Below are 54723 nucleotides of genomic sequence, written 5' to 3' on the forward strand. Positions count from 1 at the left end.
CTCCTGGTCCAACTTCCAGGAAGAGCGCTGGAAAACCGACGAAGCCGCCATCAAGACAGCGCTCGAGGCTTCCGGCGACAAGTACATTTCCGCTGACGCCCAGTCGTCCGCCGCCAAGCAGCTCACCGACATCGAATCGCTGATCGCACAGGGCGCCAACGCCATCATCGTCCTGGCGCAGGATTCCGACGCCATCGGCCCGGCCATCGAGAAGGCCGCGGCAGAAGGCATCCCGGTCGTCGGCTACGACCGCCTGATCGAAAATCCGGCCGCCTTCTACATCACCTTCGACAACAAGGAAGTCGGCCGCATGCAGGCCCGCGAAGTGTTCAAGGTGAAGCCGGAAGGCAACTATGTCTTCATCAAGGGCAACTCCGCCGACCCGAACGCCGACTTCCTCTTCGCTGGCCAGCAGGAAGTGCTGAAGGAAGCGATCGACGCCGGCAAGATCAAGAATGTCGGCGAAGCCTATACCGACGGCTGGAAGCCGGAGAACGCCCAGAAGAACATGGAGCAGTTCCTGACGGCGAACGACAACAAGGTCGACGCGGTCGTCGCCTCGAACGACGGCACCGCCGGCGGCGCGATCGCGGCGCTCGCGGCCCAGGGCCTTGCCGGCTCCGTTCCGGTCTCCGGCCAGGACGCCGACCACGCTGCGCTCAACCGCGTCGCGCTCGGCACGCAGACCGTCTCGGTCTGGAAGGACTCGCGTGAACTCGGCAAGCGCGCCGCGGAAATCGCGGCCGAGCTCGCCGGCGGCAAGACCATGGACGAGATCGAAGGCGTCACCACCTTCAACGGCGGCCCGAAGGGCGTCGAGATGAAGTCCGTCTTCCTCGCTCCCCTGCCCGTCACCAAGGACAACCTGAACGTCGTCATCGACGCCGGCTGGATCTCCAAGGACGCGGCCTGCCAGGGCGTGAAGGCCGGTTCGGTCGCGGCCTGCGACTGAGCCCGATCATCCGGTAACGACCTGACCATCGCCAGGCGCCGCAACGACACCGTTGCGGCGCTTGCGCAAGATGGGCAGCGGGCGGAGGATGACGCGGATCCATCCTTTCAAGAAGCAGCACCCGAACTGCGCGCCCGAAACGAACGTTCAACAGAAGTGAGGGGGACGGCAAGACCATGGCCGACATCACGAATACCGCACATGCCAACCGTGCGCGCTCGGCGAGCGAGAATCCGGTAAAGCGCTTCTTCCGCGCGACCGAGATCGACACGCGCCTGCTCGGCATGGTCGGCGCGCTGCTGATCATCTGGATCGGCTTCAACTTCCTGTCCGGCGGCCTCTTCCTGACGCCGCGAAACCTCTGGAACCTCTCCGTCCAGACCGCCTCCGTCGCGGTGATGGCGACCGGCATGGTGCTGGTCATCGTCACGCGCAACATCGACCTTTCCGTCGGCTCGATCCTCGGCTTCGTCGGCATGATCATGGGCGTGCTGCAGGCCGAGCTGTTGCCACAGCTTCTCGGCTTCAACCATCCGGCCACCTGGATCGTCACGCTGCTCGCCGGCCTTCTCCTCGGCGCCGCCATCGGCGCGCTGCAAGGCTCGATCATCGCCTTCATGAACGTGCCGTCCTTCATCGTCACGCTTGGCGGCCTGCTCGTCTGGCGCGGCGCCACCTGGTTCGTCACGAGCGGGCGCACCGTCGCCCCGATGGACGCCACCTTCCGCCTGATGGGCGGCGGCACCGAGGGCTCGATCGGCGCGACGGCAAGCTGGATCGTCGGCGCCCTCGCCTGCGTCGCCATCGTCGCGACGATCGCCAATTCCCGCAAGCAGCGAAAGCGCTTCGGCTTTCCGCTGCGCCCCATGTGGGCCGAATGTTTCCTCGTCGCCATCGGCTGCGCGCTGGTGCTCGGCGCCGTCGGGGTCGTCAACAGCTATCCCTGGCCCGTCGCCATCGCCCGCAGATATGCCGATGCCAACGGCATCGCCTGGCCGGACGGCGGCCTCTTCATTCCGCACGGCATCGCCATTCCCGTGCTGATCGCCATCGTCGTCGGCATCGTCATGACCTTCATCTCGACGCGCCTGCGCTTCGGCCGCTACGTCTTCGCCATCGGCGGCAACCAGGAAGCCGCCGAGCTCGCCGGCATCAAGACGCGCTGGGTCACGGTCAAGATCTTCGCGCTGATGGGCATGCTCTGCGCCATCGCCGCCGCCATCTCGACCGCCCGCCTCAATGCCGCGACCAATGCGCAGGGCGAGCTCGACGAACTTTACACCATCGCGGCCGCCGTCATCGGCGGCACCTCGCTCGGCGGCGGCATGGGCACCATCGCGGGCGCCATGCTCGGCGCTCTCGTCATGCAATCGCTGCAATCGGGCATGGTGCTGGTCGGCATCGACACCCCGTTCCAGCGCATCGTTGTCGGTGTGGTCCTCGTGGTCGCCGTCTGGCTCGACACGATCTACCGCGCCCGCGCCAAGTAAGAGGAGCCCACCCAATGACGGACACCCGTACGCCCCTCGTGGAGATGAAGAACATCTCCATCTCCTTCGGCGGCATCCATGCCGTGGACAACGCTTCGGTCGATCTCTATCCCGGCGAGGTCGTCGCCCTGCTCGGCCATAACGGCGCCGGCAAGTCGACGCTGATCAAGATCCTCTCCGGCGCCTACAGGCGCGACAGCGGCGAGATCCTGATCAACGGCGAGCCCGCCGACATCGCCAACCCGCGCGACGCCAAGAAATACGGCATCGAGACGATCTACCAGACGCTGGCCGTCGCCGACAATGTCGACGCCGCCGCCAACCTCTATCTCGGCCGCGAGCTGCGCACCCCCTGGGGCACGCTCGACGACGTGGCGATGGAGGCCAAGACCCGCGAGGTGATGGGCCGCCTCAACCCTAACTTCCAGCGCTTCAAGGAGCCGGTAAAGGCACTTTCCGGCGGCCAGCGCCAGTCGGTGGCGATCGCAAGGGCCATCCTCTTCAACGCCCGCATCCTCATCATGGACGAGCCGACCGCCGCGCTCGGCCCCCAGGAGACGGCGCAGGTCGGCGAACTGATCAAGCAGCTCAAGAAGGAAGGCATCGGCATCTTCCTGATCAGCCACGACATCCACGACGTCTTCGACCTCGCCGACCGCGTCTCGGTGATGAAGAACGGCCAGGTGGTCGGCCACGCCCGCACCGAGGACGTCACCAAGGACGAGGTGCTCGGCATGATCATCCTCGGCAAGGTCCCGGAAAAAGCCATCCCCGGCCCCGGCGCCATGCAGACCGCCTGATCCCCTACCAGAAAGGCCGCCCCAAGGGGCGGCCTTTCATTTCATCCCGGGCAAACCTATGACAGTTTGCCATTTCCGCAATTTCCGCATTGAAGCCCGCCCCCACCTGGGTTAAGAACCCTCTCATCGGACAGGCGAGTCATCGCCTTGGATGCACCCGTAGCTCAGCTGGATAGAGTGTTGGATTCCGATTCCAAAGGTCACAGGTTCGAATCCTGTCGGGTGCGCCATTCTTGAACGAAAGTCAGAACCGTCGGCTGTTGTGCTACGGCCCAATCAGAATTGCATCCGAAGACCAAGATTGCCTTTTAGGGCATAGCTTTTGCCAAAGCTGCTTATCGGGGTACCTGCCAGCACTTCGCCGTAGAGAGCGATATTGCTCTGCAAATCCATGCTCGCACCAAGGCCGATTTCAGCCGTGAGGCGTTCGCTGGCGTGTTGGATGGCTGTGCCCGCAACCGAGGCCTGCGTCCCGTCCAGCCACTCGTAGCTGAGGTTGGCTATGCCATAGGCTCGGCTGTTCCTGCCCTCCCAGCTGCTCTGGTAATCAAAGGCCACACCCCAGCGTGTCATCAGACTGTCGTTGCCGTCCGCCGTGACGACAGCACCAGCCGGGTCGACAAAACGATCAAACCGGACATTCGAATAGACCATCTGGAATTGCGGTGTGATGCCGAGATTCTCATCGACCGACAGCCTCTTGCCGACCTCCACGCTGAATGCTTCAGCCTGGCCACCGTTGTTATTGGCAAGAATGCCGAGAAGCTCTGATCTGAGGTCGCTGCCATAGCGGCCTATTTGAGCCTGGGCATCTGCATAGAAGCCGGCACCGTCATACCATGTCAGCGTCGCGCCGATACCATAGCCTTCGGATTTCAGCGCTCCGTTGCCAAAAACGGATTTTATCCGGCTGTTGGCCTCGCCATAGCTCAGGTTGATGCCCGCGATCAGACTTCCACCATTGTGGTCTTCAGCAAGCAAGCCATCCGCTCCGAGCTGTATCTTCCAGGTATCGATGCGGTGATCCATACCTGTCGTCGATATCCGAGCATCATCGAAGCGGCCGTATGTGCCTTCCATCCTGCCCCAGAAGCCGCTACCGTCACTATCGACGCCAGCCAGCTGGAAGCGGCTTCCCACGCGCTGCTGGAGGGTCGGCAAGGTGTTGATCGATTGTAGATTGGCACCGTAGGCTTCGTAGATCGGCACGCCGGGCTGATATAGGGGCGTGTTGACAAGCACGGAGCGCAAATACCAGTCGCCGTCCGTCGGGTCGGATACCCCGCCTTGGTAGAGGCGATAGGCATAGGCGCCCGCGATTACCGACGGATCGCCCTCGAACAGATAGTTGCCGTCGAGCACGAAGCTGCCGTTGGACGCTCCGGCGACATCGACGATCTTGATGCCTTCCACCGTCTGTGCGCCAAGGCCGCCCTGATTGATGACATTGATCAGCGTGAGCCCGGAGGTCGAACCATCGACGACGAGGAGGCTGGTCTGGGAGTTGTCGTCACCGAGAACAGCTGCAATTTCGAGGCGACCGCCATTGCTGGTATAGTCGCCGTCAATGGTGAGCGTGCCCATCATCCCGCCGTAACCCGGGGCGACGACCCCGGTATTCACGACGGGTCCAACATGCCCTGTGCCCGCCAGCCGGCCAGATGTATCGACCAGCATGTTGCCGCCCAGAATACCATTGACCGCCAATGTGCCCGCCGAGACGGTCGAGTCACCATAAAAGCCGGAGCTGTCGCCAGTCAGCGTCAGTTGTCCAAGGCCAAACTTGTCGAAGCTCGAGGAGCCGGAGAAATCCGTGCCGATGGCAATGTCGTAGCCATTCGTGTCGAACCAGGCGCCTCCGGCTGCCACCGCCACCGATGAGAACCCGTTGAGGAAATTGGCCTGATCCCGATTGGCGCGCAGGATGCCGCCATCGAGGTCCAGCACGGCGCTGGAGCCGGAGCCCTTGATCACCGCGCCGGTTTCAAGAATGCCGCGGCCGCTGGGGTCACCATCGAGATGAAGTGTCGCGCTGCCTGTAGCACTGTTGGCGAGATAGACGGCGCTGCCGGCACTGACGAAGCCGCCCTTGCTGACAGTCATCTCACCAGTGCCGCCGTACCCCAACTCGATGCGATCAGACGCGCTCAAGCTGGACAGGGCGCCGTTGCTGCTCGAAACGACTACCGAACCGGTACTGCCAGCCCCGTGGCCGACATAAATGGAAGCAGCGCCGCCGCCGGTCGCACTTGTCGCGACCTGCGCGCCATCCTCAACAGAGAGCGCCCCATTGCCATAATACCCGACATAGATGTTGTTGGCGGCATTCCAGGTTGACGCGTGGCCGTTGCCATCATGGCCGGAGACCGTGACTGAATTGGCGCCGGCGTTGGACCCTATAAGGCCCTGCCCGCTGTTCACCACGCCCCCGTTCAGAATGTTCAACGTTCCTACGCCGCCGTCGCCGATATGAAGCTGGTTGGCATTGTTCCAGGTCGACACGTTTCCATTGCCGTCATGACCGGAAACAGTGACGGTACCTACGCCGTTGCTGCTGTTACCGATCGTGGTCACCGAGCTGCTTACCGTTCCTCCATCTGAAATGTTGAGGGTGCCCGCTCCGCTTTCGCCGATGTAAAACTGCCCGGTAATGGTCCATATCGAGGCATTGCCATCGACATCTCTGCCCAAAATCGTGACGTCGCCCTGGCCGTTGGCCCCAGCACCGATATAGCTCCACGCGCTGTTTACAACGCCGCCATTGATGACGGAGAGCATGCCTTTACCGTCTTGGCCGATCGTAAGATCGCCATTGTTGGTCCAGGTCGAGGCGTTTCCGGTCCCGTCACGACCGGAGACGGTGACTTCGCCCTGATAGGAAGCACCGTTGCCGACAACACCGTCGTTGTTGGTGACTGTGCCGCCATTCTCGATTTTCAGGAAGCCGGGGGTGGGGCCGGAAGCGCCAACGTCAAGGTCGCCGCCCACTGTCCAGTTCGGCGACACGATGCCGCCAGGGCCGCCAGAGGAGGTCACGCCGTTTCCGGTGACTGACTGGGCGCATACCGGCCGTATGCCAGCCATCATGGAGACAAGCGTAACAAGCGCCGTCGTCAGTAAAAAATATGTTCGGCGCTCTGCGGAGCCCGCTAAATTAATAGGTTTCGCCATCCGGCATTCTTTCGTCACTTACGAATGCGTGGAGAGCTCCCTACCGCAATTCGCCGCTCAGACGTGACGCCGAGCGGCACCGTTCGAGATGAACAGCCACCAGGACGCCGCCATGCGCAGACCATCGGATATTATGGTTAATCTTTGGTTTCTTGCTGCCGCACGGGAGCTTTTGACTGCGTGAATATTCAGGGATCGGTGAGAAAGAAATCCGCCGAAAGGCCGCCGGTTGAGAGCACCCCTCAGAGGGCTTCCCACCTGCGTCGGCGACCAATGCCGAAGATCTGCTTTCGGTATTTGCCAGGGTCGCAGGAACAACGGGAACGAGGTGCGTGGCCGCTCCCCTATCATGCTCGATAGCTGCAAATGCAAGTAATGCCGGTACTACCCGAAGGGCCGGAACAAAGGCGCTCTACTGCCCCTTCGCACCATAACGCACCCCCCCAGATGGGGAGCAAGCTTAGATTGAAACCGCCCTTCTTACCGGCAATGTTGACGGCCTAATTTCTCATCTCCACCATCCTTGATGCGCCAACGTCCCTTCAAGTTTACAGAATAACTGACAAGATTTCTGCAAGCTTGCGGTGTTTTTCCTTCAAAGTCGGACCTTTAGGAAAAATCTGTATAATTTCTATCACGCTCACCTATTAGGCTTGGTGCTTCCGGCCAATTAATCGAGAAGGCCGGATCATTCCAGCGGAAACCAGCACCATGCCCTCGCTCGAACATACGGTCGATCTCGTAAACTACATCGGTATCAGGCTCCAGCGTCAAAAATCCATGCAGGAAGCCGCGTGGAATGTAGAACGAGGCGAGGTTGTCCGCGGAAAGAATGGTCGCGCACCACTTCAAGTAGGTCGGGCTTCCGTCCCGGAGATCCACCGCCACGTCGTATATGGAGCCACGCGCTGCACGGATCAGCTTACCTTCCGCCCATTCGCCAGGCTGGTAATGCATGCCACGCAACGTACGCCTCATCGGGTTGCGTGAAACACTCGTCTGTACCGGCTGGAAAGCAATGCCGAGGTCAGCGACCTCATTCGGACAGAAAAGACGAGCGAACAAACCCCGCTCGTCCTCATGCGGCGTTGGCACGATCACCGCCGGGCCATCGATGGTGCTGCCGAATTCCGGAAGGCGACGTTCCATGCCGACCTCAGAAAATCTTCAACTCTGGAATGGCTGTCACGAAGCGGCCTCCCCAATCACGAACAGGCGCAAGCTGTTGCTCCACTTCGCGCGCAAGGTTCCACGGCAGGATCACGACATAATCCGGTTTCGTTTCCATGATTTTCTCCGGATCAACGATCGGCGCATGTACGCCGGGTAAAAATCGACCCTGCTTGTGGACATTGCGGTCGGCAACGTAAGCAATATCGTCCGCACCGAGACCACAGTAATTCAGGAAAGTGTTTCCTTTCGCTGCCGCGCCATAGCCGGCAATTGTCTTGCCGGCGCGTTTCGCCTCGCCAAGGAAAGCGAGGAAATCCTCCCGCACCTTTTCGACTTTGGCTGTGAAACCTTCATATCCGGCGCGCTCGTCAAGACGTGCGTGCTTCTCGGCCGCTCGCACAGCGAAAAGGCCGGGTTGCTCGGCATGGCTCGCCTCTTCACGGCAGGCGAAGACACGCAAAGACCCGCCATGAGTCGGAAGCTGCTGCACATCGAACACCCGCAACCGATGGCTGCGCAGGATTGTTTCGACGGCGATGAGCGAAAGATAGGAATAATGCTCGTGATAGATCGTATCGAACTGCACGAGATTGATGAGATTGAGAAGATGCGGAAACTCGAAGGTCACCACACCCTCCGGCTTCAACGCAATGGAAAAGCCCTTGACGAAATCGGAAATGTCCGGGACATGCGCAAGGACATTGTTGGCGGCCATCAGGTCAGCCTGGCGCCCTTCCGACACAAGACGCTCGCCAAGCGCGCTGCCGAAAAAGGCCACCATCGAAGGCACGCCTCGCAACTCGGCTTCGGCGGCACAATTGCCCGCAGGCTCCACGCCCAGCACGGGGATACCAGCCTTTGCGAAATGCTGCAGCAGATAACCGTCGTTCGAAGCCACCTCGATGACCAGCGAAGATTCATCAAGATCGAAACGATGCCGCATGATTTCGCAGTATTGCCGGGCATGCTCGACCCAACTCGACGAGAAACTGCTGAAATAGGCATAATCGTCGTGGAATATGGCGTCAGCCGGCACTGTCTCGGTCGTTTGCGCCAGATAGCACTTCTCGCAGACCATCACATGCAGCGGAAAAGCCTTTTCCGTAGAGATATCGTCGCGCGACCGCAGGTTCGAATTGGCCAGCGGCGTCATTCCGAGATTCACCAGGGACAACGAAAGCGGGGTAGAACAGAAACGGCACGTGGTCATCACTCACTCCAGACCTTGATAAGCAGCAATCTCGCGCCGTGTAGCGGCAGCCATGTCCTGGCCGGAATGCCATGCATTGTACCAGCGCGCCGTAGCGGCGATCGCCTCGCCGCCGACCAGACGGTCACGCCAGTTCAGCAGGCGGTGGGCGAGTGACGGATCAAGCGCCAGACGCGGCGCCTCTACCGACCTCGCTTCTTCTTCTATGCGCAGCAGGTCCGGGCACGCCATTTCGGCAAGAAGAGCCTGAGCGAAGGTCAGCACCGGCAGATCATGAGCGCTTTCTGGACCGATATTCATCACGCGCGGCGTATCGGTCTTCAAGGCGAGATCTTCGGCATAGACCAGATAGCCGCACAGGCAATCAAGGACGTGCTGCCAGGGCCGCGTGGCGGCGGGCTGACGCAGCACCACCGGCGCGCCGGACACGATCGCCCGCACGCAGTCGGGTGCAAGGCGATCCTCGGAGAAGTCGCCTCCGCCGATCACATTGCCGCCGCGGACCGTAGCGAGCGGGATATCGCGGAAATAAGTCTCCCGCATGGAGCGCACGAGAATTTCGCAGGCTGCCTTGCTGGCCGAATAAGGATCCTTACCGCCCAGCGGATCGTCCTCCCGGAACGCCCTGCCCTTGCCGTCATTGGCATAGACCTTATCGGAGGTCACGACCAGAACGGCCTCAAGGCCATCGAGACCGCGCAGCGCCTGCAGGAGATTGAGCGTGCCATCGACATTCGTCTGCCAGGTCGTGACCGGGTCGCGCACCGAGCGGCGCACCAGCGCCTGCGCCGCCATATGCAGGACGATGTCCGGCCGTGTTTGCTTCATCAGCGTGTCGATGCCATCGCCGTCACGCAAGTCGAGAAAGCGGCTGTCGCACTCTTTTGCAACCTCGGCCAGCCCAAAAAGGCTAAACTTACCTTCGGGCGGCAGGGCGATTGCCGTTACCTTCGCACCCAGGGCCTTGAGCCACAGAGCGCACCAAGCTCCCTTGAAGCCAGTCTGTCCTGTCAGAAGGACGCGCTTGCCGTTCCAGAAGGCCGGATCAGGAAGCCGTCCGCCTTTGTTCACTCGCGTCATCAAGCCCATTTTTTCCACGGCGCAGCGCCGCTTTCCCAAAGTTTCTGCAAATGGTTCTTGTCGCGCAGCGTATCCATCGGATGCCAGAATCCGGGGTGGCGGAAAGCGTGCAACTGCCCAGTAGAGGCGAGCATTTCCAACGGCTCTGCTTCCCAGATGGTCTCATCCCCTTTGATCAGGCCAAGGCAATTATGCTGAAGCACGAAAAAGCCGCCATTGATGAGACCATTGTCACCTGCCGGCTTTTCCTCGAAACGCTCAATGACATCGCCTTCGATCTTCAACGCACCGAAGCGGCCGGGCGGTGCGACGGCTGTCATCGTCGCCCGTGCGCCATGCGCCTTGTGGAAGGCGATGGACGCGGCAATATCGACGTCAGAAACACCATCGCCATAGGTGAAGCAGAAGTTCTCCTCGCCCTCAAGATAGGGGCGGACGCGGCCAAGCCGGCCACCAGTCATGCTATTCTCGCCGGTCTCCACCAGCGTCACCTTCCACGGTTCGACGATGTTCTGGTGATACTGAATGTCGCCGGTCGTCGTATCCACGGTCATGTCAGCGCCATGGCGAATGAAGTTCGTGAAGAACTCCTTGATCATATAGCCCTTGTAACCAAGGCAGATGATGAACTCGTTGACACCGTGGGCCGAGTACATCTTCATGATATGCCACAAGATGGGACGATTGCCGATCTCGATCATCGGCTTCGGCCGCAAGACGGATTCCTCGGAGATCCTGCTGCCAAGCCCCCCGGCCAAAATCACTGCCTTCATAACGCTTCCATTCTACAAATAGAACTACAAGTATTCGCCGCTCTTTTAGCCATTTCCCTGACCAAAAGCGCCTGCGCTCCCTTCGCAGCAACTAGCAAATATGCCCGACCTGTCAACAATAAACGACTGCCCCACTCCTCGTCGCAGCGATAGGATGGACATCCTCATGTGCCAGACTTGCTGCTAGCCCGCCATGGTGACCCGCAACGGTTCCGGACCTTTCATTATCGCCCACTATCCGTCATTCAACACGGTCGGCCAGGAAACGGCGCCTTCACTTTCACCCAGACTGATCGCCAGAATGTAACTGGCGACTCGTGCTCCATTCGTACGGTCGTGCGCGATGCGATGACCAATCCCACCTACACGACGCCGCTCTGCATCGTTTTCATAAAGGGTGATCATTTTTGCAATGAGATCCTGCCGATCTGCATATTCTACCACGCCATCTTCATAAAGGTCGGCAAGCCGACTAGCGGCGATAGTCAGGGTCGTTACTCCCTGTCCCAGCGTCTGGGCAATGCGGTCGGACGAATAGAGATAGGTCAATTGCTCCGGCTTCAGATCGTCCAGCGGCAAGTTGGGACAAACAGCCGCGTCGGCGAGGCGCTCCAGATAGGTGGTGCTGTCCATTCTTGTTGTTGCAAAAGCCCTTCCGCCGGATTCGAAACGATAGGCGGCCGGAAGCGCAGCACGAATCGCTTCGATCTGTTCTTCCCGCCGTTCGATGCCCGTGCCAAGGAACTGGCCATCAAGTCGCAACGCTGCACGAGGCGTTTCGAAGACGCGAGCCGTTTCCATTCCCGGATCGACGGGGTTTGGCATGAAGAACAGCCGACCCGCGGGTATTCCAAGCACCTTTGCCTGCACGCGATCGGCGCTGGTCAGGAAGGCCGCATCCACGTGTTGGGCGCGAGCGGCAAAACGCTGCATGGTCGCCCTGCGGAACAGCGCATCGACACAGAAGGCGGCGAGCCGCAAACCGGGATGATTGGCTCGCAAACGTTCATAGATTTCTGACTCGATGAGATCCGCATGGCCGAAGAGCACGAGGTGAGGACAGTAATGCGCCGCCGTCTCGATCAACTTCGCTTGCATTTTCTTCACGCCAAGTTTCTGGGTACTGAAAATATTAGCCTCGCGCGCATGATCACGATCAGAAAAGCAAAGGACATGATGCCCGGCGCGGATGAAGCCATTCGCCAGCTTGCTTTCCGTATTGAAGTAGCGGCGGAACAGGTCTTTGCGCCCGAAATTACCGACGATCATAATACGTCTTGGTCGCATCATATGCCTCCGGGGCGGCGGATGCCGGGAAGGGTCTTCAGGCGGGCAGCTACATCTGCGAGGAGGCGTCCGGACGGTTCCAGACCGAGCAGGCGATTAAGGAGGTAGCAGCGGCCCGCAGCCGAAAGGAACGGCAGTTGCACGCCACGATCGCGATCCATTTTCCACAGGCTTGAAACCATCTGCCGCATGACCGCCCTGCGCGCTGTAGGCGAAGCATCCGGCCGGTCGAGGAATGGCAATAATGCGAAAAAGCGATCGTGATGTTGCTGCAGCACGTTGCGCGACAGATTGCCATCCCCCGTCTGGCGCAAATGATAGACCAGTGCATCGACGAAGACGAGCCGGTCGGCGGCAGCTGCAAGACGTAGTGGCAGGGATTGATCCTGGATGAAGACCGTTTCGTCCGCACCGCCGGCCTTGAGCCACAGTTGCCTTTCGGCAAGAAATCCCATGCGCACGATCTTGCGTTCGGCGACAAAAGCGAGCGGATCGCTCTCGACGGAAAGCGTGGCGTCCTCCGGAACATCCCGGCAATCTTCGCCACGACGCGACCGCCCGAAGACGAGTGCGGCGTCAAAACGCCGCGCGCTGTCGATCAGAAACTTAGCCGCATTGCCGGGGAGCATGTCGTCAGCGTCAATGGCAAGAAGATACCGCCCCCGCGCCTGCGACGCCGCCCGATTGAAAGCAATGGCCGGACCGTTGTTGTCCTGCGAGGCAAAAATTCGGACGCGAGGATCCCTTCCCGCCTCCTCTTCAAGTAGCGCCAGCGAACCGTCGGCAGAATTGTCATCGACAAACACGAACTCGATGTCTTCTTCCGCTATACCCCTTTGCGCCCTGGCCAGCCGAAGGGTCTCCGGCAGAACTTCGGCTTTGTTGTAGACAGCGGAAATGATACTGAGGAGTGGCCCGGTCATGCGGCGATCCGACGGATTTCATTCATGCCAGTAATCCGCGATCCAGCGGGCTGGCAGAAGCCTCTTGTACCACTTGCCTGGCCATTTCCCCGCCAGCGCATCGTCCGGATTGGGACGTCCGTGGAAAACGCAAACGCTCGCCCCGTCCGGCAGCCGCGCCGGCATGAACCAGTTGAGCAGGATACGCGGAAACTTCCAGCCGCCAGGCAGACAATGCACCTTGAAAGACACGCACCAACCTTCCGTCCAGTAGCTCAACCGGCCCTGCCGGTGCAATTGCTGGGAGAGAAAGGTCTGCTCAATACGGTAGACATCCACCCAGTGCTGGGTCGGCTGGCTGTGGAATAGATCCAGTAGGTCAGAATGCGCACCAATCTCGAAGCGGAAAACAGATGTATTGCCATTGATCTGCTTCGGCTGCGTCCAATTATGGATAACGCAATAATCGCCCGGCTGGTCAAAAAACCGATCCAGCGGACCAGTGATCACTACGTCGAGATCAAGGAAAAGCGTTGGCCCGGAAAGATTACCAAGCGTCGGGTTATAAAGCGCCAGCTTCTTCCACGGCGTATTCTGATAAGGTGGATCGATACGGATCGGCGGCAGCTCCATCGTCTCGATTCCAGAGCAAAGTCCAGCCGTATCGTCTGTGAAGCAGACGAAACGAAACGGCCGGGAGAGATTGCGCGCCACCATCGCATAAAGCCGGTTGGCATATTCCGGGCCATAGAGCGTACCCCATTTCATGCAGACGACATTGACGGGAGCTTCGGCGCTGCTCATCGACACTGGGCTGGTCCTGTTTCCAAGTTGAACGGGGCAGGAATCGCTCCCTATGATGGGCTCCTTATACGTCGCAGATGCGTCCCTGTGAACGGGGCCGCACCATTACGCCCCAGCCACCGGAACGACGCGTCGATAAAGCCCTGCCATTGCATCCTCGACAGCGCGCTTGCGCGTGAGGGCAGGCTTCTCGACCAGCTTCCAACTTAGCGAGGCCAGCACCACGGTAATTGCCAGCGAAGCGGTGGTAAGCGGCAGGAGACCGAAGCGGTCCGCGAATAACGCCGAAAGCGACTGCTGAACCGGAAAGCCATAAATGTAGATGCCATAGGAAATGTCCGGCGCCCCACGCAGCCTTTTTAACGCAGTAGCCTGCGAAAAGGCGAAGCAATACACAAGATAGGGTAAAGTCAATCGCATCGCAGGATCAAGAAAAGGCGTATTAACGGTAAAAAGCGAAGCGATGAACAACACCACAGCAACTATCAAATTGCGCGGAATAACATGTTCCCAGCATAGCAGAACAGCACCGGCCGCGAAATAATAACCGTAAATCCAGTTCGTTTTTGGCGTCAAAACACCTTCTGGAAGAAGTGGAGGAAGTATCGCTCCAAAATATGCGACGACAAAAAGCACCAGAAGCAAATATTTCAGATGACGCATCCATTCCGGTCTAAGCCGTGCAAGAAAAACGATTACGCCGAACAGCATGTACATGCGGATTTCAACACGTAGCGACCATAGAGACCCATTGACCGCACCAGGATAAACATTGTCCTTGAACACTCCCGGCAGGTCATATTGGATCGACATCAGCATGGTATTGCGCCGGAGAAACGACCACACCGAACCGTCCGTGAGATACTCGTAGATGCCTAGAGTCGTAAAAACGAGACCGAGAGCAAAGGTCATCAACAGGGCACAGACGAAAGCGCCTGGCAAGAGCCGCATGACGCGCGAAACGATATAGGACAGCACCGAACGAGACAGGATGGCGGAACGTGTCACCAGCATGCCACTGATGGCGAAGAAAGCCATGACACACATCTGGCCGATATTGAACGGCGAACCATGCGCCTGCCAGGGATCCGCTGCCCCGATAAACAGCGGATAGGCGTGGCTGACAATCACTAACGAGGCCAGCACGAGACGAAGGAAATCGAAGTTGTTTCCGGCTTGCGACCAGTCGTTCTTATGTGCAAAGAGGGGCATCTGCTACCAGCATGATTTGAGGACGCGCGGACTATGGCACGGGTAACGGTCGGAATTCCAGTTTATAACGGAGCGCCCATGCTGCGCGAATGTCTCGACAGCCTGCTGGCGCAGACTTATCAGGATTTCATCATTGTCATCGCCGACAATGCATCCACCGACGAAACACCGGATATTTGCGCGGAATATGCTGCAAAGGATAGCCGCATCGAGGTTATTCGACAGGAGGAGAACATCGGTTCGCTACCGAATTTCGAGTTCCTGGTTCGTCGCGCTAATACTGAAATGTTCATGTGGCGAGCCGATGATGACTATTCGGACGAAAATTTCATTGAAGAGCTTATCGGAAGCCTTGATGACAATCCTGATGCAATATTGGCAATCCCTCGGATCATCACCCGCCGCAGCATTATAGAATACACAGAGGAATCTGTATTTGGCATTATCGAGGAATCTGATTTCGTCGATGGGCTAATAAAGCGGTTCTACAGCTATCATGTGAGCGCCTTTTACGGCCTATGGCGGACTGCAGCAATCCAAGACATCGTCAAGCGCGTGTGGACTGCCTATCCGGAGGCCTATGCTGGTGACCACCTAACTTTACTACCAGTATTTCTCAAAGATGCTGCTATCGGCAATGATCGCACGCTTTTCGTCCAGCGAACCTATTCTCCCGTCAAGGGGAACGGTTTGCGCGGAGAGCGCACACTTTCAAATAGAATCGCAATGCTTGAACATCTGATGCCCCTCTTTTATGCCTGCTATGATGCCGAAGTTAAAGCCTGCGGCTTCCCCACTGATCAAGAACGACGCATACTCGCTCAACGCAAGCGCTTCACATATCATAAGCTCCGAGCTTCCCCTTGGCGCATTTTTCGTCTCAAGATCAAAAAGATGGTAGGAAAAAAATTCTAGAGCATAGCCTACCATAAACAGCTCCTAGACGTCATGAGAACGGGCTGATATCCGAAGCTCTTTCACCCCACTGCTGACGAGCACCCCGTGCTCTCATAGGCCTCTTTAAGCGATCTTTGGAGCAGGTGATGACCGCTGTTAATGGAACCATCGTCGTATGCGCTGATGGCTATGTCGGCAAACGGATTGTCGAATGGCTTTCCACCTACCACCCGGAGAGCGTCTCACTTGTAATTACTGTATCTGAGAATGACATATTTCAGCACTGCCAGAAACACTCTATTCCAGTTGAGGCTCTAAACGCGCGATCGATTAGAAACACGATCTCCTCAAGAATAGATGGAGGCATTGATTTAGGAATACTATTGTGGTGGCCAAAAATACTATCTAAAGATGACATAAATATAGCCACCAAGGGATTCATAAATACCCACCCGAGTCTCCTACCCTTTCACCGTGGAAAAAACCCCAATTTTTGGGCACTGAAGAATGGTGAGCCTTTTGGGGTATCGATTCATTTTTTGGGAAGTGGAATTGACGATGGGGATATTATCGCACAAAAGCAGGTTCCCTATAGTTGGACAGACAATGCGGGGGACCTCTACAAAAAAAGCTTGGAGAGCATGATTGATTTATTTAAATCGACTTTCTCGAGCATATTACACAACGATGTGAGGCGTTCCACTCAAGACATGTCACTTGGCAATTTTCATTACGCTCGCGAAATGGATAACGCATGTCATTTTCAGCTAAATCAAACGTACTCCGCGAGAGATTTTCTGAATCTTTTGCGGGCAAGGACGTTTGGACATTACCCCGCTTGCTGGTTCACTGACGAGGATGGTACCGAATACGAAGTACGAATTTCGATTACCCCTAGGGCACATTCTTAACAATAAGATACATCAATCAAGCGTCTGCTCCCGAGGAGCTCGCCAAAAGATGAGAATGCGCCGCCTTGACAGAGAGAAAAAATGAACGGATCGGAAGGAAATGGTATAGTTTCCCGGAATTAGCCCCCCATTTTGCAAAAATCGGTAAATCTAGATGAAATCGCGCATTCTTTACACGAAACCCTCGATCACGGAACGCGAAGTGGCATATGCAACCGATGCGGCGGCCAATGGCTGGGGCGAGCGGTGCTATGATTATATTCATAAATTCGAAGCGGCGTTTCGCGAGCATTTGGGCGTCAAGTACGCCATCTCCACTTCGAGCTGCACCGGGGCGATCCATCTGGGCCTCGCCGCGCTTGACATTGGCCCGGGCGATGAAATCATTATCGCCGACACGAACTGGATAGCATCAGCTGCACCCATTACCTATCTCGGTGCTACCCCCGTTTTCGTGGATGTCCTGCCGGACAGTTGGTGTATCGACCCGCAAAAAGTCGAGGCAGCTATCACTGGACGCACCAAGGCAATCATCGCCGTGCATATCTATGGCAATCTTTGCGACATGGATGCATTACGCGACATCGGCAACCGACACGGGATTGCCGTTGTAGAGGATGCCGCCGAGGCCATTGGATCAGTCTGGCACGGGGCGCGGGCAGGCTCGCTCGGTACTTTCGGTACCTTCTCCTTTCACGGCACCAAGACGGTGACAACGGGTGAAGGCGGTATGTTTGTCACCAATGACGATACCCTCTACGAACGAGCCCTCACCCTCTCCAATCATGGTCGCGCTCGTCGGCAGACGAAGCAGTTTTGGCCGGACGAGGTCGGCTTTAAATACAAAATTTCCAACATCCAAGCAGCACTCGGTGTGGGCCAGATGGAGCGTATCGGCGAGTTGATCTCTCGCAAGCGGGCGGTTTTTGCTCGTTATAGGGATGTGTTGGGTACACTTAGTGGCGTTGCTCTGAACCCCGAGCCTCCTGGCACCCAAAACGGTTTCTGGATGCCCACGGCCGTATTCGACAAAGAAACCGGCATCACGCGCGAAAAGTTGCAGACAGCCTTCCAGGCTGAAAATATCGATGCCCGCGTGTTCTTCTGGCCGTTGAGTTCCACTCCATCCTTCAAGCCAAAGCCTGAGAACGTCAACGCATACGATCTTCCTAGCCGCGCGATAAATCTGCCGAGCTATCATGACCTCACCAACGAGGAGATCGACCGTGTGTCTGATGTCCTGATCAGCACGCTCGGCGCCGCTTGATCTCCCGCGCCGCCTCATCATCAAGGACGGTCAATAGTCGGCTCGAAACGCGAGGCTGACATTTGCAGGAATTCTCGACATAAGCGGGAAACGCTTAGCTTGCGGAACGCGCCGCAGCTTCCATATCCTCCCAGCTTTCGTCCATGGCATAGGTGGGGGAGAAGAAGGGAACGCCGAAATGGCCGTAGCGGATGGAGAGCTGGTGTTCCGCGGTTTCCTCGTCCTCATGCGCGACGCGGGCGAGATAGACGACTGAGGCGAGGCCGGTTCGGTCGGCGCCTGAGCGGCAATGGATGAGGATCGGGCGTGGCGCGTCGCGAAGGGTTGCGACAAGGTCGTCCGCCGTCTTCGCGTCGAGGCGCCGGCTGGCGTTCAGGGGGAAGTCGATCAGGGTGAGGCCAAGCTGTCTTGCCGCGGCGGCCTCGTTTTTGTACCAGGCCGACTTTTCATCCCGGCCTCTCAGGTTGATGACGGTACGGATCTTGTAGCGCTCGGCATAGGTCGCGAGATCGGCCGGCGTGGGTTGGTTGGAGCGGTAGACTTCCCCCGGCACGACGGCGGCGAAATTTCCTGTCAGTTGTATTGCCACGAGATAGAGGCCGAGCCCGAGGCCCGCCGCGCCGGACGCAAGCCCTGTCCATTTCAAGAACCGCTTCATGATCGCCTTTCCTACCGATTTGGGCGACAGAAAAAGCCTTGCGGCTGACAGGGCGCTGAACGCCGGCTGCGAAAGGGCGGGGACGGCGTCGCCTCGCCTTACGGCTTGACGCTGCGCCTTGATCGCGTATCCCTTGCCGGACACCTCTTCAAAAGGCCGGCCATGGAAGCGATCATCTATCACAATCCGCGATGCGGCACCTCGCGCAACACGCTGGCCCTCATCCGCAATGCCGGCATCGAGCCGAGGATCGTGGACTATCTCGCCGCACCGCCGACCCGGGAGGAACTGCGGGCCCTGATCGCCACCGCCGGCCTTGCGGTGCGCGCTGCCATTCGCGAGAAGGAAGCATCCTACGCCGCCCTCGGCCTTGCCAATCCCGCACTGTCGGACGATGAGCTGCTCGACCACATGGTGGCCGAGCCGATCCTCATCAACCGCCCCTTCGTGACGACGCCACTCGGAACGCGGCTCTGCCGGCCGTCGGAAGTCGTGCTCGATATCCTTCCCGACACGCACAAGGGGCCTTTCGCCAAGGAGGATGGCGAGAAGGTGATCGGCGAGGACGGCAAGCGGCTCGCCTGAGAGCTTTATGCCTCCGTTGCCGTATGCGGCGCGGCAAGGCCGAGGGCGGCGCGCAGTGTCGCCTCGCTTTCCATAGCAAAGCGCTCGGCCGCATGACGGCCGCGCAGCTCGTCCCGCGGCGGCAGCGAGCCGGCGAGACGGGCAGAAAGCCCCTCCATCTTAGCGGCAAGGTGTGGCACGTCCTCAATGGCGCACAGGCGATGACCGAGCGAGCCTTCGCGCACCACCACCGGAAGGCCGAGCTGCGCCGCCCGCCCGAGAATGCCGAAGGCCTGGTCCCCCGTCCGCGGGTAGAAGCACCAGATCGCGTCGCTCGCCGCATAGGCGCCCAGCAGCTCAGCATCGGAGATGAACCGGTCAACCGTGACGCCGCCGCCCTCGCGCAGGACCTCGGCATGCTCGGCGTCGGCCACGGCAACCTTGCCGCAGGCGATGAACTGGTAGCACGCCCGCAGCCGCGCGGACCGGGCATAGATATCGGCGAAGAGATCGAAGCCTTTCCGGCCGCACTGGCTGCCGATGGCCGTCAGCACCAGGCGGTCGCCCGGCCGGCGCTCGGCGCGCAGAGCGTTCACCGCCTTGCGCTCCTCCTCGCTCAGGTCCCAGAGCTGGAAATCGTAAATATAGCCGTCGGCAATGGCGGCGGCGGGCGGAAGGACGCTGAAGGGCACGATGGAGAGCGTGCGCACCGCGCGGCAGCGCTTCAGCCTTTGCAGCACCGCGCGCCGCCAGCGGTTTCCCCAGCGGGGAGAAACGGCAAGCGGGCCCGGCTTGAGCAGGAGCCCAACGGTCCGCCGCCCCAGCAGGGTACGGAAAAGCCCGACCAGCACATAAAGAAGGAACACCTCCTCCACCATGAGGAATAGCACCGGCGCCCGCGCGAAAAGGAGGCTGCGAAGCCGCGCCCGCCGCGCGCCGAATACCCGCTCCAGCACGCGGAAATAGGCAGGCCGCCGGCCAGCCTCACTCCGGCTATAGACGAGCGGCCCAGCCGACCGGCCCTGCCCCTTCCCCGTCGAGGCTTCGCGTGACCGACCGCCTGCCCTCGCGTCGAGATTTTCCGGCTGCAGGTCCGATCGAACAGACGGACCCATCGCGGCCGGCAACACGCTGCCCGCCTGCATGATCTTCCCCCCAATGTCGTCGCGAATAGCCCTCGAAGCCGTCCCTGCTCGAAAGGCCCGGATGAGCGGCCGCGTTCCCTCCGGCCTTCACCCCATCGACATATTAGCAGAAGCGAAATTCACCTTCGCTACAACCATGTCGTTCAAATCCGGACTTTAACGTGTCGTTAACATTTATCAAGCGGGATTCTGCAACCTGAATGATGCCTTAGCGCGAACGGCTTTAACGGAAGCGGACAGCCATGCCCCTGCCCTTGCTTGCGGCGATGGACGGGAGAGTCCATAAAGGCCGCAATCGAAAGACTGCTTTCGAGGGGAAGAGAATGAACCTCAAGGAATTTGCCGCGCGCATCGGCCTCTCCCAGACGACGGTGAGCCGGGCGATGAGCGGCTATCCGGAGGTAAAGGCGGAAACGCGTGCGCGCGTGCTGGAGGCCGCGGAGCGGCTGGGCTACCGCCCGAACAGCATCGCCCAGCGACTGGCGACCGGCCGGGCCGGCGCCATCGGCATCGTCTTCCAGGGCGGCGGGCGCTTCGGGCCCCATTCCAGCGAGTTCATGGGCGGTCTTTCGACGCGCCTGCAGCAGGAAGGTATCGACATCCTCGTCTCGACCGTCGAGAGCGCGCAGGACGAGGCGGCCGCCTATCGCCGGCTTGCGGCGAGCAAGCGGGTGGACGCCGTGATCGTCCATACGCCCGCCCGCACCGACGAGCGCATCGCGCTCTTGCAGGCGCTCGGCCTGCCCTTCATCGTGCATGGGCGAAGCGAGGCGGAAAAGCCCTTCGCCTTCCTCGACATCGACAATTTCGGGGCCATCGCCGCCGCGACGAAGCATCTTGCCGCGCTCGGCCATCGCCGCATCGCCCTCATCAACGGCGATACGGCGAGCACCTATGCCCGCGACCGAGACAAGGGGTATCGCAGGACGCTCGCGGCAGAAGGCATAGCAGTGGATCCAGCGCTGACCGGCCACGGCGAGTTCACCGACGAGACCGGCTTTCGGCTCATGCAGGGCTTCCTCGCCCTCCCCGCCCCGCCGACGGCGGTCATCGCGGGGTCGATGATGTCGGCGCTGGGCGCCATGCGGGCGATCCGCATCGCGGGACTTGCCGTGGGCGAGGATGTCTCACTCATCGCCCATGACGACGTCTTTCCCTATCTCAGCCCCGATAATCTCGTTCCGGCCGTCACCACGACGCAGTCGCCGATCCGCGCGGCGGGCGAGCGGATCGGCGACATGGCCTTGCGGCTTTTGCAGGGGGAAGCGCCGGAGGCGCTTCAGGAGGTCTGGCCGGTCGAGTTCGTCATCCGCGGCTCGACAGGCGCGGCCCGGAGTTAAGGTCAAACCGCCAGCTCGCAGCGCCCCTTCTCGGTCTCAATAGCAAGATCGAGCACCTTCTGGAGCTCGGCGGCATGGCGGAAGCCCGGCTCGATCCTTTCGCCCGCCGCGACGGCTGCGGCGAAGCGCTCGTAATTGGTCGGCACCGTGCCGGCGTCGATCTCCCGCCAGACGGCCTGCTCGACATCCTCGCCGAGGCAGCCGCGCAGCTTCGATCCCTCGGTCGAATGGATGACCTCGAGGGCACCCTTGTCGCCATGCATGCGAAGACGCAGCTCGTTGAGATGGCCGGTCGCCCAGCGGCTGGCATGGATGACGCCGAGCGCGCCGTTGTCGAAATCCACCGTCATCGTGAAGCTGTCATTGGCGTCGAGGTCGTATTCGCCGATCCGGTTGTCCGGCGCCTTGTCGAAAGCCTTCAGCCGGGCGAAGACGTGGTCCACGTCGCTCGCCGCGCCGTAGCTGGCGAAATCGAGGATGTGGATGCCGACATCGCCCAGCACGCCGTTCGAGCCGTGGCGGGTGGAAAGGCGCCAGAGCCACTGGCTTTCCGTCGCCCAGTTGCCCCAGGCCTTCGAGACGAGCCAGCTTTGCAGATAGGACGCCTCGACATGGCGCACGCGGCCGATCTCGCCCGCCAGAACCATCGCGCGCGCCTTCTGCAACGGCGCCACGTTGCGATAGGTGAGGTTCACCATGGTGACGAGACCGGACGCCTCGGCGGCGCGGGCCATCTCGTCGGCCTTGGCGTAGTTTTCCGCCAGCGGCTTCTCGCACATCACATGCTTGCCCGCCGCCAGCAGCGCCAGCGTCGTCGGATGGTGCGCGCGGTCGGGCGTGACATTGGTCGCCGCGTCGAAGCCATTCCAGGCGATGGCGTCCTCCAGCGAGGTGAAGACATTCGCGATACCATGCTGGTCGGCGAAGGCCTTGGCCCGCGAGGGGTCGACATCGACCGCGCCGACCAGCTCGACGCCGTCTATTGCGGCAAAATATCTGGCATGGGTATTAGCCATGCCGCCTGTTCCAACAACGAGAAGACGCATCGTTCGCCTCAGCGGTAACCGGCTTCGCCGGCCTCATGCAATTTCGGGCCGCGCTCCTCGATCGGCTCCAGGGCCTTGTCGACCGGCACGTTCGGCGCATCGTGGATGGCCGCATAGGTGCCCTGCGGGTTGAAGGCCCATTTCACGCCATTGACCAGGACCTTCTGGACCGTGGCGTCGTGATAGGTCGGGTAGGTCTCGTGGCCCGGGCGGAAATAGAAGATGTTGCCGGCGCCGCGACGCCAGGTGAGACCCGAGCGGAACACCTCGCCGCCCGCAAACCACGAGATGAAGACGGTTTCCAGCGGTTCCGGCACGGAGAACTGCTCGCCATACATCTCCTCGTTTTCCAGCACGAAGTTCTCGCCGAGCCCTTCGGCGATGGGGTGGCGGGGATTGATCACCCAGAGCCGCTCGCGCTCGCCGGCCTCGCGCCATTTCAGCGCGCAGGGCGTGCCCATCAGGCGCTTGAAGATCTTGGAGAAATGGCCGGAATGCAGCACGAGGAGGCCCATGCCTTCCCACACGCGCCGCGCCACGCGCTCCACCACCGCATCGTCGACCGCGCCGTGATCCTTGTGGCCCCACCAGACGAGGACGTCCGTCTCGGCAAGGCGGGCCTCGGTGAGCCCGTGTTCCGGCTCCTGCAGCGTCGCCGTCGTGGCGCGGATCGCGGGATCCCTGTTCAGCGCCTCGGCGATCGTGTTGTGCATGCCGTTCGGATAGATCGAGCGGACGATCTCGTTCGTCTGCTCGTGGATGTTCTCACCCCATACGATGGTGCGTATTGCCATGTGCCATTCCTTCAAGGCCGGGAATTGAAACCGCTTTCAATTCGTCGAAACCGATAGAGGTAGTCCCGCGTCTTGGCAAGCGGGGTCCTCTCACGATTCCGGCTCCCCTTCAGTGGAATGTCGATTTGGAGAAAAGGTTCAGCACAAGAACGCCGGCAATGATCAGGCCGAGGCCGGCAATGGCGGCAAAGTCGAGCTTCTGGCCGAAGGCGAAGTAGCCGACGAGCGAGATCAGCACGATGCCGAGGCCGCTCCAGATCGCATAGGCGATGCCGACCGGAACGTAGCGCAGGCTCCAGGAGAGGAAGTAGAACGCCACGGCATAGCAGACCACCATGACGAGGGTCGGCCCAAGGCGGGAGAAGTGCTGCGCGGCCTGCATGGCGGAGGTGCCGAGCACCTCGAAGACGATGGCGGCCACCAGGACGGCATAGACGGCGGTGATGTTCATGTGAGGTCTCCGGCGCAGGCCGCGCCAACGGGCGCCTTCCGGCGCGGATTGCAAAAGACGGTCAGGTGCGCGACAGGGCCATCAGGCGCTCCAGCATGGCCGCGCGCGGTGCGGCATCCATGACGGGCGCCCCGAGCAGGTCGGCCAGCCAGAGCCCGTCCACCGCATAGCGAACGAGCATGGCGTCGAGCGTCGAATCCGTGCCGACATTTTCCGCAAGGTGCCGGTCGACCCATTGTCGCCAGCGCTCGCGCAGGTGCGGCTCGGAGATGAGCGCGACGGTGAGCACCTTCCATTGCTCGCCGTCGGAAAGGCCCTCCGGCAGGAACCAGATCGCCGCATAGGCCCGCGTGAAGCGGCCCTTCGGCTCAGGATCGTCGCGCATGCGCTCGGCAAGCGCCCGGTCGAACTTTTCCGTCAGGTCGTCGAACAGGCCGTCGAGCAGCGACAGCTTGTTGGGAAAATGATGCAGCAGGCCCCCCTTGCTGACCCCGGCCGCCTGGGAAACGGCATCGAGCGTCACGCTCGCCGGCCCCTTCTCCAGCGACAGCTTCGCCGCGACTTCCAGCAATTGCTGGCGGACGGCCTCGGGATGCTTCTTGCGATGGTGGGCTTTGCTCATAATAAAACATACCGTCTAGACGGTTTCTTGTCAATCCGCCCGAGGCGGCGCTGCCGGGCGCATTGCCGCAGCTCTGCAGCCGGGATTGCGCGGCGGATGCGGCGGCGCTAAGACCCTGGACAACGGGAAGAACCATGACCGACGCGACGCAAGAGCAGGAACGGCAGGGCGAGACGATCACCCTCTACCAGGCGGTGGGCGGCGAGGCGGGCGTGCGCGCCCTGACGCGCCGCTTCTACGCGCTGATGGACACCCTGCCGGAAGCGGCCCGCTGCCGCGCCATCCATCCGCCGGACCTCACCGGCAGCGAGGAAAAGCTCTACGAATACCTGACCGGCTGGCTCGGCGGCCCGCCGCTCTATACGCAGAAGCGCGGCCACCCCATGCTGCGCCGCCGCCATTTCGTCGCGCCGATCGGCCCGGCCGAACGGGACGAATGGCTGCTCTGCTTCGTGCGCGCGCTGGAAGAGACCGTGCCCGGCGAGGGCCTCCGGAAGATCATCCTCGAGCCGGTTACCCGGCTTGCCCACCACATGCAGAACCAGGAATAGTCCCGGGAGTCATCCATGTCCTTTTCGTTCCGCTCGGCAAGCCTTCTCGTCGCCGGCCTGATGGGCCTTGCCGGCGTCGCAACGGCGGCGGCCGCCTCGCATGGCAGCGATCCGCGCCTGATGGCCGGCGCTTCCGCCATGTGCCTTGCCCATGCCCCGGCGCTGGTCGCGCTCCACGCGGCCTGGCCAATGGTGCGGACCGCGCCGCTCGCCGCGCTGCTGCTGGCCCTCGGCACGGCGCTCTTTGCCGGCGACCTCGTCTTCCGCCATTCGGCGGGACACGGGCTTTTCCCCATGTCCGCGCCGACCGGCGGCGTCGTGATGATGGCGGGATGGCTGGCGATCGCGCTCGGCGCGTTCCTGCCTAGAGCAATTCCAGCAAAAGTGTGAAGCGGTTTTGCGTCCGGAATTGCGTTAAAATAAAGAGTTGGAGCGTTTTCGCGATTCGAAGAAAAGCGGAAATGCTCTAAGAAGCAAGCCTGACGTCAGCGCCCGGAGGGGGCGCGACGCAGCGAGGAGAACGCGACGACATTGTCGTTGCGCGCATCGAGGGCGGTGTCGTCCTCGAAAGCCGCCCGTCGCGCTGGCGGGCGGGCGTCGTGCACGGGAAATTCCATGACATTGGCGCTGTCCAGCAGGCAAGCGCGGCGCGTCAGGAGGGCATAGAGTTCCGGTACGAGGCCGTCGCCGTTCTGGGCGGCCAGCTTGTGCAGGCCGATCATCGCGAAGGCCTCGGGTCTTTCGTCATTCACTGGGTACTGTCTCCCTGGCTCATGCTCTGCAGGGCCCGCTCGAAGGAGGACTTGCTGCCGTTGCGCAGCGGCACGAAGGCCTTCTCCCACTTCTTGCAGCCCGTTTTCACGCGGATGCAGGCATCATGGCTGATACAGTCGATGGGGCAGAAGACGCAGTCCACGGAGGGCAGCACGTTGTCGATGCGGGAAACCGCCTCGCGAAGACCGCCGTCGTGATGGATGAGGTTTGCGCCGTAGGAGCTGGCGATCTGACGCAGATGCGCCACCTGGCAGTCGCGGCCGCCGACATAGAGGAAGCTGCGGCCTTCGAGGCCGGCCTTGTCGGCCTTCTCGTCATTGTCCTGCCGCTGGCGGGCCTGCTGCTGTTGCCTTTTCTCGCGCATCGCCTTCCTCTCCGCTTCGCCGGTCCGGCGCTTCACTCTGGTGACTTCCACGCTGCGGGGGGCCTGCGCCTGCGGCGCCCGCACCTCCATCCGCTGGGCGGTCGGCGCTGCGGCCGCTCCCTCCTGCGGGCCTTCGGCCATCTGCTTGCGGAGCGCGGCAAGCTGGCGCTCCAGATCGGCGATGCGCCGGTCCCGCTCGGCGATCATTGCCTTCAGGACCGACTCCATGCGGCCCGCAGTCATCGTATTCATGCAGCATCCCCTTTGGCACTCCGCGTGGGCGGAGCCTCAGTCCGGGTCAACCTACAAAACTTGATTTTCAGAGTAAAGTATAAACATGACTATTAAAGTCATATTTTCCGACAAAAAAATCCCGCCGACCGGAAGGCAGCGGGAAAGATCGCCTCAGTTGAACACGATCGGCACGTTGAATGCCCAGGACGCGCGCCCCGCGGCCTCGGGGATTTTCGCGAAGGGCGCGGCGCGCTGCACCGAATCGACCGCCGCCCTGTCGAGCGCCGCGCTGCCGGAGCTGCGCGCGACACGGATGCCGCTCGCCTGCCCGCCCGAACCGACGACGAAGCTCACGACCACGCTGCCGCTCTCGCCGCCCGGCGCGCGCCGCTTGGCGCGGTTGATCTTGTTGCGGACCTTGCCCGGATAATTGCTGACGGCGGCATTGCCGGCCGTGGACGAGTTGCCCTTCTTCTGGCCGCCGACGGAGGCGGTCTTCACGTCGGCCGAGCCGTCCACCTCGCCCTTCGTGGCATTCGCCTTCGCCGTGCCCTTCTCGCCGGCCTTGCGGACGACCTTCTGCTTCGGCTTCTTGCGCTCGACCTTTTTGACCGGCTCTTGCTTCTTCACCTCGGGAACCGGCTTGATCTCCCGTTCCGGCTCGACCTCGGGCTTGATTTCCGGGATCGGGATCGCGGCGATCTCCACCTCGGCGGAGGGAACGAACAGCTCCTGCACCGGCTCCGACACCACCGGATCGACGGGCGCAATCTCGGTCGTCTCGGGCTGGATCTCGGTGGGTTTGATTTCCGCAACCTCCTGCGGTTGCGGCTCGGTGACGTCGGGCTGGATCGCTTCCGGCGTGATCGCTTCTTCGGGATTGCCAGACTCGACCGCCTCGAAGGCGCCGTTGCCGAGCATGGCCACTTCCGCGACGACGCCGCCGGCGATCAGCGCCTCGTCTTCCGGCGCAGCCGGCGTCATGGTGAGGATCGCGGCCGCCCCGGCATGGGCCAGCAGGGAAAACACCCCCGCACCGATCCAGAGCCACTTGCTTCCAGCCATCGCCTTATCCACCGTTCCGTTTATCGCGAGCCCGCCTCATGCGGGCCGCCACTCAACTCAACCTTCGAGACCGGCCGAAGCCTTGCTGCGCGTGACGATGCCGTCCATGCAGCGGGCCTTGTCGAGCCCCTCGCCTTCGCAGACCGGCGCATCGTTGATCAGCAGGTTCTTCACCCCTTCGCACTTGATGCCCGGCACGTCGAACTGGCGCACCTTCGACTTGCCGGCCGGCAGGTCGCGGAAATCGAGCAGCGCCAGCCGCTCGACCGTGCCCTTGTCGTTGAAGATCACGAATTCGAAAGAGACCTTCGAAACGTTCTGCTGAAAGCCGTTCGCTGCGACGAAGGTGAAGAGGCAGCCCTTCTGCGAGGCGGCAAGCGCATTGAGCTCGACATCCAGCCCCTTGGGCGCGGCTTCCTGTGCGGCCGCGCCGGAGACGGCGGCGGCTGCGAGCATCGACGAGAGAAGAAGGGTGCGTACGATCATGGCTTGCCTGTTCGTGTTTTCGGTCCGGACGTCGGTTCCGGCGTCTCACAAAATTAACATGAGTTTGCCAGTCCTGTATTGCGCCTATAGATAAATATGAGTAAGCAAGTCAAGATAGTAAACGCCAAATTCCCCCGCAACTCCCTGTTCCGCCGAGAAAAACGGACCAGCGGGAGCAGCAGGAAAATGGCCATGAACATTTGAATGAAGGCCGCGACCATGACCGACACGACCCGACCGACACCCGCCGAAATCCGCGCCTTCCGTGCGGAAAACCCCAAGATGCGCGAGCGTGACATCGCTGCCCAGCTCGGTATTTCGGAGGCTGCGCTCGTCGCGGCCGAGGTCGGGCTCACCGCGATCCGCATCGACGGCAGCGCCAATCGCTTCCTCGAGCGTGCCGAAGCCCTCGGCGAGATCATGGCGCTGACCCGCAACGAGAGCGTCGTGCACGAGAAGATCGGCGTGTTCGAGAAGGTCACCACCGGCAAGCACGCCTCGATCGTGCTCGGCGAGAATATCGACCTGCGCATCTTCCCCGGCACCTGGGCCCATGGCTTCGCCGTAACGAAGACCGACGGCGAGCAGGTCCGCCGCAGCCTGCAGTTCTTCGACAAGGCCGGCGACGCCGTGCACAAGGTCCACCTTCGCCCGGCCTCCAACCTCGAAGCCTACGAGGCCATCGTCTCCGACTTCCGCCTGGAGGACCAGTCGCAGGAATTCGTCGAAGTCGTCTCGGAGAAGACCGTCGAGACCGGCCCGGTCGATGTGGCGGCGCTGCGCGAGAACTGGAGCGCCATGACGGATACGCACCAGTTCTTCGGCATGCTGCGCAAGCTGAAGATCGCCCGCCAGGACGCCGTGCGCAGCGTCGGCGAGGATTTCGCCCGCCAGGTGCGCGCCGATGCTGTCAGCGAACTGCTGCGCGCCTCGGCCGAGCGCGACGCCGAGATCATGTGCTTCGCCGGCAATCACGGCACGATCCAGATCCACACCGGCCCGGTGAAGAACATCCAGCCGATGGGTCCCTGGCTCAACGTGATGGATCCCACCTTCCACATGCACCTGCGCACCGACCACATCGTCGAGTGCTGGGTCGTCCGCAAGCCGACCAGCGACGGGCACGTCACCTCGCTCGAAGCCTATGACGCGAGCGGCGAGATGATCGTCCAGTTCTTCGGCAAGCGGAAGGAAGGCATGAGCGAGCGCGCCGACTGGCGCGAGATCCTCGACGGCCTGCCGCGCCCCGACAGCGCCGCCGCCTGAAGACGAGCACCATCAGGGACCACGACCCAAGGATTACGATCATGAGCAAGAGCTTCGATCTGCGCCGCGCCCGCCCGTGGGAAGTGGCCCTCACCGTCTTCGCGCTTTCCGCCCCGCTGCTGGCGACCTTCACCCTGCCCGTCGACGGCGGCTTCGTCCGCAAGGCGGCCGCGCAGGACATGCAGAAGGTCGACACGTCGAAGCTGGTGACGATCGGCGGCGCGGTGACGGAAATCGTCTATGCGCTCGGCGAGGGCGAGCGGATCGTCGCGCGCGATTCCACCAGCATGTATCCCGAAGAGGCGCTGAAGCTGCCGGATGTCGGCTACATGCGCGCCCTCTCGCCGGAAGGCGTCATCGCTGTCAATCCCACCGCGCTCCTCGCGGTGGAAGGCAGCGGCCCGGCCGATGCGCTGGCCGTGCTGAAAAGCGCAGGCATTCCCTTCGAGACCGTGCCGGAAGGCTATGACCGCGCCGCGATCCTCAGGAAGATCGATGTCGTCGGCAATTTCCTCGGCGTGCCGGAAAAGGCGAAGGCGCTGGAAGAGAAGGTCGGCGCCGAACTCGACGGCGCCATCGCCGATGCCGCCAAGCGGCCGGAAAGCGAGCGCAAGCGCGTGCTCTTCATCCTGAGCTTCCAGAACGGCCGCATCATGGCCGCCGGCAACCACACGGCCGCCGACGGCATCATCGGCCTTGCCGGCGCGATCAACGCCACCGAAGGCACCTTCGACGGCTACAAGCCGCTCACCGACGAGGCGGTCATCAACGCCAAGCCCGACGTCGTCATGGTCATGACGCGCCCGGGCGCAGGCAGCACGGACGAGGAAGTGCTCGCCCATCCCGCCATCGCCGTGACGCCGGCCGGCAAGAACAAGACGGTCCTGCGCATGAACAGCCTGCACCTGCTCGGCTTCGGCCCGCGCACCGCCTCGGCCGTCAGCGACCTCAACAAAGAACTCTACGGCAAGCCCGGTAATGTCTCTCAATGACGCCATGCGCGGCCCGGTCGCACGCAGGCCCTTCCTGATGCGCGCCGCCGGCGGGCAGGCGGCCGGTGACCGCACCGCGATCGCCCGCCTCACCCTCTGTCTCCTCGTCATCCTGTCGGTCGCCGCGATCGCACTGTCCATCGCCACCGGCGCGTCGGACGCATCCGCGGTCAATGTCATCGGCGCGCTCCTCACCGGCGCGGAAGACACCGCGCTCAGCATGCGCGACCGCATCATCGTCTTCGACATCCGCATGCCGCGCGCCCTGCTCGGCTTCCTGATCGGCGCGGCGCTCGCCATGTCGGGCGCCGTCATGCAGGGCCTCTTCCGCAATCCGCTCGCCGATCCCGGCCTCGTCGGCATCTCCTCGGGCTCGGCACTCGGCGCGGTGCTGATGATCGTGCTCGGCGGCAGCCTGCCGGCCGGCCTCATGCTGGCGCTCGGCGCCTATGCGCTGCCGCTTGCCGCCTTCCTCGGCGGGCTTCTGACGACGCTGCTGCTCTACCAGATCGCCACGCGCGGCGGGCAGACCTCCGTCGCCACCATGCTGCTCGCCGGCATCGCCATCGCGGCCCTTGCCGGCGCCGTCACCGGCATCCTCATCTACATGGCCGACGACAAGCAGCTGCGCGACGTCACCTTCTGGAGCCTCGGCTCGCTCTCGGGTATGACCTGGACGAAGCTTCTCGCCGCCGGCCCGATCATCCTCGTCGCCCTCCTCGTCGTGCCTTTCCTGTCGCGCGGGCTCAACGCCATCACCCTTGGCGAGGCCGCCGCCTTCCATATGGGCGTCAAGGTGCAGCGGCTGAAATACACCGCGGTCGTCGCCGTGGCGGGCGCCGTCGGCGCCTCGGTCGCCGTCAGCGGCGGCATCGGCTTCGTCGGCATCGTGGTGCCGCACCTGCTGCGCATCGTCATAGGGCCGGACCATCGCTACCTGCTGCCGGCCTCCGCGCTGCTCGGCGGCGTGCTGATGCTCGGGGCGGACATGCTGGCGCGCACCATCGTCGCCCCCGCGGAACTGCCCATCGGCATCATCACGGCGCTGGCCGGCGCGCCCTTCTTCCTCTGGGTGCTGCTGCGCGACCGCACGCGGAACGGCTGGTAGGACGGAAATGATCGCTGCAAGGAACCTCACGGTCAGCCTTTCCGGCAAGACCATCGTTCACGGCGTATCGCTGCAGGCGAAGGCCGGGGAGCTGACCGCGATCGTCGGCCCCAACGGCTCGGGCAAGACGACGATGCTGAAGGCCGTCGCGGGCGAGCTTTCGAGCAAGGGCGACATCACCCTCAACGGCCACGACATCCGCGCGCTCGAGCCCTGGCAGCTCGCCATCAAGCGTGCCGTACTGCCGCAGGCCGCGACCATCGCCTTTCCCTTCACCGTGCGCGAGATCGTCCGCCTCGGCCTGACCGTCGGCCCGAACCGCCATGCCGACCGCATCGACGCCATCACCGCCGAGGCGCTTCGCGCCGTCGACCTCTCGGGCTTTGCCGGGCGGCTCTATCAGGAGCTTTCCGGCGGCGAGCAGCAGCGCGTGCAGCTTGCCCGCGTGCTCTCCCAGATCTGGGAGCCAGTCCTCGACGGCGAGCCTTGCTTCCTAATGCTCGACGAGCCGGTCTCGGCGCTCGACATCCGCCACCAGCTCACCATAATGCAGCTCGCCCGCCGCTATTGCGAAAACGGCGGCGGGGTGATCGCCGTCATGCACGACCTCAACCTCACCGCCATGTTCGCCGACCACATGGTGATGATGAAGGCCGGCCGCATCGAGCGGGCGGGACGCCCGGCCGATGTCATGACGGACGATGCGATGGAAGCCGTCTTCGGCTGCCGCATGCGCATCAACGGCGTGCCCGAAGCGGGCGTGCCCTTCGTGCTGCCCCATACCGCTTCGGCCTGACGTTCCAGCGTCCTGGAGCAGATCCAGGGAACCTTTTGCGACATTGCACGTTTTCTGCCCCGGAAGACCGTTCCGCCAAGGGGGTGGAGCGCAGTTCGGCCCGCGAACACGCGGGCGACCGCAAAGGAGAAACGGCATGGCCAACGGAATGTTTTCATCCCGCAGCAAGAACCTCAAAAACGGGCTCAAGGACGAAGCCCAGGCCGTCGAGGACCAGATCACGGAACTGCGCGAGGAAATCGCCTCGCTCGCCCGCCTGCTCGCCGACGACGCCTCGAAGGGGGCAGGAAACATCCGCAAGAAGGCCCGGGCGGCCAAGGCCGAGATGAGCGATGCCGCGCACGGCCTGAAGGACCGCGCGGAAAGCGACTTCCGCGACATGATCGCCGCCGGCGAGGACATCCTCTCCGAGCTCCAGTCCCGCTACCAGGATTCCGGCCGCATGGCCCGCAAGGCCGTCAAGGAACATCCGCTGACGACGCTCGGCGTTGCCGCCGCCGCCGGCTTCCTGTTGGCCGCACTGCTGCGGCGCTGATCCATCCCTTCACGATCCAGGGACGCGCCTGCGTCCCCCCACTTCCGCGGAGCACACAAGGCATGCTGTCACTGGGGGCCATTCTCGTGCAAAATCTCGTCACCCGCGTCACGGACCGGGTGGAGGAAACGGTGGACAGCGCCCGGCGCAACGCGATTGGCGGCCTGATCGCCGGCGTGCTGCTCGTCACCGCCTATGTGCTGGCCGTCGTCGGCGGCGCGGTGCTGCTGGCCGAGCGCTACGGCACGGCGCCGGCCCTCTTCGGCCTTGCCGGCGGCTTCCTCCTGCTGGCCATCATCGTGCTCGTCGTTGTCGCCGCCCGCAACAGGCGGGAGCGGGAACTGCGCCGCATCCGCCGGCAGCAACTCGCCGCGCGCCGCGACCTGATGGCCGCGGCCGCCAGCGTCGCCACGCAAAAGCCCTTTGCCGCAACGGCTGTGGCGCTTGCCCTCGGCTTCCTGCTCGCGCCGAAATCGCGCCGCGACGACGACTGACGGTCCCCCGAGATTTCCGACAGGAGAACCGTGCGCCCGAACGGGCGCACAATGCCATTGCGTTTCCCTGAAACTACAGCGGCATCCGCACGACGGCGGTCACACCTTTCGGCAGGTATTCGACATGCACGCTGCTGCCGAGGATCTTGTCGAGGCTGCGCTCGATCAGCACGGAGCCGAAGCCGCGGCGCCCGTTCGGATTGACCGGCGGCCCGCCGACCTCGTGCCAGGTCATGTTGAGCACGCGGCGGCCCTCTTCGTTGACGATACGCGCCGTGATCACCACCTTGCCGGTGGCGACCGAGAGCGCCCCGTATTTGCGGGCATTGGTGGCAAGCTCGTGCAGCACGAGGCCGAGGCCGACGGCCTCGTCCGGCCCCAGTTCCACCTCGTCCTTGTGGATCTCGACCTGGCTCTCGTAATCGAGCGCATAGGGCATGATCTGCTTCTGCAGCAGCATCTTGAGATGGATGACGCCCCATTCGTGATCGCTGAGCAGCCCATGCGCCTCGGAAAGCGATTGCAGGCGGCCGGCGAAGGCATCCATGAACTCCACCGGATCGCTCGTCTGGCGAAGGGTCTGGCGGGCGAGCGACTGCAGCATGGCAAGCGTGTTCTTGACGCGATGGTTCAATTCGCGCAGCAGGAGCCGCGTGCGCTCGGAGGCGAGCTGCCCGTCGGTGACGTCGACATTGATGCCGAGGAAGAGGGTCGGCTTGCCTTCCGCGTCCCATTCATGCACCCGGCCGCGGCCGAGCAGCCAGCGGCCCGACTTGGACGCACGGAACAGGCCGTCATATTCCTTGCCGGTGGCGAGCGCATTGCGCAGGCGGTCGATGGTCGTCTTGCGGTCGGCGGGGTGGACCGCGCCGAAGAAGGTGCGTGCGCTCATCGGCCGCGTCGAACGGAAGCCCAGCATGCGGTGGAAGGTCTCGTTACCCGACACGATGCCTGTCGAGAGGTCCCACATCCAGCTCGCCACATTGGCGGCGTCGAGCGCCAGCGCATGGCGCTTCTCGTCACGCGACAGGACCTCGGCGGCCAGCATGCGCCGCCGCGCCTCTTCCTTCTGACGGATCAGGACGCCAGCGAGCGAGGCGAGCCTTGCGAGCTGCGGCAGAAGGGTGTCGGCAGCAGCCGTGCGGGCCTTCCTGTCGGCGACGGCGACCGTGCCGATGGGCTGGCCGTCCATCACGATCGGCGCACCCGCATAGAAGCGGACGTGCGCCTCGCCGCTGACGCTCGGCAGGCTGGAAAAGCGGGGATCCCTGGACGCATCGGCCACCATGAGCGGCGGCGCGCCCTTTTCCGCCAGCATCCGTGCGCAAAAGGTCTCCTGTGAGGGAAAGCGGATCTCCGGCGTGCCGCGGCGCGCCAGGAACCATTGGTCCGTCTGGCCGAGAATGGTGACGAAGGCCATGGGAGTGTCGGCAAGGCCGGCAGCAAGGCCGGCGATGTCGTCGAAATCGGGATCGGGGCCAAGAAAGACCGGCATGGCGGCTTGCAGCGCCGCAAGCCGTTCCGGCGCGCCGAGAACCGCAGCTACACCGGTCGGCAATGGCTGAGCGTTGTCCTTCATGCCCTTTGGTAGGCGATTCCACGTCCGATTTCACCCGCCATGCGAGCAAATGGATGTATTTTCGCCGTTCCCCCTCAATCTTTCCGCCGCCCGCCACGATGACGGGCGGCTTTTGCCATCAGGATGCGAATGCACGAGAGGTGATCGGCGCGGACACGGCGTCCGGACCGTAGTCACTTTCGCCGCTGACCTGCAGAAGCTCCTGCAGGCGCTGGCGGGCACGGTTGACCCGGCTCTTGATCGTGCCGAGGGCGCAGCCGCAGATTTCCGCCGCCTCCTCGTAGGAAAAGCCCGAAGCGCCGACGAGGATGATGGCCTCGCGCTGTTCGTCCGGCAGCTTTTCCAGCGCCTTCTTGAAATCCTGCATGTCCAGCGAGCCGTACTGGGAGGGGTGCTGGGCGAGGTTCTCGGTGAAGATGCCGTCGGAATCCTGCACCTCGCGACCGCGCTTGCGCAGCTTGCTGTAGAGTTCGTTGCGCAGGATCGTGAAGAGCCAGGCCTTCATGTTCGTGCCCATCTCGAACTGCTCCTGCTTCGCCCAGGCTTTCATGATCGTGTCCTGCACGAGATCGTCCGCCTGGTCGTGGCGGCCGATCAGCGAAATGGCGAAGGCACGCAGGCTCGGCAGAACGGCCAGCAGTTCTCGTTTGAAATTGGTCTGGTCCCTGTCCATTGCTTCCTCACTCGGCCCTTTGCACGCTGTTTTCGACAGCATCCAATTTTTCGAGGAGATCCAGGAACCTCTGGGGAAGCGCCTCATCCTGAACCGAATGGTAGAAGGCGCGAAGCTTCATCGCGATCTGCCCGTTCGGATCGTCGGGTTTTCTGGAGGACGTCCCCGCCCTCGTCTGCTTTTCAACACTGTTCACTCTTGGCCACTTTCATCTTTGACGCTCCACGCCCCGGTGAAGATTTCGGCGTGAAAATGCCGCCAGGCGAAAAAAGTTCCCTTCCCCGGAACCTAAATTTGATTGCCGCGTTCAAACCGTCAACTGCCAGTGCAGCAATTCGAGAACAGGGGACAGAATATGCCGATTTCCGACCGCATCGGACCTCATCTTCCGGCGCTTCGCCGTTACGCCCGCGCCCTTACGGGCACCCAGTCCTCCGGCGATGCCTATGTGGCCGCCACTCTGGAAACCATCCTCATCGATCCCTCGACCATGCCGGAAGGCGGAGACGACAAGGCAAGGCTCTTCGGGCTCCTCAGCCGCATCATCGCATCGCTGCCGGTTTCCATGAGCCGGGCCGCCGGCGCCATCGCACCGGGCAAGGAGGCGCCCTTCGATCTTTCCGGCGTGCCGCCGCTCGGCCGGCAGGCCCTGCTGCTCGCGACCGTCGAGGGCTTCTCGGTCGAAAAGACCGCCGATATCCTCGAGGCGGACGCCTCGGACATCCGCGACCTGCTCGACGCCGCCTTCGCGGAAATCGCCGCACAGGCGGAAACGGGCATCATGATCATCGAGGACGAGCCGCTGATCGCGCTCGACCTTGCCCATATGGTCGCCGGCATGGGCCATCGCGTCACCGGCATCGCCCGCACGCAGGCCGAGGCCGAGACGCTGTGGAGCGACAGCCGCCCCGGCCTCGTGCTCGCCGACGTGAAGCTTGCCGACGGTTCCTCCGGCATCGACGCCGTCAACACCATCCTCTCGCGCACGGATATCCCGGTGATCTTCATCACCGCCTACCCGGAGAAGCTCCTGACCGGCGAGCGGCCCGAACCGGCCTTCCTCGTCTCAAAGCCCTTCAATCCCGAACAGGTGAAGGTGCTGATCAACCAGGCTCTCCTCTTTACGCCGCAGACCCGCGCAGCGGCCTGATCTCGCTCCCGGATAGCCGCAGCGGCGGCGCGGCTGGCGGCGGTGGGACGGCACGCCCACCGCCGCCTTTTTTTGCCATGACGACCGTACAGACATGGGCAGGCCCCAAAGAGAAAACAGCCAGCGCCGGGGAGGCACTGGCTGCTTGAGTATCCACGGACCGGAGGGGGACACGGTGTCGTGGTCGTTCACCGGTCGAGGGCCTCGCATTTGGGGGATATGCGCAGACCGGTGACGACCTAGAAACACGCGACGCACGATTTGGTTCCGCCCGGTTGCAAATTTTTCGAGATTTTTTCAGTCGATCGCGTCGAGCTCGGCGCGATGGCGATAGAGCGCCAGGAAGCGCCGGAAATCCCGGTCGTAGCGGGCCTTTCGGGTCGTATCCGGCAGGTATTCCCGCCCGCCCGGATACATGCCGGAGCCCGCCGCCGGCAGGTCCGGATAGAGGCCGCCGGCAACCGCCGCGGCCATCGCCGTGCCGAGCAGCACCGCATCCTGCGTCTGCGGCACGACGAGGCGGCAGCCGGTCACGTCTCGGTAGAGTTCCATCAGCAACGGATTGCGCACATGGCCGCCCGCGACATGGAGCGTATCGAGCGGATAGCCGCCGTCGGCGAGCTTTTCGAGGATATGGCGGATGCCGAGCGCGATGGCGACCGAGGTCCGCCAGTAGAGCCGGCAGAGCCCGTCGAAGGAGGCATCGAGCGCCAGCCCGCTGATCACGCCAAGGGCATGGGGATCGGCGAGCGGCGAACGGTTGCCGTGAAAATCGGGCAGGACATGCAGCCGCTCTGCGAAGGCCTCGCCCTCTTCGGCCCGCAGTTCTCCGATCCGCTCGACGATCCGGGCATGCGTTGCCGCCGTGGGCTCGCCGCCGGCGCTGTGCGTGCCGACGATGTGATCGAGTAGCGCGCCCGCCGCCGACTGGCCGCCCTCCAGCAGCCAGAGGCCCGGCAGGACCGCCTCGTAATAGGGTCCCCACATGCCGTAGCCGAATTTCTTGTCCCGCGCGAAGGCGACGATGCAGCTCGACGTCCCGCCGATCAGCGCAAGCTGCCGCTCCAGCTTTTCCGGCGCGCCGGCGAACGGGCCAAGCACGCCGAAGGCGCCGGCATAGGCATCGATGAGGCCGCTCGCGACCACGCAGTCCGTGTCCAGCCCGAGGTCTTCCGCCGCCCCGGCGGCAAGCCGCCCGACCGCCTCCCCGACGGGCAGGGTCGTTTGCGGCAGCGACCCGCGCTCGCGCACGTCCTCAAGCCCGATCGCGGCGAGGAAATCCTCGCTCCAGGGCCTTTCCGCATGGGAAAGGTAGTTCCATTTGGCCGTCATCGTGCAGCGCGAGCGGGCATTCGAGCCCGTCGCCCGCCAGGTGACGAAATCGGCGAGATCGAAGAAATAGGCGGCCCTCGCCCATTGCCCGGGCCGGTGGCGCTTCAGCCACATGAGCTTCGGCATTTCCATTTCCGGCGACATCACGCGCCCGGAATGGTCAAGCACCGGATGCGCCGTCGCCGTGCAGGCATCGGCCTCCTCCAGCGCCCGGTGGTCGAGCCAGACGATCGTATCCCAGCGCGCGTCATCGCCGGAAACGGCGAGCGGCTTTCCCGCCCCGTCGCGGACGACCAGCGAGCAGGTCGCATCCACGCCAAGCGCGGCGACCCGCGACGGGCGCGCATCCGCCGCCGCGCAGGCACGCCGGACCGCGCCGCAGACGGCGCGCCAGATATCCTCGGAATCGTGTTCGGCATGGTCGGCCGCCGGGCGGCGCATGGCGATCGGATGCTCGGAACGCCCGAGCAGCGCACCGCTCCGGTCGAACACACCGGCGCGGGCACTGCCCGTGCCGATGTCCACCGCAACGATCAGATCGCGCATCAATGCTCTTTCCCGACGTCCTCTTCCTTGCGGACAAACTGTAACAATTCCCGCATGTCGTCAAACAGCGCGTCGGGGCGAAGGTCGAGCAGGGCGTCGCGATGGCGGAGCGTGCGCGCATGGGAGCCGCCGGTGAACGCGACGACCCGCATGCCGGCGGCCTTGGCGGCCATGATGCCGGCGGGGCTGTCCTCCACCACCACGCAGCGCGCGGGGTCCACCCCCATCTCGGCGCTGGCATGCAGGAAGAGATCCGGAGCCGGCTTGCCGTGAACGACCATGCTGGCGCTGAAGATGTTCGGCTCGAAGCGGCCGATGAGGCCGGTCACGGAAAGCGACAGGCGGATGCGCTCGGGCTGGCTGGACGAGGCCACGCAATGGGCGACGCCGAGCGCATCGACGGTCTCGGCGACGCCGGGTATCGGCTGGAGCTCCGAACGGAAGCGCTCGTAGAGCACCTTGCGCATGGCCTCCAGGAAGGCCGCGTCTATCGCAAGGCCGTATTCGTCGTGCAGGATCTCCGACATGCTCTTGAGGCTGCGACCGAGAAAACGCTCGTGCGCCTCCGCCTCGCTCATCGCGACGCCCGCGGCGGCAAGCGCTTCGACAAGAACGGTGATCGAGATGGGTTCGCTGTCGACGAGCACCCCGTCGCAATCGAAGATGACCAGTTCTGTCGCTTTGGCGGCCATGGCGTTCCGTTCCGTTTTCAGGCCCCCGTTGGTACTGTCTGCCCCGCGCGATGAAAAGCCCCGATTGCCGATCTCCTCAATTTGCCAGGCGACCTTCCAGATAGCGCTGCAGCGTCGCGCGCGTTCCCTTTTGCTGGAGGGAGCGGAGCGCATCGGCAAAGCGCTGGCGGAAGAGCTCCGACGTACCGACGGCACCGAAGATGTCCTTCATGTCGAGGAAGGCGAGCGGCTCGTCCCTGGCGGCCGTTGCGGCGGCACGGATGCGGTCGATATTGGGATCGTTGAAGGCGATATCCTTGCCGCTGTCGGTCGTGCCGGCGAGATAATGGCACCAGAGCGCCGAGACCAGCGAGAGGCCGACGACATCCTCGCCGCGCGACAGCCGGTCGGCGGTGGACGGTAGGATGAATTTCGGCTGGCGGTTGGACCCGTCCTGCGCAAGGCGCGGGATGGTGTCGGCGATCTTCGGGTTGGAGAAGCGCCGCTCGATGAGCGCATAATAGTCGTTGAGGTCGGTATCCGGCACGGGCGGGATGACGGGGATGATCTCGTCCCGCTCCAGCTTGGCGAGAAAGGCGCGGATATCCGCATCCTCCATCGCCTCGTGCACGAAATGGATGTCGAGCAGCGCCGCCGGATAGGCGATGGCCGCATGGCCGCCGTTGAGGATGCGGATCTTCATGTGCTCGTAGGGCGCGACATCCGGCACGAACTGCACGCCGGCCTTTTCCAGCGCCGGGCGGCCTTGCGGGAAATGATCCTCCAGCACCCATTGCTTGAATTCCTCGCAGAAGACCGGCCAGGCATCGTCGATACCGTAGTCGTCGGCGGCGATGCCGATCTCGCGCGGTCCGGTGGCGGGCGTGATGCGGTCGACCATGCCGTTCGGGAAGGCGACATTGGCGTCGATCCAGTCGGCGAGCGCCGGATCGGAAAGGCGGGCGAGGCCGGAGACGGCGGCGTGCGTGACCTCGCCATTGCCGGGAATGTTGTCGCAGGACATGACCGTATAGGGCGGGATGCCCTTCTCCCGGCGCGCCTTGAGCCCTGCGAGGATGAGGCCGAAGACGGTCTTCGGATCGCCGGGATTGGCGGCGTCGGCGGCAATCGCCGGATGCGTCGGATCGAAGACGCCGGAGGCCGGATCGATGAAATAGCCGCCCTCGGTGATGGTCAGCGAGACGATGCGGATCGCCGGGTCCGAGAGCTGAGCGATAGTCGCCGTGGCATTGCCGGGGGCGAGGTAGCCGATCATCGCGCCGGTGACGCGAGCGCCGGAGCGGTTGTTGTCCTGCTCGACCACGGTCGTCAGGAAATCCTGGCCCGCGAGCTTGTCGCGCATTGCCGCATCGGAGGGCAGCACGCCAGCGCCGATGATCGCCCAGTCATGGTCGAGGCCGAGATTGAAGAGGTCGTCGAGATAGACCGCCTGATGCGCCCGGTGGAAATTGCCGACGCCGAAATGGACGATGCCGGCCGCAAGGCTGCCGCGCTCATAGGCGGGCACGCTTGCCGTCCTGGCGATTTCCCTGAGATTGGCGAGCGACAGTTTCGTGGTCATGGTCCATTCCTTCCGGTCTGTCCGGTCATCTCTCTTGCCGGGTCCGCGTTCGGCGCGGGCTCAGCTCATCCAGTTGCCGCCATCGACATTGTAGGTCTGGGCGACGACGTAGTTGCTCTCCTGCGAGGCCAGGAAGATCGCCATGCCGGTGAGGTCGTCCGCCGTTCCCATGCGGCCGAAGGGCACTTCGGCGCCGACGAGGCGCTTCTTCTCGCCGAGCGGCCGGTTCTCGTATTTCGCGAAGAGCGCGTCGACGCCGTCCCAGTGCTCGCCGTCGACCACGCCGGGGGCAATGGCATTGACGTTGATGCCGTGCCTGATGAGGTTCAGCCCGGCCGACTGGGTCAGGCTGATGACGGCCGCCTTGGTGGCGCAGTAGATGGCGACGAGCGCCTCGCCGCGCCGGCCGGCCTGGCTCGCCATGTTGACGATCTTGCCGCCGCGGCCCTGCGCAATCATCTGTTTCGCCGCAGCTTGCATTGTGAAAAGCGTGCCGGCGACATTGATCGAGAACAGCCTGTCGTAGCTCTCCCGCGTGATCTCGACGATCGGCGCGAGATCGAAGAGGGCGGCGTTGTTGACGAGGATGTCGAGCCTGCCGGCCTCCTTCACGCAAGCCCCGATGGCCGCGTCGATGGACTCCTGCCGCGTCACGTCCATCTGGATCGCATAGGCCGCGGGGCCGATCTCCTTCGCGGTCGCCTCGGCCCGCTCGATATTGATGTCGGCGATGGCGACGCGCGCGCCCTCCCGGACATAGGCCTCCGCGAAGGCGCGGCCGATACCCCGCGCCGATCCGGTGATCAGCGCGCTCTTGCCTTCCAGTCTGTTCATCGGATCGCCATTCCCTTGTCGTCGAAGCGGTGGATGCGGGTCTCGTCCGGCGTCAGGTAGACGGTGTCGCCATGGGTGACGGGGAAGCCGCCGTCCGCGCGCACCGTCATCGTGCCGACGCCGTCGACATTGACATGCAGGAACGTGTCGGAGCCGAGATGCTCGGCGACGCCGACGACGCCCTTCCATGTGCCGCTCTCCTTGGAGAGCTTCAGGTGCTCCGGACGGATGCCGGCGGTCGGCGCGTTCCAGGGCCTTGCCGCCTCGCCCGTGACGAAGTTCATGCGCGGGGAGCCGATGAAGCCGGCGACGAAGAGGTTGTCCGGCTTGTTGTAGAGATCGAGCGGCGAGCCGACCTGCTCGATATTGCCGGCATTCAGCACCACGATCTTGTCGGCCATAGTCATGGCCTCCACCTGGTCGTGGGTGACGTAGATCATCGTGGTCTTGAGCTGGTGATGAAGCTCGCTGATTTCGAGCCGCATCGTGCCGCGCAGCGCCGCGTCGAGGTTGGACAGCGGCTCGTCGAATAAAAAGGCCGACGGTTCGCGCACGATGGCGCGGCCGATGGCCACGCGCTGGCGCTGACCGCCGGAAAGCTGACCCGGCCGCCGCTCCAGGTAGTTGGTGAGGTTCAGCACGCGGGCTGCTTCCGTCACCTTCCTGTCGATCGCCGCCTGATCCATCTTCGCCATTTTCAGCGGGAAGGCGATGTTCTTGGCGACGCTCATATGCGGATAGAGCGCATAGGACTGGAACACCATGGCGAGCCCGCGCTTGGCGGGGGCGGCGGCGGTGACGTCCTTGCCGTCGATCTCGATTGCGCCGCTCGTCGTGTCCTCCAGGCCCGCGATGAGGCGCAAGAGCGTGGACTTGCCGCAGCCCGACGGGCCGACGAAGACCACGAACTCGCCGTCCTCGATGGTGAGGTCGATGCCCGGAATGACCTGCGTGGCGCCGAAGGACTTGTTGACTTTCTTCAGGATGATCTTGCCCATGAGTTCCCTCCCCTTACTTCACGGCGCCGAAGGTCAGGCCGCGGACAAGCTGTTTCTGGCTGAACCATCCCATGATGAGGATGGGGGCGATGGCGAGCGTGGATGCCGCCGAGAGTTTCGCCCAGAACAACCCTTGCGGACTTGAGAACGAGGCGATGAAGGCCGTGAGCGGCGCGGCGTTGGTCGTCGTCAGGCGGATCGTCCAGAAGGATTCGTTCCAGGCGAGGATGATGTTGAGCAGCAGCGTCGAGGCGATGCCCGGCACCGCCATCGGCGTCAGCACATGCACGATCTCGCCCCAGAGCGTCGCCCCGTCCATGCGTGCCGCTTCCAGGATTTCGCCGGGGATCTCGCGGAAGTAGGTGTAGAGCATCCACACGACGATCGGCAGGTTGATCAGCGTCAGCATGACGGTGAGGCCGAAGCGCGTGTCGAGAAGGCCCGTGTCGCGGAAGATCAGGTAGATCGGCACCAGGACGGCGACGGCCGGCATCATCTTGGTCGAGAGCATCCACATCAGGATGTCCTTGGTCCGGCGCGTCGGCGCGAAGGCCATCGACCAGGCGGCGGGGATGGCGACGATAAGCGCCAGCAGCGTGGACCCGACGGAGATGACCACCGAGTTCATGAAGGGCTTGAGATAGTCGCGCTGGGTCTGCACCATCACGTAGCTTTCCAGCGTGAAGGACGGGATGAGGCTGAAGCCCTTGATCGCCTCCGGCTCCGTCTTCAGCGAGGTGATGACGGTATAGAGGATCGGGAAGAAGATGATCAGCGCGACGATCCAGGCGGCGATCGTGGCCACAACCTTGTGGCGGGTCGAAACGGCTCTTGCCATGGCTTCTCTCCCTACTTGTCCAGGTTCTTGCCGACGGCGCGCATCAGGAAGATGGCGACGATATTGGCGAGGATGACGGCGATGATGCCGCCGGCGGAGGCGCCGCCCACGTCGTAGCCGAGAAGCGCGGTGCGGTAGATCAGGAAGGCGAGGTTCGTCGAGGCATAGCCCGGCCCGCCATTGGTGGTGACGAGGATTTCCGCATAGACGCCGAGCAGGAAGATCGTCTGGATGAGGATGACGACCGTGATGGCACGCGCGAGATGCGGCAGCGTCAGGTAGATGAAGCGCGACACGAAGCCGGCACCGTCCATCTCGGCCGCTTCCTTCTGCTCGCCGTCGAGCGATTGCAGGGCGGTCAGCAGGATGAGCGTCGCAAACGGCAGCCATTGCCAGGCGACGATGATGATGATGGAGAGCAGCGGGAACTGGGCGAACCAGTCGATGGGCTGGAAGCCGAAGGCGCGGTTGATATCCGCAAGCACCCCGTAGCCCGGATGCATGATCATGTTCTTCCAGACGAGCGCCGCCACCGGCGGCATGACGAAGAAGGGCGAGATGATCATGATGCGCACGATCCCCTGCCCCCAGACGGGCTGGTCGAGCAGTAGCGCGATGGCGATCCCGCCGACGACGGTGATGAGCAGCACCCCGCCGACGATCATCAGCGTATTCCAGATCGACTGGAAGAAGGCCGGATCGGTATAGAAGAACTGGTAGTTGAAGAGCCCCGTCCAGCTGACATTCGCCGGGTTCAGCAGGTTGTAGTTCTGGAACGAGAACCACAGCGTCATCGCCAGCGGCACGATCATCCAGATCAGAAGCAAGCCCACAGAGGGCGCCAACATCAGCCGCGCAAGCCCGCGCGTATTCTCCGTCGCCATGATTTCCTCCCGAGGGCCGGTGCGGCCGGCCGATGCTGTCAGATCATATATGCCACGGCAGGGCCGCCCCTCATCCCCCTGCCGGGACCTTCTCCCCGCAAGCGGGGAGAAGGAGGAAAACGGTGAGCCCACCCCTCCTCGCCCCGTTTACGGGGAGAGGATGCCGGCAGGCAGGTGAGGGGCAAATACCGGATGCAGTCCCCGCGTCCTCGGCTGCCCGGAACGCATTCCGGGCAGCCCGTCCTTGGGGAGGAGGTTTACTTGATGTAGCCGGCGCGGGTCATTTCGCGCACGGCCGTCGTCTGGGCCTGTGCCAGCGCGTCGTCCACGGAGGACTGGCCTGCGAGCACGGCCGAGAAGAGCTGGCCGACCGTCGTGCCGAGACCCTGGAATTCCGGGATCGCGACGAACTGGCCACCCGTATAGGGCACCGGCTTGACCGAGGGCTTGGTGATGTCCGCCGCATCCATCGCCGCAAGGGTCGGAGCCGCGAAGGGCGCTGCCTTCTCGTATTCGGCGTTCTTGTAGAGCGAGGTGCGCGTGCCCGGAGGAACGTTCGCCCAGCCTTCCTTGCTGGCGACGAGCTCGGTGTAGCCCTTGCCGGTCGCCCAGGCGATGAACTTCTGCGCGGCTTCCGCCTTGGTCGAGCTTGCCGGAATGGCGAGGTTCCACGACCACAGCCAATGGCCATGGTTGCCGTTACCCGTATCCGGGAAGATCGCGTAGCCGACCTTGTCGGCGACCGTCGAATCCTTCGGGTTGGAAACGAAGGAAGCGGCGACCGTCGCGTCGATCCACATGCCGCACTTGCCCTGCTGGAAGAGCGTCAGGTTCTCGTTGAAGCCGTTGGACGAGGCGCCCTGCGGGCCGGCATCCTTCATCAGGTCGACATAGAACTGGAGGGAGGCCTTCCACTCCGGCTGGTCGAACTGCGGCTGCCACTTCTCGTCGAACCAGCGGCCGCCGAAGGAGTTGTTGAGCGCGGAGAGGAACGCCATGTTCTCGCCCCAGCCGGCCTTGCCGCGAAGGCAGATGCCGTTGATGTCGGCGCTGCGGTCGGTGATCTTGCGGGCGGCATCGCCGATGAATTCCCAGGTCGGGGAATCGGGCATCTTGAGGCCGGCCTTCTCGAACAGGTCCTTGCGGTACATGATCATGGCGGATTCGCCGTAGAACGGCGCGGCATAGAGCTTGCCGTCGACGGAAAGGCCGCCGCGGATCGCCGGCAGGAGGTCGTCGACGTCGTAGTTATCGCCGAGGCCGTCGAGCGCGACCAGCCAGCCCTGCTTCGCCCAGATCGGAACTTCGTAGTTGCCGATCGTGACGATGTCGTACTGGCCGCCCTTCGTCGCGATGTCGGTCGTGACGCGCTCGCGCAGCACGTTTTCCTCGAGCGTCACCCACTCGAGCTGAATGTCCGGATTCTTGGTGGTGAAGTCTTCCGTCAGCCCCTGCATGCGGATCATGTCGCCGTTGTTGACGGTAGCGATCGTGAGGGTTTCGGCATTGGCGAAACCGGCAAGAAGAGCAGCCGAGCAGGTGCCCAGCAGAAGGGTTCTCAAATTCATCATCTTCCTCCCAGAAGGGTTATGAGCATTTGCTTCGCTCATGGGCAATTACTCACACAATGCCGCAGGAAGTCAACGACCATTCGTTGCTGCAATGCACAATGCACGCAGCCATGCCTTGAATCTCATGGAAAATTTCTGCCGGGCGAAAACGCCGTCAGGCCGAAAGCAGGTCGCGCGCCGTCGCTTCGTCGGTGATCACGCCATTGATCATGCGGCCCCTGAGGGCGGCGAGAAGGGCGGCATATTTGCGCTTGCCCTTGGCAAGGCCGATGACCGTGGTCGTCTCGCGCGGCGGCAGCGGCACGGAGGCGACGCGCTCGTTGATGCTGCCGTCGAGCAGCCTGCCATTGCTGTCGAACATCCAGCCGCAGATCTCCCCGGCCGCGCCCTCCTCCATCAGCCGCGCCATCTCTTCCGGATCGAGGAAGCCGTCGAGGCAAAGCGGCGCGTCGGCGCCGAGCTCGCCGATGCCGACGAAGGCGACATCGGCCTCGCGGCCGAGCTGAAGCGTCGACTGCACGAGGCTCTGCCGGTGCAGGAGATCGCGCTCCTCCGTCGAGGAGACGAGGACGGGCAGCGGCATCGGATAGTGCCGGGCCTTCACCGCGTCGGCCATGGAGAAGATGACGTTGTAATAGGCGGCCGAGCCGTCCGGCCCGATATTGCCGGTGAGAGACAGGATACGGTGCTGCGGGCACTCCATCGCCGGAAGCTGGTCGATCGCCGCCTTCAGCGTGCGCCCCGTACCGACGGCGAGCACGATGGGCTCGCTCTTCTTCAGCCAGCGCTCGATCTCCGCCGCCCCCGCCTCGGCGATGCCGATCGTCGTGGAGGTAGAGCCCGGATCGCTCGGTACGATATCGACATGCACGAGGCCGAATTTCCGCTTGAGCGCTTCGCCCAGCTCCAGGCATTCGGCGATGGGATGGTCGAGGCGCACCTTGATCAGCCGCTCGGCGACGGCGAGCGACACGAGGCGCTGCGCCGACTGGCGGGAAATGCCCATGGCCGAGGCGATCTCGTCCTGCGTGCGGCCGGCGACATAGTAGAGCCAGCCGGCCCTTGCCGCATCGTCCAGCCGCCCGGCTGTTTCCGTCCGCTTCGCCATCGTCTACCCCGTTCGTTTCATAAGATTTGCTGCATCTTTTCCCCCGGCCTGTCAAACGCCGCGTGATGGCGCAGGAAAGACAGGCAAGGCCGCACGGCTTTATTGACGTCGCAAAAAGACAACCGGATTACTCATGTTTATTTTCGCTGCAACCATTGAAAAACCAGCATTTCTTTTGAAGTTTTACCGTTTGATAAAAAAATAAAGCTGGGTTACCGTTCTTCTATTCAAAAAGCCCACTCGAATGGGAGATAACTATGGGAACGACGCAATCTGGGATTCATCGGGGGCGTCTTGCGCCGGCCGAATACGAGACGAACTTTTCCGACCTCCACCCGCGCCTCGACGACCATGAGGCGCTGGTCGCAGCCGACCGCTGCTACTTCTGCTACGACGCGCCGTGCATGACGGCCTGTCCCACCTCCATCGACATTCCGCTGTTCATCCGCCAGATCTCGACGGGCAACCCGATCGGTTCGGCGAAGACCATCTTCGACCAGAACATCCTCGGCGGCATGTGCGCCCGCGTCTGTCCCACCGAGACGCTCTGCGAGCAGGCCTGCGTGCGCAACACCGCCGAGCATCGCCCCGTCGAGATCGGTCGTCTCCAGCGCTACGCGACCGACGTCGCGATGACGGAGAACCAGCATTTCTACGAGCGCGCGGCGCACACCGGCAAGGCCGTGGCGGTCGTCGGCGCCGGGCCGGCGGGCCTTGCCTGCGCCCACCGCCTCGCCATGAACGGCCATGACGTCGTGATCTTCGAGGCGCGCGAGAAGGCCGGCGGCCTCAACGAATACGGCATCGCCACCTACAAGGCCGTCGACGATTTCGCCCGGCGCGAGGTCGACTACGTGCTTGCCATCGGCGGCATCGAGGTGAAGAACGGCCTGAAGCTCGGCCGTGACTTCACGCTTGCCGACCTCACCTCCAATTTCGACGCCGTCTTCCTCGGCATGGGCCTTGCCGGCGTCAACGCGCTCGGCGCGGAAGGCGAAAACCTTCCGGGCGTGGTGGATGCCGTCGATTTCATCGCCGAACTGCGGCAGGCCGAAGACAAGGCGAGCGTACCGGTCGGCCGGCGCGTCGTCGTCATCGGCGGCGGCATGACGGCCATCGACGCCGCCGTGCAGGCAAAGCTCCTCGGCGCGGAAGAGGTGACGATCTGCTACCGCCGCGGCAAGGAGCACATGAACGCCTCGCCCTTCGAGCAGGACCTCGCCGCCTCCAAGGGCGTGATGATCCGCCACTGGCTCCAGCCGAAGCGCGTCATCGCCCGCGACGGCCATGTCGCCGGCATCGAGGTGGAATATACCGAGATGCGCGACGGCAGGCTCGTCGGCACCGGCGAGACCGGGGCGCTCGCCGCCGACCAGATCTTCAAGGCCATCGGCCAGACCTTCGAGGCGGCCGGGCTCGGCCTGCTCGCCATGGCCGGCAACCGCATCGCCGTCGATGCCGAGGGCCGCACCTCCGTTCCCAATGTCTGGGCCGGTGGCGACTGCGTGAAGGCCGGCGAGGACCTGACGGTCACCTCTGTCGCGCAAGGGCGCGACGCGGCCGATTCAATCAACCGCATGCTGGCTGCCGGCGCGCAGCCTTCCGTTGCCGTCGCTTGAGGGAGATGAGACATGGCTGATCTTCGCAACAACTTCGTCGGCATCAAGTCGCCCAATCCGTTCTGGCTGGCCTCCGCGCCGCCGACCGACAAGGCCTACAATGTCGAGCGCGCCTTCAAGGCGGGCTGGGGCGGCGTGGTCTGGAAGACGCTCGGCGAGGAAGGCCCGCCGGTCGTCAACGTCAACGGCCCGCGCTACGGCGCGATCTGGGGCGCCGACCGCCGCCTCCTCGGCCTCAACAATATCGAGCTCATCACCGACCGCGATCTCTACACGAACCTGATCGAGATGAAGCAGGTCAAGATGAACTGGCCGGACCGGGCGCTGATCGCCTCGATCATGGTGCCCTGCGAGGAGGAGAGCTGGAAGGCGATCCTGCCACTGGTGGAAGAGACCGGCGCCGACGGCATCGAGCTGAACTTCGGCTGTCCGCACGGCATGTCCGAGCGCGGCATGGGCGCGGCGGTCGGGCAGGTGCCGGAATATATCGAGATGGTCGTGCGCTGGTGCAAGCAGTACACCCGCATGCCCGTCATCACCAAGCTGACGCCCAACATCACCGACATCCGCAAGCCCGCCCGCGCGGCCAAAGCCGGCGGCACCGACGCCGTGTCGCTGATCAACACGATCAACTCCATCGTGTCGGTCGATCTCGACAGCTTCGCCCCGAACCCGACGGTCGGCGGCAAGGGCACCCATGGCGGCTATTGCGGCCCGGCGGTCAAGCCCATCGCGCTCAACATGGTGGCCGAGATCGCCCGCGACCCGGAAACCTACGGCCTGCCGATCTCCGGCATCGGCGGCGTGACGACCTGGCGGGACGCCGCCGAGTTCCTGGCGCTCGGTGCAGGCAACGTGCAGGTCTGCACGGCAGCCATGACCTACGGCTTCAAGATCGTCCAAGAGATGATCTCAGGCCTTTCCGACTGGATGGACGCCAAGGGCCACCGCAGCCTCGACGACATCTGCGGCCGCGCCGTGCCGAACGTCACGGACTGGCAGTATCTCAACCTCAACTACATCGCCAAAGCCCATATCGACCAGGATGCCTGCATCAAGTGCGGCCGCTGCCACATCGCCTGCGAGGACACCTCGCACCAGGCGATCACCCAGTTCGTCGAGGGCGTCCGGCATTTCGAGGTGATGGAGGACGAGTGCGTCGGCTGCAATCTCTGCGTCAACGTCTGCCCGGTCGAGAACTGCATCACCATGGTCGGCCTTGAACCCGGCACGCTCGACCAGCGCACCGGCAAGCCGGTCGACCCGAACTACGCCAACTGGACGACCCATCCGAACAACCCGGCGGCCCGCCAGGCAGCGGAGTAAGCCAACCCGCCGGGGCCTCAGGCCCCGGCGAACTGGTCGTAGGCGCGCATGGCATCGGCCGCATACATCAGTGCCGGCCCGCCCCCCATATAGACGCACATCACCATCACCTCTGCGACCTCCTGTCGGCTGGCGCCCAGCTCGCGCAGCGCCTTGGCATGGAAGCCGATGCAGCCGTCGCAGCGCTGCGTCACGCCAATGGCGAGCGCGATCAATTCCTTCGTCTTCCTGTCCAGCGCGCCTTCGGCGCCCGCGCCCTTCGCGAGCGCCGAGAAGCCCTGCATCGCTTCCGGCGCAAGCTTGCGCAGCTCGCCCATATAGGCCGAGATATCCCTTGTGATCGCCTTGTAGTCCTTCGTCATGCTCGCTCCTTGCGGCTTTACATTTTATATTTTCTTGATATCATAAAAATATAAATCATAAAGAGATGCCCGTGACGATTACCGAAGAGATGCCGGCGAAGGCCGAGACGGTGGCGAATTTCCTGAAGGGACTCGCCAGTTCCCACCGCCTCCTGATCCTGTGTGCGCTGGCGAATGGCGAGCGCAACGTGACCGAGCTGATCGAGGAGACGGGCATTGCCCAGACCTCGATGTCGCAGCACCTCGCCAAATTGAAGGAGGAAGGGATCGTGCGCTTCCGGCGCGATCACCGCACTCTTTTCTACGCCATCGACCATCCGGCCGTGATGGAGATCATGGCCGTGCTCTACGCCCGCTTCTGCGCAAAGGACTGACCATGACCGCATCCGTGTCCCCGAAAGACGCCGCCCTGTGGCTCGCCTCCGGCGAGGCCGTGCTGGTCGACGTGCGCGAACCGGACGAGTTCCGTGCCGAGCACATCGCCTGCGCCGCCTCGATCCCGCTTTCTTCGCTCGGCCACACGCTTGCCGGCGCGCAGATACCTGCCGACCGCAAGATGATCTTCCAGTGCCTGAAAGGCGCGCGCGGCGAAGCGGCCTGCCGGACGGCCGAAGCGGCCGGCGCAGGCCATGCGGTTTACAATCTCGAAGGCGGTATTGCCGCATGGAAGGAAGCCGGCCTGCCCGTCGTCGGCGGTGCCCGGTCGGCGGCGATCCCGCTCTTCCGGCAGGTCCAGATCGCGGTCGGCATCCTGATCGCCGCTCTGGTGGCGCTGGGCTTTTCCGGCCTGACCGCCGCCTTCGCCCTTGCCGGCGTCATCGGCATCATGTTGGTCTTCGCCGGCACCACGGGCTGGTGTGGCATGGCGATGTTGCTGGCGCGCATGCCCTGGAACCGGCAGCCGGCCTGATGCCCCTTACCCGAAGATGTTGAAGCTCTGCCCCGCGCTATAGGCGAGGAAGGCGAGCGCCGTGAAATAGACGATGGTCAGCGCCACCATCGCGTGGCCGGCGAGCACCACCAGCCCGTCGCGCTGCGAGATGCCGGCGGCGAGCAGCAGGATGGCGACGCCCGGCAGCGTGTTGGAAAAGGGAATGAGCCCGAGCGGCGCCATCAGCAGCAGCCCCGCCCCCATCAGCGCCAGCCCGTTGATCCGGTTCATGACGGCGCCGGTCGTCACCGAGGCGAAGCGCGGCTTGAAGAAGCGGTCGATCCGGCGCAGGAACGTCACGCCGCGCTGGAGCACCGGCCGCAGCCGGCCGCTTTCCAGCCGCCGGTCGGCGACCTTTTCCGGCAGCCAGGGCAGCCGGTTCAGCGTGATCGCCGCGCTGATCAGCACGATGCCCGCGCCGAAGACGGTGGAGACGCCGGGGATCGACACGGGAAAGAGGAAGGGCAGCGACAGGAAGGCGCAGAGCAGAAGGAGACCGCTTTCCCCCATCATCGTGAGAAGATCGCGCAGTGTGATGTGCTCGCCCCGGATCGAATGGAGGATGTCCTCGAGCAGTTCGCTCGTCTTGCGGTCGGTATCCTTGAAGCCGATGGCTGCCGTCATGAATTGTCCTTTGCCGTGCCGCGTGTCTGTGGGCGGGGAATGCGGCTTTCCTATGGGCTCTGGCGCATCCTCTCGCCCGAGGCTATGAGCAACGGGGCGGGAGGCGGGCAAGCCGCGCCGCAGACGATAGGATGATTTTCTTGACGAAGCGTATGCCGGCCCCGGCGGGCCTTTCCACCCACGCCAGGGGCCATGAGAAGCTGAAGGGCCATCTCGCCATGCTGCTCTTCGCCGTGCTGATCGCCGGCTCCTTCTCCTTCGGCGGGCTCGCGGCCCGCTACATGAAGGCCGAGCCGCTGATGCTCTGGCGCTATATCCTGACCATCGTCGTCATGGCTGTGCTCGCTTTCGGCGTCTTCCGCGTGCCCACGGCCCTGCCGAAACAGGCGTGGCGCTTCCTGCTGCTCGGCGGCCTTATCGCGGCCTATATGCTGACCATGTTCATGGCGCTGGAATTCACCAGCCCCGTCGCCACCGGCGCGGTCTTCACCCTGATGCCGCTGCTGAGTGCCGCCTTCGCACTGCCGGTGCTCGGCCAGCACACCAGGCCGGGCGTGCTGGCGGGCCTCATCATCGCTGCCGCGGGCGCGGTTTGGGTGATCTTCCGCGGCAATGTCGATGCGATCCTCTCCTTCGATGTCGGCACCGGCGAGATGATCTTCTTCGTCGGCGTCATCTGCCATGCGCTCTATGTGCCGCTGATCCGCCGCTTCGACCGGGGCGAGCATGCCGTCGCCTTCGGCTTCTGGGTCACGGTGGGCGCGACGCTCTGGCTGATACCGCCCGGCATAAGAGGCCTCGTCCAGACCGACTTCTCGGCCCTCCCCCTCACCGTCTACGCCGCCGTCGCCTATCTCGCGGTCGTCACCACGGCCCTCACCTTCCTGCTGCTGCAATATGCCTCGATGCGCCTGCCGGCCTCCAAGCTGCTCGGCTACGGCTACCTGACGCCGAGCTTCATCATCCTGCTGGAAGGCCTGCTCGGCCATGGCTGGGCGAGCCTGCCCGTTCTGGCCGGCGCGCTGGTCACGGCCTGCGGCCTCGCACTGATGGCTTTCCTGCCCGACTGATTTTTTTCGGAACGATCCGCCGCTTCATGCGTTCCGGGCCTGTTGGGGCGCACCTTGAGCAGCGACGGAGTGCGCATTTTGAAGCGATTTGAGATCATCGATGGCATGCGGGGCTATTTCCTCGTCTTCATGCTCATCAACCACCTGATATTCGTCGGCGGCTACTGGATGATGGAGGTGAACCACCGTCAGTTCGCCTTCGTGGAGGACGCGCAGGGCTTCGTCTTCCTCTCGGGCCTGCTGATCGGCATGGTCTATGCCCGCAAGATGCTGAAATACGGCTACGACACCGGGCGCCAGCTCATCCGCAACCGCGCCTTCGAGCTCTACCGCTATGCCATGGGAACGGTGATGGCGGTGCTCGTCGTGCAGATGTTCCTGCCCGATGCCTACCGGCTCTGGTACAACTGGCTCGGCACCACGAATTTCGACGTGCCGCTGCGGCTGGCGGCCATCGCCACCTTCCTCTTCCAGCCGACCTTCATGGATATCCTGCCGCAATATATCGTCTACATGATCTTCGCGCCGCCGCTTGTCTGGCTGTGCCTGCAGGGCAAGTGGGCGCATGTGCTCGCCGGGTCGCTGATCGCCTGGATGGCCGCGCAGCTCGGCCTGCAGCGCTTCGCCACCGAGCCGCTGAACGCCCTCGTCACCGGCGCCGACGGCCAGGGCATCCGCGCCAGCTTCAATATGCTCGGCTGGCAGATCGTCTTCTTCTCCGCCATGGTGATCGGCGTCCTCACCGCGCAGAAGAAGATCGACTGGCAGGCCATCTTCTCGCCGGAGAAGACATTGCTGCCCAAGGCCGCGCTCGCCATCTGCCTGTTCTTCCTGCCGCTGCGCATCGTCACGGCCTGGGACCTGTTGCCGCAAGCAGTGCTGGACAAGTTCGCGACGATGGAGATCCGCGCCGATTTCGGCCCGGTCTACCTCCTCAACTTCGCCGCCGTCGCAACGGGCCTCGCCTGGCTGCTGATCGCCGGTCCGAAGCACCACAATGCCTTCGTCCGTGCGCTCGCCCGCGGCGTGACGGCGGTCTTCACGCTGCGCTTCCTGCGCCTGCTCGGCCGCCATTCGCTGCAGGTCTATGTCTGGCACGTCGCCATCGTCTATGCGGTTTATTATGCGGATGGCCGCACGCCCGCGCTTTCGCAGCTCACCAAGACGACGATCGCGCTGGTGTGCATCGCGCTGCTTCCCCTGCCCGCCCTCTGGCGCGAACGCGAGCAGATCGCCGCCGGCCTCTTCGGCCAGCCGAAGGCCGAACCGGTGGAAACGAAGTCTAGATCTGCTGCTCGCTGATATTGAGCCCGGCGACGAAAAGCTGTTCGAGGAAGCGCGCCGCATCCTCGAACCGCCCCTCGCCGGACTGCCCCTGCCCGAGCACCGCGCGCACCTGCACGTCGAAGTCGGCATAGTGCTGCGTGGTGGACCAGATGGAGAAGATGAGGTGATAGGGATCGCATTTGGCGATCTTGCCGGCCTTCGCCCAGCTGCGGATGACCTCCGCCTTCTCGTCGACCAGCGCCTTCAGCGGCCCCTTCAGCTCGTCCTCGATATTGGGCGCGCCCTGCAGGATTTCGTTGGCGAAAAGCCGGCTCTCGCGCGGGAAATCCCGCGCCATCTCCAGCTTGCGGCGGATATAGCTGCGGATCTCCGAGACCGGATTGCCGCCCGCGTCGAACTCGCGCAGCGGATCGAGCCAGGTGTCGAGGACGCGGGTGATCAGCGCCCGGTGCATCGCCTCCTTGGTGCGGAAATAATAGAGGAGGTTCGGCTTGGACATGCCGGCGACCTCGGCGATCTGGTCC

At 63.3% G+C, this 54723-nt stretch carries 57 protein-coding genes and 1 tRNA gene (2 of these 58 only partly in view); 24 read left to right on the top strand and 34 right to left on the bottom strand.

The annotated features are described in order from the left end of the window. The 4 genes from xylF to ShzoTeo12_RS11025 all read left to right on the top strand — a co-directional run. Window positions 1–952, top strand: the 3' portion of a protein-coding gene (xylF, locus tag ShzoTeo12_RS11010) for a D-xylose ABC transporter substrate-binding protein (protein WP_318909719.1). Its footprint begins 89 nt before the window's first position; 952 of the gene's 1041 nt are visible here — the last part of the coding sequence; its start codon lies off the left edge, out of view; its stop codon occupies window positions 950–952. Between the two features lie 176 nt (window positions 953–1128). Next, a complete protein-coding gene (locus ShzoTeo12_RS11015) occupies window positions 1129–2442 on the top strand; it encodes a sugar ABC transporter permease (protein ID WP_119256900.1) in 1314 nt (437 codons plus the stop codon). A gap of 14 nt (window positions 2443–2456) precedes the next feature. Next, entirely contained in the window at window positions 2457–3242 is a 786-nt protein-coding gene (locus ShzoTeo12_RS11020; protein WP_160787496.1) for an ATP-binding cassette domain-containing protein, read from the top strand. A gap of 153 nt (window positions 3243–3395) precedes the next feature. Beyond that, window positions 3396–3472, top strand: a tRNA-Arg gene (locus ShzoTeo12_RS11025). Window positions 3473–3518: 46 nt separating this feature from the next. On the opposite strand, the gene ShzoTeo12_RS11030 is transcribed toward ShzoTeo12_RS11025, so the two are convergent. The 9 genes from ShzoTeo12_RS11030 to ShzoTeo12_RS11070 all read right to left on the bottom strand — a co-directional run bounded on the left by ShzoTeo12_RS11030 (window position 3519) and on the right by ShzoTeo12_RS11070 (window position 14854). Further along, window positions 3519–6413: an autotransporter outer membrane beta-barrel domain-containing protein gene (locus ShzoTeo12_RS11030; protein ID WP_318909720.1), complete on the bottom strand. Its 2895-nt coding sequence runs from the start codon at window positions 6411–6413 to the stop codon at window positions 3519–3521. Between the two features lie 609 nt (window positions 6414–7022). Continuing rightward, complete coding sequence (locus ShzoTeo12_RS11035) at window positions 7023–7562, bottom strand: dTDP-4-dehydrorhamnose 3,5-epimerase family protein (RefSeq protein ID WP_119256896.1); 540 nt, start codon at window positions 7560–7562, stop codon at window positions 7023–7025. Window positions 7563–7569: 7 nt separating this feature from the next. Continuing rightward, window positions 7570–8799 (bottom strand): class I SAM-dependent methyltransferase, encoded by a 1230-nt coding sequence (locus ShzoTeo12_RS11040; RefSeq protein WP_318909721.1) that lies wholly within the window; start codon window positions 8797–8799, stop codon window positions 7570–7572. Further along, entirely contained in the window at window positions 8800–9885 is a 1086-nt protein-coding gene (rfbG, locus tag ShzoTeo12_RS11045) for a CDP-glucose 4,6-dehydratase (protein WP_318909722.1), read from the bottom strand. Then, on the bottom strand, window positions 9876–10649 hold the full coding sequence (gene rfbF, locus ShzoTeo12_RS11050; protein WP_318909723.1) for a glucose-1-phosphate cytidylyltransferase: 774 nt from the start codon (window positions 10647–10649) through the stop codon (window positions 9876–9878). Before rfbF ends, rfbG begins: the two co-directional genes overlap by 10 nt. A gap of 234 nt (window positions 10650–10883) precedes the next feature. Further along, complete coding sequence (locus tag ShzoTeo12_RS11055; protein ID WP_318909724.1) at window positions 10884–11918, bottom strand: glycosyltransferase; 1035 nt, start codon at window positions 11916–11918, stop codon at window positions 10884–10886. 17 nt (window positions 11919–11935) lie between these two features. After that, window positions 11936–12859, bottom strand: coding sequence for a glycosyltransferase family 2 protein (locus tag ShzoTeo12_RS11060; protein WP_318909725.1), 924 nt, complete (start codon window positions 12857–12859; stop codon window positions 11936–11938). Between the two features lie 18 nt (window positions 12860–12877). Next, a complete protein-coding gene (locus ShzoTeo12_RS11065; protein ID WP_318909726.1) occupies window positions 12878–13642 on the bottom strand; it encodes a hypothetical protein in 765 nt (254 codons plus the stop codon). Between the two features lie 105 nt (window positions 13643–13747). Next, window positions 13748–14854, bottom strand: a complete 1107-nt coding sequence (locus ShzoTeo12_RS11070; RefSeq protein WP_318909727.1) for an acyltransferase — start codon at window positions 14852–14854, stop codon at window positions 13748–13750. A gap of 33 nt (window positions 14855–14887) precedes the next feature. On the opposite strand from ShzoTeo12_RS11070, the gene ShzoTeo12_RS11075 reads away from it, so the two are divergent. From ShzoTeo12_RS11075 to ShzoTeo12_RS11085, 3 genes are all read left to right on the top strand, one after another. Next, entirely contained in the window at window positions 14888–15769 is an 882-nt protein-coding gene (locus ShzoTeo12_RS11075; RefSeq protein ID WP_318909728.1) for a glycosyltransferase family A protein, read from the top strand. A 128-nt stretch (window positions 15770–15897) separates the two neighbouring features. Continuing rightward, complete coding sequence (locus ShzoTeo12_RS11080; protein WP_318909729.1) at window positions 15898–16662, top strand: formyltransferase family protein; 765 nt, start codon at window positions 15898–15900, stop codon at window positions 16660–16662. Between the two features lie 154 nt (window positions 16663–16816). Next, complete coding sequence (locus ShzoTeo12_RS11085) at window positions 16817–17929, top strand: DegT/DnrJ/EryC1/StrS family aminotransferase (protein WP_318909730.1); 1113 nt, start codon at window positions 16817–16819, stop codon at window positions 17927–17929. Window positions 17930–18023: 94 nt separating this feature from the next. On the opposite strand, the gene ShzoTeo12_RS11090 is transcribed toward ShzoTeo12_RS11085, so the two are convergent. Then, window positions 18024–18587 carry a dual specificity protein phosphatase family protein gene (locus ShzoTeo12_RS11090; RefSeq protein ID WP_318909731.1) on the bottom strand — a complete coding sequence of 188 codons (564 nt, stop codon included), beginning with the start codon at window positions 18585–18587 and terminating at the stop codon, window positions 18024–18026. A 162-nt stretch (window positions 18588–18749) separates the two neighbouring features. Between ShzoTeo12_RS11090 and arsC the strand changes: the two genes are divergently transcribed. Next, window positions 18750–19172, top strand: coding sequence for an arsenate reductase (glutaredoxin) (gene arsC / locus ShzoTeo12_RS11095; protein WP_318909732.1), 423 nt, complete (start codon window positions 18750–18752; stop codon window positions 19170–19172). Between the two features lie 5 nt (window positions 19173–19177). Here arsC and ShzoTeo12_RS11100 read toward each other — a convergent pair whose 3' ends face one another. Further along, window positions 19178–20296, bottom strand: a complete 1119-nt coding sequence (locus ShzoTeo12_RS11100; RefSeq protein WP_318909733.1) for a hypothetical protein — start codon at window positions 20294–20296, stop codon at window positions 19178–19180. Window positions 20297–20619: 323 nt separating this feature from the next. On the opposite strand from ShzoTeo12_RS11100, the gene ShzoTeo12_RS11105 reads away from it, so the two are divergent. Continuing rightward, the gene (locus ShzoTeo12_RS11105) at window positions 20620–21636 is read left to right on the top strand and encodes a substrate-binding domain-containing protein (protein WP_318909734.1); all 1017 of its coding nucleotides are present in this window, start codon (window positions 20620–20622) and stop codon (window positions 21634–21636) included. Between the two features lie 2 nt (window positions 21637–21638). Here ShzoTeo12_RS11105 and ShzoTeo12_RS11110 read toward each other — a convergent pair whose 3' ends face one another. The 4 genes from ShzoTeo12_RS11110 to ShzoTeo12_RS11125 form a co-directional block, all read right to left on the bottom strand. Further along, window positions 21639–22682, bottom strand: a complete 1044-nt coding sequence (locus ShzoTeo12_RS11110) for a Gfo/Idh/MocA family protein (RefSeq protein WP_119256882.1) — start codon at window positions 22680–22682, stop codon at window positions 21639–21641. A gap of 8 nt (window positions 22683–22690) precedes the next feature. Continuing rightward, on the bottom strand, window positions 22691–23476 hold the full coding sequence (locus tag ShzoTeo12_RS11115; protein ID WP_318909735.1) for a ThuA domain-containing protein: 786 nt from the start codon (window positions 23474–23476) through the stop codon (window positions 22691–22693). Window positions 23477–23585: 109 nt separating this feature from the next. Then, window positions 23586–23927: a DMT family transporter gene (locus ShzoTeo12_RS11120; protein WP_119256881.1), complete on the bottom strand. Its 342-nt coding sequence runs from the start codon at window positions 23925–23927 to the stop codon at window positions 23586–23588. A 61-nt stretch (window positions 23928–23988) separates the two neighbouring features. Continuing rightward, window positions 23989–24549 carry a TetR/AcrR family transcriptional regulator gene (locus tag ShzoTeo12_RS11125; RefSeq protein ID WP_119256880.1) on the bottom strand — a complete coding sequence of 187 codons (561 nt, stop codon included), beginning with the start codon at window positions 24547–24549 and terminating at the stop codon, window positions 23989–23991. Between the two features lie 134 nt (window positions 24550–24683). Between ShzoTeo12_RS11125 and ShzoTeo12_RS11130 the strand changes: the two genes are divergently transcribed. Together ShzoTeo12_RS11130 and ShzoTeo12_RS11135 are read left to right on the top strand one after the other, a co-directional pair. Next, complete coding sequence (locus ShzoTeo12_RS11130; RefSeq protein ID WP_318909736.1) at window positions 24684–25100, top strand: group II truncated hemoglobin; 417 nt, start codon at window positions 24684–24686, stop codon at window positions 25098–25100. Between the two features lie 15 nt (window positions 25101–25115). Next, entirely contained in the window at window positions 25116–25490 is a 375-nt protein-coding gene (locus tag ShzoTeo12_RS11135; RefSeq protein ID WP_318909737.1) for a DUF423 domain-containing protein, read from the top strand. Between the two features lie 95 nt (window positions 25491–25585). On the opposite strand, the gene ShzoTeo12_RS11140 is transcribed toward ShzoTeo12_RS11135, so the two are convergent. The 4 genes from ShzoTeo12_RS11140 to ShzoTeo12_RS11155 all read right to left on the bottom strand — a co-directional run bounded on the left by ShzoTeo12_RS11140 (window position 25586) and on the right by ShzoTeo12_RS11155 (window position 28023). Next, window positions 25586–25852 (bottom strand): hypothetical protein, encoded by a 267-nt coding sequence (locus ShzoTeo12_RS11140; RefSeq protein ID WP_318909738.1) that lies wholly within the window; start codon window positions 25850–25852, stop codon window positions 25586–25588. Beyond that, entirely contained in the window at window positions 25849–26238 is a 390-nt protein-coding gene (locus ShzoTeo12_RS11145; protein WP_119257166.1) for a DUF2325 domain-containing protein, read from the bottom strand. Before ShzoTeo12_RS11145 ends, ShzoTeo12_RS11140 begins: the two co-directional genes overlap by 4 nt. 405 nt (window positions 26239–26643) lie before the next feature. Further along, entirely contained in the window at window positions 26644–27537 is an 894-nt protein-coding gene (locus ShzoTeo12_RS11150; RefSeq protein ID WP_318909739.1) for a TonB family protein, read from the bottom strand. Window positions 27538–27594: 57 nt separating this feature from the next. Next, entirely contained in the window at window positions 27595–28023 is a 429-nt protein-coding gene (locus tag ShzoTeo12_RS11155; RefSeq protein ID WP_318909740.1) for a hypothetical protein, read from the bottom strand. A 219-nt stretch (window positions 28024–28242) separates the two neighbouring features. Here ShzoTeo12_RS11155 and ShzoTeo12_RS11160 point away from each other — a divergent pair, with 219 nt between their 5' ends. The 6 genes from ShzoTeo12_RS11160 (at window position 28243) to ShzoTeo12_RS11185 (ending at window position 33214) form a co-directional block, all read left to right on the top strand. After that, complete coding sequence (locus ShzoTeo12_RS11160) at window positions 28243–29289, top strand: hemin-degrading factor (protein ID WP_318909741.1); 1047 nt, start codon at window positions 28243–28245, stop codon at window positions 29287–29289. A gap of 41 nt (window positions 29290–29330) precedes the next feature. After that, window positions 29331–30281, top strand: coding sequence for a heme/hemin ABC transporter substrate-binding protein (locus ShzoTeo12_RS11165; RefSeq protein ID WP_318909742.1), 951 nt, complete (start codon window positions 29331–29333; stop codon window positions 30279–30281). After that, entirely contained in the window at window positions 30268–31389 is a 1122-nt protein-coding gene (locus ShzoTeo12_RS11170; RefSeq protein ID WP_318909743.1) for an iron ABC transporter permease, read from the top strand. The genes ShzoTeo12_RS11165 and ShzoTeo12_RS11170 overlap by 14 nt, the downstream gene beginning before the upstream one ends. Window positions 31390–31396: 7 nt before the next feature. Further along, a complete protein-coding gene (locus ShzoTeo12_RS11175) occupies window positions 31397–32185 on the top strand; it encodes a heme ABC transporter ATP-binding protein (RefSeq protein WP_318909744.1) in 789 nt (262 codons plus the stop codon). A 136-nt stretch (window positions 32186–32321) separates the two neighbouring features. Then, window positions 32322–32720, top strand: coding sequence for a glycine zipper domain-containing protein (locus tag ShzoTeo12_RS11180; protein ID WP_313193603.1), 399 nt, complete (start codon window positions 32322–32324; stop codon window positions 32718–32720). Window positions 32721–32782: 62 nt separating this feature from the next. Continuing rightward, the gene (locus ShzoTeo12_RS11185) at window positions 32783–33214 is read left to right on the top strand and encodes a hypothetical protein (protein ID WP_318909745.1); all 432 of its coding nucleotides are present in this window, start codon (window positions 32783–32785) and stop codon (window positions 33212–33214) included. Window positions 33215–33287: 73 nt separating this feature from the next. On the opposite strand, the gene ShzoTeo12_RS11190 is transcribed toward ShzoTeo12_RS11185, so the two are convergent. The 3 genes from ShzoTeo12_RS11190 to ShzoTeo12_RS11200 form a co-directional block, all read right to left on the bottom strand. Beyond that, a complete protein-coding gene (locus ShzoTeo12_RS11190; protein WP_318909746.1) occupies window positions 33288–34793 on the bottom strand; it encodes an HWE histidine kinase domain-containing protein in 1506 nt (501 codons plus the stop codon). 118 nt (window positions 34794–34911) lie between these two features. Then, window positions 34912–35466, bottom strand: a complete 555-nt coding sequence (locus ShzoTeo12_RS11195; protein ID WP_119256868.1) for an RNA polymerase sigma factor — start codon at window positions 35464–35466, stop codon at window positions 34912–34914. A gap of 7 nt (window positions 35467–35473) precedes the next feature. Continuing rightward, on the bottom strand, window positions 35474–35587 hold the full coding sequence (locus ShzoTeo12_RS11200; RefSeq protein WP_162911410.1) for a NepR family anti-sigma factor: 114 nt from the start codon (window positions 35585–35587) through the stop codon (window positions 35474–35476). Between the two features lie 234 nt (window positions 35588–35821). Here ShzoTeo12_RS11200 and ShzoTeo12_RS11205 point away from each other — a divergent pair, with 234 nt between their 5' ends. Then, window positions 35822–36616 (top strand): response regulator, encoded by a 795-nt coding sequence (locus ShzoTeo12_RS11205; protein ID WP_119256866.1) that lies wholly within the window; start codon window positions 35822–35824, stop codon window positions 36614–36616. Window positions 36617–36913: 297 nt separating this feature from the next. Here ShzoTeo12_RS11205 and ShzoTeo12_RS11210 read toward each other — a convergent pair whose 3' ends face one another. The 9 genes from ShzoTeo12_RS11210 to ShzoTeo12_RS11250 all read right to left on the bottom strand — a co-directional run bounded on the left by ShzoTeo12_RS11210 (window position 36914) and on the right by ShzoTeo12_RS11250 (window position 46980). Continuing rightward, window positions 36914–38494: an FGGY-family carbohydrate kinase gene (locus ShzoTeo12_RS11210; RefSeq protein ID WP_318909747.1), complete on the bottom strand. Its 1581-nt coding sequence runs from the start codon at window positions 38492–38494 to the stop codon at window positions 36914–36916. Continuing rightward, a complete protein-coding gene (locus ShzoTeo12_RS11215; protein ID WP_318909748.1) occupies window positions 38494–39186 on the bottom strand; it encodes an HAD family hydrolase in 693 nt (230 codons plus the stop codon). Before ShzoTeo12_RS11215 ends, ShzoTeo12_RS11210 begins: the two co-directional genes overlap by 1 nt. Window positions 39187–39262: 76 nt before the next feature. Next, the gene (locus ShzoTeo12_RS11220) at window positions 39263–40747 is read right to left on the bottom strand and encodes a mannitol dehydrogenase family protein (protein ID WP_318909749.1); all 1485 of its coding nucleotides are present in this window, start codon (window positions 40745–40747) and stop codon (window positions 39263–39265) included. Window positions 40748–40807: 60 nt separating this feature from the next. Continuing rightward, on the bottom strand, window positions 40808–41581 hold the full coding sequence (locus ShzoTeo12_RS11225; protein ID WP_318909750.1) for an L-iditol 2-dehydrogenase: 774 nt from the start codon (window positions 41579–41581) through the stop codon (window positions 40808–40810). Next, on the bottom strand, window positions 41578–42579 hold the full coding sequence (locus ShzoTeo12_RS11230; RefSeq protein ID WP_119256861.1) for an ABC transporter ATP-binding protein: 1002 nt from the start codon (window positions 42577–42579) through the stop codon (window positions 41578–41580). The genes ShzoTeo12_RS11225 and ShzoTeo12_RS11230 overlap by 4 nt, the downstream gene beginning before the upstream one ends. 13 nt (window positions 42580–42592) lie before the next feature. Further along, entirely contained in the window at window positions 42593–43417 is an 825-nt protein-coding gene (locus ShzoTeo12_RS11235) for a carbohydrate ABC transporter permease (protein WP_318909751.1), read from the bottom strand. Window positions 43418–43428: 11 nt separating this feature from the next. Beyond that, a complete protein-coding gene (locus ShzoTeo12_RS11240) occupies window positions 43429–44301 on the bottom strand; it encodes a carbohydrate ABC transporter permease (RefSeq protein WP_119256859.1) in 873 nt (290 codons plus the stop codon). A 257-nt stretch (window positions 44302–44558) separates the two neighbouring features. Continuing rightward, the gene (locus tag ShzoTeo12_RS11245; protein WP_318909752.1) at window positions 44559–45869 is read right to left on the bottom strand and encodes a sugar ABC transporter substrate-binding protein; all 1311 of its coding nucleotides are present in this window, start codon (window positions 45867–45869) and stop codon (window positions 44559–44561) included. A gap of 157 nt (window positions 45870–46026) precedes the next feature. After that, a complete protein-coding gene (locus ShzoTeo12_RS11250) occupies window positions 46027–46980 on the bottom strand; it encodes a sugar-binding transcriptional regulator (RefSeq protein ID WP_119256857.1) in 954 nt (317 codons plus the stop codon). Between the two features lie 257 nt (window positions 46981–47237). On the opposite strand from ShzoTeo12_RS11250, the gene ShzoTeo12_RS11255 reads away from it, so the two are divergent. Both ShzoTeo12_RS11255 and preA read left to right on the top strand, forming a co-directional pair. Beyond that, a complete protein-coding gene (locus ShzoTeo12_RS11255) occupies window positions 47238–48599 on the top strand; it encodes an NAD(P)-dependent oxidoreductase (protein WP_318909753.1) in 1362 nt (453 codons plus the stop codon). A 12-nt stretch (window positions 48600–48611) separates the two neighbouring features. Further along, entirely contained in the window at window positions 48612–49925 is a 1314-nt protein-coding gene (gene preA, locus ShzoTeo12_RS11260; RefSeq protein ID WP_318909754.1) for an NAD-dependent dihydropyrimidine dehydrogenase subunit PreA, read from the top strand. Between the two features lie 17 nt (window positions 49926–49942). Here preA and ShzoTeo12_RS11265 read toward each other — a convergent pair whose 3' ends face one another. Beyond that, entirely contained in the window at window positions 49943–50287 is a 345-nt protein-coding gene (locus tag ShzoTeo12_RS11265; protein WP_318909755.1) for a carboxymuconolactone decarboxylase family protein, read from the bottom strand. Between the two features lie 71 nt (window positions 50288–50358). Between ShzoTeo12_RS11265 and ShzoTeo12_RS11270 the strand changes: the two genes are divergently transcribed. Both ShzoTeo12_RS11270 and ShzoTeo12_RS11275 read left to right on the top strand, forming a co-directional pair. Beyond that, on the top strand, window positions 50359–50661 hold the full coding sequence (locus ShzoTeo12_RS11270; RefSeq protein ID WP_318909756.1) for a metalloregulator ArsR/SmtB family transcription factor: 303 nt from the start codon (window positions 50359–50361) through the stop codon (window positions 50659–50661). A gap of 2 nt (window positions 50662–50663) precedes the next feature. Beyond that, on the top strand, window positions 50664–51197 hold the full coding sequence (locus ShzoTeo12_RS11275; protein ID WP_318909757.1) for a rhodanese-like domain-containing protein: 534 nt from the start codon (window positions 50664–50666) through the stop codon (window positions 51195–51197). 6 nt (window positions 51198–51203) lie between these two features. Here the strand turns inward: ShzoTeo12_RS11275 and ShzoTeo12_RS11280 are convergent, their stop codons facing one another. Then, a complete protein-coding gene (locus ShzoTeo12_RS11280; RefSeq protein ID WP_318909758.1) occupies window positions 51204–51842 on the bottom strand; it encodes an exopolysaccharide biosynthesis protein in 639 nt (212 codons plus the stop codon). A 140-nt stretch (window positions 51843–51982) separates the two neighbouring features. On the opposite strand from ShzoTeo12_RS11280, the gene ShzoTeo12_RS11285 reads away from it, so the two are divergent. After that, window positions 51983–52912: a DMT family transporter gene (locus ShzoTeo12_RS11285; RefSeq protein ID WP_318909759.1), complete on the top strand. Its 930-nt coding sequence runs from the start codon at window positions 51983–51985 to the stop codon at window positions 52910–52912. A 78-nt stretch (window positions 52913–52990) separates the two neighbouring features. Continuing rightward, window positions 52991–54214: an OpgC family protein gene (locus tag ShzoTeo12_RS11290; RefSeq protein WP_318909760.1), complete on the top strand. Its 1224-nt coding sequence runs from the start codon at window positions 52991–52993 to the stop codon at window positions 54212–54214. Here the strand turns inward: ShzoTeo12_RS11290 and ShzoTeo12_RS11295 are convergent. Next, window positions 54195–54723 carry the 3' portion of a TetR family transcriptional regulator C-terminal domain-containing protein gene (locus tag ShzoTeo12_RS11295; RefSeq protein ID WP_119256849.1) on the bottom strand. 122 nt of this gene lie beyond the right edge of the window, so 529 of the gene's 651 nt are visible here — the last part of the coding sequence; its start codon lies beyond the right edge, outside the window; its stop codon occupies window positions 54195–54197. The two genes, ShzoTeo12_RS11290 and ShzoTeo12_RS11295, sit on opposite strands and share 20 nt — an antisense overlap.

This window comes from Shinella zoogloeoides (assembly GCF_033705735.1).
GTDB lineage: Bacteria > Pseudomonadota > Alphaproteobacteria > Rhizobiales > Rhizobiaceae > Shinella > Shinella zoogloeoides_A.

Bases quoted from the DNA above. Each gene is read 5' to 3' on its own strand.
- ShzoTeo12_RS11070 (WP_318909727.1), bottom strand. From the start codon at position 14,854: ATGCCCCTCTTTGCACATAAGAACGACTGGTCGCAAGCCGGAAACAAC.
- ShzoTeo12_RS11085 (WP_318909730.1), top strand. From the start codon at position 16,817: ATGAAATCGCGCATTCTTTACACGAAACCCTCGATCACGGAACGCGAA.
- ShzoTeo12_RS11240 (WP_119256859.1), bottom strand. From the start codon at position 44,301: ATGGCGACGGAGAATACGCGCGGGCTTGCGCGGCTGATGTTGGCGCCC.
- ShzoTeo12_RS11235 (WP_318909751.1), bottom strand. From the start codon at position 43,417: ATGGCAAGAGCCGTTTCGACCCGCCACAAGGTTGTGGCCACGATCGCC.
- ShzoTeo12_RS11200 (WP_162911410.1), bottom strand. From the start codon at position 35,587: ATGAAGCTTCGCGCCTTCTACCATTCGGTTCAGGATGAGGCGCTTCCC.
- ShzoTeo12_RS11265 (WP_318909755.1), bottom strand. From the start codon at position 50,287: ATGACGAAGGACTACAAGGCGATCACAAGGGATATCTCGGCCTATATG.
- ShzoTeo12_RS11100 (WP_318909733.1), bottom strand. From the start codon at position 20,296: ATGCAGGCGGGCAGCGTGTTGCCGGCCGCGATGGGTCCGTCTGTTCGA.
- ShzoTeo12_RS11255 (WP_318909753.1), top strand. From the start codon at position 47,238: ATGGGAACGACGCAATCTGGGATTCATCGGGGGCGTCTTGCGCCGGCC.
- ShzoTeo12_RS11155 (WP_318909740.1), bottom strand. From the start codon at position 28,023: ATGATCGTACGCACCCTTCTTCTCTCGTCGATGCTCGCAGCCGCCGCC.
- ShzoTeo12_RS11030 (WP_318909720.1), bottom strand. From the start codon at position 6,413: ATGGCGAAACCTATTAATTTAGCGGGCTCCGCAGAGCGCCGAACATAT.
- ShzoTeo12_RS11145 (WP_119257166.1), bottom strand. From the start codon at position 26,238: ATGCGCGAGAAAAGGCAACAGCAGCAGGCCCGCCAGCGGCAGGACAAT.
- rfbG (WP_318909722.1), bottom strand. From the start codon at position 9,885: ATGGGCTTGATGACGCGAGTGAACAAAGGCGGACGGCTTCCTGATCCG.
- ShzoTeo12_RS11245 (WP_318909752.1), bottom strand. From the start codon at position 45,869: ATGAATTTGAGAACCCTTCTGCTGGGCACCTGCTCGGCTGCTCTTCTT.
- ShzoTeo12_RS11060 (WP_318909725.1), bottom strand. From the start codon at position 12,859: ATGACCGGGCCACTCCTCAGTATCATTTCCGCTGTCTACAACAAAGCC.
- ShzoTeo12_RS11215 (WP_318909748.1), bottom strand. From the start codon at position 39,186: ATGGCCGCCAAAGCGACAGAACTGGTCATCTTCGATTGCGACGGGGTG.
- ShzoTeo12_RS11170 (WP_318909743.1), top strand. From the start codon at position 30,268: ATGTCTCTCAATGACGCCATGCGCGGCCCGGTCGCACGCAGGCCCTTC.
- ShzoTeo12_RS11160 (WP_318909741.1), top strand. From the start codon at position 28,243: ATGACCGACACGACCCGACCGACACCCGCCGAAATCCGCGCCTTCCGT.
- arsC (WP_318909732.1), top strand. From the start codon at position 18,750: ATGGAAGCGATCATCTATCACAATCCGCGATGCGGCACCTCGCGCAAC.
- ShzoTeo12_RS11280 (WP_318909758.1), bottom strand. From the start codon at position 51,842: ATGACGGCAGCCATCGGCTTCAAGGATACCGACCGCAAGACGAGCGAA.
- ShzoTeo12_RS11175 (WP_318909744.1), top strand. From the start codon at position 31,397: ATGATCGCTGCAAGGAACCTCACGGTCAGCCTTTCCGGCAAGACCATC.
- ShzoTeo12_RS11220 (WP_318909749.1), bottom strand. From the start codon at position 40,747: ATGACCACGAAACTGTCGCTCGCCAATCTCAGGGAAATCGCCAGGACG.
- ShzoTeo12_RS11190 (WP_318909746.1), bottom strand. From the start codon at position 34,793: ATGAAGGACAACGCTCAGCCATTGCCGACCGGTGTAGCTGCGGTTCTC.
- ShzoTeo12_RS11080 (WP_318909729.1), top strand. From the start codon at position 15,898: ATGACCGCTGTTAATGGAACCATCGTCGTATGCGCTGATGGCTATGTC.
- ShzoTeo12_RS11130 (WP_318909736.1), top strand. From the start codon at position 24,684: ATGACCGACGCGACGCAAGAGCAGGAACGGCAGGGCGAGACGATCACC.
- ShzoTeo12_RS11165 (WP_318909742.1), top strand. From the start codon at position 29,331: ATGAGCAAGAGCTTCGATCTGCGCCGCGCCCGCCCGTGGGAAGTGGCC.
- ShzoTeo12_RS11135 (WP_318909737.1), top strand. From the start codon at position 25,116: ATGTCCTTTTCGTTCCGCTCGGCAAGCCTTCTCGTCGCCGGCCTGATG.
- ShzoTeo12_RS11115 (WP_318909735.1), bottom strand. From the start codon at position 23,476: ATGGCAATACGCACCATCGTATGGGGTGAGAACATCCACGAGCAGACG.
- ShzoTeo12_RS11250 (WP_119256857.1), bottom strand. From the start codon at position 46,980: ATGGCGAAGCGGACGGAAACAGCCGGGCGGCTGGACGATGCGGCAAGG.
- ShzoTeo12_RS11020 (WP_160787496.1), top strand. From the start codon at position 2,457: ATGACGGACACCCGTACGCCCCTCGTGGAGATGAAGAACATCTCCATC.
- ShzoTeo12_RS11205 (WP_119256866.1), top strand. From the start codon at position 35,822: ATGCCGATTTCCGACCGCATCGGACCTCATCTTCCGGCGCTTCGCCGT.
- ShzoTeo12_RS11275 (WP_318909757.1), top strand. From the start codon at position 50,664: ATGACCGCATCCGTGTCCCCGAAAGACGCCGCCCTGTGGCTCGCCTCC.
- ShzoTeo12_RS11195 (WP_119256868.1), bottom strand. From the start codon at position 35,466: ATGGACAGGGACCAGACCAATTTCAAACGAGAACTGCTGGCCGTTCTG.
- rfbF (WP_318909723.1), bottom strand. From the start codon at position 10,649: ATGAAGGCAGTGATTTTGGCCGGGGGGCTTGGCAGCAGGATCTCCGAG.
- ShzoTeo12_RS11150 (WP_318909739.1), bottom strand. From the start codon at position 27,537: ATGGCTGGAAGCAAGTGGCTCTGGATCGGTGCGGGGGTGTTTTCCCTG.
- ShzoTeo12_RS11075 (WP_318909728.1), top strand. From the start codon at position 14,888: ATGGCACGGGTAACGGTCGGAATTCCAGTTTATAACGGAGCGCCCATG.
- ShzoTeo12_RS11110 (WP_119256882.1), bottom strand. From the start codon at position 22,682: ATGCGTCTTCTCGTTGTTGGAACAGGCGGCATGGCTAATACCCATGCC.
- ShzoTeo12_RS11180 (WP_313193603.1), top strand. From the start codon at position 32,322: ATGGCCAACGGAATGTTTTCATCCCGCAGCAAGAACCTCAAAAACGGG.
- ShzoTeo12_RS11065 (WP_318909726.1), bottom strand. From the start codon at position 13,642: ATGAGCAGCGCCGAAGCTCCCGTCAATGTCGTCTGCATGAAATGGGGT.
- ShzoTeo12_RS11015 (WP_119256900.1), top strand. From the start codon at position 1,129: ATGGCCGACATCACGAATACCGCACATGCCAACCGTGCGCGCTCGGCG.
- ShzoTeo12_RS11035 (WP_119256896.1), bottom strand. From the start codon at position 7,562: ATGGAACGTCGCCTTCCGGAATTCGGCAGCACCATCGATGGCCCGGCG.
- ShzoTeo12_RS11210 (WP_318909747.1), bottom strand. From the start codon at position 38,494: ATGCGCGATCTGATCGTTGCGGTGGACATCGGCACGGGCAGTGCCCGC.
- ShzoTeo12_RS11230 (WP_119256861.1), bottom strand. From the start codon at position 42,579: ATGGGCAAGATCATCCTGAAGAAAGTCAACAAGTCCTTCGGCGCCACG.
- ShzoTeo12_RS11090 (WP_318909731.1), bottom strand. From the start codon at position 18,587: ATGAAGCGGTTCTTGAAATGGACAGGGCTTGCGTCCGGCGCGGCGGGC.
- ShzoTeo12_RS11225 (WP_318909750.1), bottom strand. From the start codon at position 41,581: ATGAACAGACTGGAAGGCAAGAGCGCGCTGATCACCGGATCGGCGCGG.
- ShzoTeo12_RS11105 (WP_318909734.1), top strand. From the start codon at position 20,620: ATGAACCTCAAGGAATTTGCCGCGCGCATCGGCCTCTCCCAGACGACG.
- ShzoTeo12_RS11185 (WP_318909745.1), top strand. From the start codon at position 32,783: ATGCTGTCACTGGGGGCCATTCTCGTGCAAAATCTCGTCACCCGCGTC.
- ShzoTeo12_RS11120 (WP_119256881.1), bottom strand. From the start codon at position 23,927: ATGAACATCACCGCCGTCTATGCCGTCCTGGTGGCCGCCATCGTCTTC.
- ShzoTeo12_RS11125 (WP_119256880.1), bottom strand. From the start codon at position 24,549: ATGAGCAAAGCCCACCATCGCAAGAAGCATCCCGAGGCCGTCCGCCAG.
- ShzoTeo12_RS11055 (WP_318909724.1), bottom strand. From the start codon at position 11,918: ATGATCGTCGGTAATTTCGGGCGCAAAGACCTGTTCCGCCGCTACTTC.
- preA (WP_318909754.1), top strand. From the start codon at position 48,612: ATGGCTGATCTTCGCAACAACTTCGTCGGCATCAAGTCGCCCAATCCG.